Origin of the sequence: Lentzea sp. CA-135723, from assembly GCF_050936595.1 — a bacterium.
In the GTDB taxonomy this organism is placed as follows: Bacteria; Actinomycetota; Actinomycetes; order Mycobacteriales; family Pseudonocardiaceae; genus Lentzea.
The window spans coordinates 1,693,057-1,748,119 of sequence record NZ_JBNJMK010000002.1; the positions used below are offsets into that span (position 1 = coordinate 1,693,057).

Genomic DNA, 55,063 nt, shown 5'->3' on the forward strand with positions numbered 1-55,063 from the left:
ACACGTGCTCCGGGCAGCTGACCGTGCTCGCCGGCGACGACGTCATGCGGTACGCCGCGGACCCGGACCTGCGGACGAAGCACCCGAGCGTCACGTACGACGTGCTGTCCTTCGCGGTCGGTTCCGAGTACTGCACCGCGAAGGAGGACATCTACCGGAAGATGCGGCAGATCTTCAAAGCCGAGTGCGACGCCAACCCGCGCTCCTTCGTCGACGGCCAGGCGACGCTGGCCTACGACGCCCTGGACCTGTACGTGCACGCCATGAAGGAGCTGTTGCCGGTCACCAGGCCGTCGTCGGGGGACCTGTGGAAGACGATCAGCGACATCGGCCGTCCCCCGGTGAGTCCTGACGACGCAGGCGAGTCCGCGCCCGATCCGAGCAGCCCACCGGTGCTGGAGGGCAAGAGCGGGAAGATCAACTTCCGGGGCGGGCAGGTCCCGCACGAGAAGCGGATCTCGGTCCTCAACGTCGCCGAGGGCGACCCTCCCGTGCTCCGCGCGACCTGCGACGAGTCCTGCGTCCCGCCGCCGGCCTGAACGAGCGGATCGCCGCACTTCGGGCAACTGTTGGCGGGAGAAGGTCGCCGTCGCGAAGGATGGGTGCATGACGAAGTACGCCTTCGACGAGGAACGCCGGGCTTTGATCGCCACCTGGGAGACCGGTGACGGACACCTGGCGCGCACCGTCGCCGTGTTGCCGCCCTCCGCCGACCACGAAGGCGCGCTGAGGCTGGCGGCGAGTCTGACGACGGTGTCGACCATGGCGTGGTGGACGTACACCCATCCGGCGAGCGCGGCGGAGAACGTCGAGCCGGACAGCGAAGGATGGCGTCGTCAGCACGAGCGGGAGGCGTTCGCCGAGGTGCCCGGCCACGTGCGGAAGCCCTACCTGCCGAACGACCAGGGCTACCTCGTCCAGTCGCTCGTGCGGGTGGAGGAGGCCGCGCACCGCGTCGGGCGGGCCGTGCACGCCATCGGTGATCACGAGCTCACCGAGGCGGTCGTGGCGGACGTCGAGCAGGAGCTGGCCGCGGTCGAACGGGCCGAGCGCGGCGACTTCTCCGGCCGTGCCCGGCAGGCGGTCCAGCTCAGTCGTGCCGACGCGTCGCCGCTGCAGGTGCACGCCGCCCACGACTTCCTGCACGCGCATCCGTTGTGGTCCAGCAAGCTCTTCGAGGAGGTCGACCCCACCGCCGCCGCGGTCGCCGCGGCGCACTGGTTGCAGGCGGCCGCGGAGGTCGCGGGCGGGGTGGCCGGCATCGACCCGGTGAGTGTCGTGGTGGAGGCGGACGACATCGAGGCGCTGGCCGTGGAGACGCCGACCCTGGTGCTCGAGCGGTTGGCGGCGGGGGAAAGCCCGCGGCACGTCGTCGTCGACCTGGTGGCCGGAGCGATGATCGCCGGCGAGGGCAGGCTGCCGGACCCGGACGGCCTGGTCGACGCGATCGCGGAGGCGCGAGCGCGGGCCGAGCAGTACGGTCCGGGCGACGAGGAACTGCTCGCCGGACTGATGCCGCGCGTGACGCCCCTCGATCCGGCACGTCCGGCGCAGGACCTCCTGGAGGACCTGCTGGACGGCATCCGCGGTTGCTGGTTGTTGTACCGATCGCACGCCGACGTGGATCTCGACCACGCCGCTGAGGAAGAGATCGACGAGAAGTTCTTCGCGGCCGTGCGAGCGGAGGCCGACGCGAAGCGGGATCGGCTCCTGTAGTTCGAGTCGGTCAGAAGGTGCGGGAGATCTCCTTGAAGACCTGCTTGAACTCGGCGAAGCGGTCGGCGCCGACGACTTCGGCCAGGCTGCCCTCGATCTCGGTGATGATGCGCTTCGCCTGGACCATCTGGTCCTTGCCGAGGTCGGTGGGCACGACGAGTTTCGCGCGCCGGTCGGCCGGATCGGGCTGGCGGGTCACGTAGCCGAGGCGTTCCAGCTCGTCGATCAGGGTGCCCACCACCTGCTTGTGCTGGCCCGAGCGTTCGGAGAGCTCGCTCGCCCTGGTGCCCGTGGTGGCGATGTAGGCCATGACGGCGCCGTGGCGCGGGCGCAGGTTCTCGTGGCCCGCCTCGGCCAGGCGGGCGAAGAGCTCCTTCTGGAACCCCGAGAGCAGGTGCGCCGAGAGGACGCCGACGTCGGGCATGGGGATGATGTTAACCCGGCGGTGGGCTTGTCCGAAGAGGACGGACGAGGGGGTGGCCCGCCCCGGGACGGGCCACCCTGGTCAGGACTGGGGTTCGTAGAGGCTGAACGGGGTGCCCTGGTCGTCGGTGCAGTGGGCGATGCGGCCCGTGCCGGGGACGGTCATCACGTCGTCGCTCTTGCCGCCGAGCTCGGCGACCTTGCGGACGGACGCGTCGATGTCGGTGGTGTGGAAGTAGATCCGCGGCTGGGTGTGCCCGGCGTCCCTGGGGGCGATGGCGCCGGCCGCGCCGTTGGTGATCACGTGGTAGTCCTCGCCCATCAGACTGGTCTCCCAGCCGAAGACGCCCGCGTAGAACGCCCTCGCCCGCGCGGTGTCGTCGGCGGGGATCTCGAACCAGTTGGCGTGTCCGGTCATGTCGAACGCTCCTCAGTGTGTGCTGAACTGACGAGCAGAGGACGAGCGGGACCACGTCAACTCGACAGTCGGTCGCCGAGAACTTTCCGGGCCTGGTCGTGGTGGTCCAGCGCGGCTCCGACGGCGGCGGCGACGGTCACCTCGAAGATCTCGTCCTCGGTGTGGTCGTGCCTCAACCGCGCGATGTCGTCGTCGGTGAGGCGGTAGGAGGCCGTGCGAACCGTTGCGGCGTAAGAACCCCAGGCATCGCCCGCCGCCGCGGCCTGGCGGAGAGCGGGTGGCGTGACGGCCGGGGCCTCCAGGACGTTGTGGCGGAGGGAACCGGTGGCGGTGCCGGTGAGCAAGCGCGGGAAGCGGTAGCCGAACCTGTGCAGCGAGCGCGTGCCCGATTCCAGCTGTCCGGGCAGCAGCTCGAAGCCGAACGCGTTCGCGAGCCGGTTCACCACCTGCCAGATCAGGCTGACCTTCAGGGCGTCCGTCAACGCCTCGCGCGGCGCGTCGACCGGCTCCAGGTTCGACAGGAAGTCAAGTGCCGCAACGAGTTCCTGGCGCAACGGCGTCGGATCGCCGGCGATCTTGACCAGTTCGGCGTGCGTGACGGCGCAATAGGGGCACTGGAGGCGTTCGGCGGTCTGTTGCGCCAGGTACTCGCGTTCGCCGGCCGTCCAGAACGACGGCCCGCGCATCGCGTCGGCACTCAGGTCGAGGAACACCGCGCCGAAGAACTCCGGGCGGTACAACAGGGTCTTGGGCACGTCCGACATCGGGACGCGGGACGCCGCCGAAGCCAGCCGGAAGAACAACCGGGCGGGCAGGTGGTGGCCGTGGTCGAGCACGCCGAGTCGCATCAGGTGACCTCCAGGGAACGCAGGCGTCCGGCGAGGAAGCGACGATCGGCGGGCGTCACCGCCAGGTCGTGGGCCAGCCGGTACGCGGCAAGGGCTTCGGGGCGCCGGTCGAGGCGGCGCAGCAGGTCGGCGCGGGCGGAGTGCAGCAGGTGGTACGAGTCCAGCCCGGCGATCCCGTCGATCAACTCCAGCCCGGCCCGAGGTCCGTCGGCCATGGCGACGGCGACGGCGTGGTTGAGCGCTATCACCGGAGTCGGGGCCACCACGAGGAGTTCGGCGTACAGGGCCGCGACGCGGGACCAGTCGACCGGGTCCTGCGCGTGCAGGGCGGCGATCACGGCGTGCAGCACGTACGGACCGGGCGAACCGAACCGCAGTGCGCGGTCCAGCAACGCCATGCCCTCGGCGATCTCGTCGGTGTTCCAGAGCGTGCGGTCCTGGTCCTCGAACAGCACCAGGTCGCCGTCCGGGGACAGCCGCGCCGCGCTGCGCGAGTTGTGCAGCAGCATCAACGCCACCAGCCCGTGGGCCTCCGGCTCGTCCGGCATCAGCGTCGCCACGAGCTTGCCCAACCGCAACGCCTCCAGCCGCAAGGCAGAGTCCGCGGTCGTGTAGCCGCGCGTGAAGATCAGGTAGAGAACGCCCAGCACGCCCTGCAGCCGTTCGGGCAGCAGGTGGTCGGCGGGCACCTCGAACGTGATCCCGGCGTCGCGGATCTTGCGCTTCGCCCTGACCAGCCGCTGGGCCAGCGCGGGCTCGGCGACGAGGAACGTCCTGGCGATCTGCGCGGCCGTGAACCCCGCCACCGCTTGCAGTGTGAGCGCTAACCTCGCGTCTTCGGCCAGCGCCGGGTGGCAGCAGGTGAAGATCAGCGACAGGCGTTCGTCACCGAGGTCGACGAGCTGCTTCTCGGTCATCGTGGTCGTGTCCGCGGCGGGCGGCGGCAGCTTGGTGCGCGCCATCCTGGCGTGCCGCAGGCGGTCCAGCGCGTGGTTGCGGGCGACGGTGAGCAGCCAGGCGAACGGGTCGTCCGGCACCTGTGAACGTGGCCATTTCCGCAACGCCTGCGAGCACGCCTCCTGCAACGCGTCCTCGGCCAGCTCGAAGTCGCCCAGCGCCCGCACCAGCGCCGCGAGCATCCGGGTGCGGTGCTCGCGGTAGACCTGCTCGACCGCGGCCGTCGCCAGGTCGCTCATGCCACCCCGTGGTTCAGGCCGGGGATGTGGTCGACCGGCCGCACCTCGATGGTCGCGCCGAAGTGCGCCTGCGGGATCATCTCCGCGAGCTCCAGCGCCTCGTCGAGGTCGCGGCAGTTCAGCAGGTAGTAGCCGCCGAGGTGCTCGTGCGTCTCGGCGAACGGCCCGTCGGTGAGCACCGGCTTGCCGTCCCGCACCCGCACGGTCGTGGCGGTGCTGACCGGCTTCAGCGGATCACCCGCCACGAACACCCCGCGCCGCCGGCACTCGTCGGCGAACGCGTTGACCCGCGTCAGGATCTCCTCGAACCGCTGGTCACCGTGCTGCGGGCGGTCCTCGCAGTTGTAGATCAGGAACATGTAGTGCATCGCGTGCCCCTCCAGTCGTCGTCCGGAGGACGAACGAGACCTCTGGAAGTCGACATTCGAGCACGACGTGTTCCTCAGGGCGAGCCGAGCGGGTCCGCGGCGTGGCGGAGGCCGTGGTCGATCAGGTCGATGAGCCATTCGAAGCTCTCGCCGATGTCGGTGGACCACTGGAACCCGTTGGTGGCCTCGAGGTTCGCGAAGCCGTGGAAGGTGCTGCGCAGTGCCCGCAGCGCGTGGGTCATCTTCTCCTGGGGGATGTCGTATCCCCGCAGGACCGTTTCGAACGGCCCGAGGCCGCGCAGGGAGGCGGTGACGATGGGGTCGTCGGGGCCGGTCGGGACCAGGCCGACCGTGGAGGCGTAGCGGCCGGGGTGGGTGACCACGAAGTCGCGCAACGCGTGGGCGGCCGCCGCCAGGGCATCACGGCCCGCCCTGCCCTGGGTGGCCGCGCCGAGGGCGTCGGCCATCTCCTCGTAGGCCAGTGCCGCGATGCGGCGGTTGAGGTCGTCCTGGCCGGTGACGTGCTTGTAGAGGGACGGCGCGCGCACCCCGAGGCGTTCGGCCAGCTTGTTCATGGTCAGTTCGGTGAAGCCGATCTCGTCGGCCAGCGCGGCGCCGGCCGCCGTGATCGTGGCCGCGTCCAGGCCCGCCCTAGGCACGGACACCGGCCAGGAACGTCAGGATCGCGGCGAGGGTCTGCTCGGGGTACTGGACGTGCGGGTAGTGGCCGGCGCCGTCGATCATCGTGAGCGTGCCCAGGCCGGCGGGCAGACCGGCGATGATGGCCTCGCCCTCGGCTCGCGGTGAGGCCCAGTCGGGGTCGTCCGCGCCCTGCACGACGAGCACCGGGCAGGTGACGTTGGCCAGCTGCTCGCCGGCGTCGGCGGGGGAGATCTTGCCCATCGCCTGGAGGACCTTCATGCGTCCTGGCTCTTCGAGCTTCGCGGTGATCTGCGCGAGACGGGCGTCCCAGTCCGCCGGTTTCACGCCGGGGTAGGCGATGTCCAGGTACTTGGCCCACTGGCCGGTGCTGCCGAGGAGGGCGGTGCCGAGCAGCCGGGTCATGCCGCGGCGGTAGCCCGCGACCCGGAGGTCGGAGAGCTTGACCTGCTGCTTGCGGGTGAACGGCGCGAGCTCGACCAGCGCGGTGACCAGCTCCGGTGCCTTGGCCGCGGCGATCGTGACCGCGCCGCCCGAGATGGAGTGGCCGACCAGCACCGCGGGCTCGCCGAGATGCTTGACCAGCGCGATCAGGTCGCCCGCGAGATCGGTCCGGCTGTAGGACGCCCACCCGACGCTGGACTCGCCGTGGCCGCGCAGGTCCGTGGTGACGACGCGGTGCCCGGCCTCGACCAGTGCGGGCGCGAGGAAGCGGTAGGCCTCGCGGCTGTCGCCCATGCCGTGGGCGAGCACGACCAGCGGCCCGGCGCCGGTGATGTCGTACGCGATGGTCCCGCCATCGACGGTGAGGAACTCGGTCATGGCTGCCTCCAGTTGGCTAATCGGATTAGCTAAAAGCTATCACGAATAGCCAAGGAGTCAACCCCAGTAGCTTCACGGTGCGGCGAGCGCCTCCGTCGGGGTCAGCCGCGAGGCCCGCACCGCCGGGTAGACCCCCGCCACGACGCCTGTCACCACGGCCGCGCCGAGTCCCGCCAGCACCATCTCGAGGGGGATCACCGCGGGCCAGCGGTGGTAGTAGGCGTACCCGGCGGTCCCGGCCAGCCCGAGCAGGACGCCCGCGACGCCGCCGAGCAGGCACAGCACGACCGACTCGGTGAGGAACTGGGTGCGGATCTGCCCGCGATGAGCGCCGAGAGCGCGGCGCAGACCGATCTCGCGTTTGCGCTCCAGCACCGAGATCACCATGGTGTTCGCGACGCCGATGCCGCCGACCAGCAACGCCACCCCGGCGAGGCCGAGCATCAACGCCGAGAACGTGGTCTCGGTGAGCCGCTTGGCGGTCAGGGCGTCGGACGGGCGGCTGACCCGCACCTGGCTCGGCTGCTGGGGGAACGCGGTCTGCGGCAGCACCGCCCGCACGTCGTCGATCGACGCCTCCTGCGAGCGCAGGTAGAGGACGGTCGGGCGGTGGTCGAACCCGATGTCGCGGGCAGCCTCCCAGCCGACCAGCGCGGCGCGTTCGACCTCCGGCGCGAGCGGGAGCGGGTCGAGGATGCCGACCACGGTGAACCAGCGGTCGTCGATCCGGACCTGGGTGTCCGGTGCGGTGACGCCGAGCCTGGTCGCGGCGACGTCACCGAGCACGACGGCCGGGAACCTCTCGGTGGCCTCGGTGAGGAACGAGCCGGTGCGCACGCTGCCGTTCAAGGTCTTGAGCAGGTTGAGCTTCGTGGCCAGGACGGTCAGGCCGGACGTCTCCGAGTCCGGGATCTGGTCCGAGCGCCGGATCACGGCGTGCGTGTTCGCCACGGCGCTCACGTCGCTCGCCGGGCCGATCCGCTCGACCATCGTGACGGACTCCGGCGGCAGCGAGGCGGGTTCGTTGTTGGCGCCCGTGGCGGCCTCGGCGCGGAGCAGGTTGGTGCCCAGCGCGGAGAACTCCTCCATCAGCGCCGCGTGGCTCGACGCCGGGATGCCCGTCACCACGACCAGGGTCGCGATGCCGATGGAGATGCCCAGCGCGGACAGCACGGCGCGCATCGGCCGGGTCCGCAGGGGAGAGAGGCCGAGCAGGAGGAGGTCCGCTGGACTGAGCCGGGTGGGTTTGACGTCGCGGGGATCGGCGGCGCGGGCGGGCCGGGCCGCGATGTGCACGCTCACACCGTCACCTCCGCCCGGATGCGGCCGTCCCTGATCTCGACCTGGCGGGGCAGCCGGGCCGCCACCTCGCGGTCGTGGGTGATCACGGCGAGGGTCGTGCCCTCGCGGTTCAGGTCGAGCAGCAGGTCCAGCACCGCGCGGCCGGTCGCCGTGTCCAGCGCGCCGGTCGGTTCGTCGGCCAGCACGAGGGCCGGGCGGTTGACCACGGCGCGGGCGATGGCGACGCGTTGGCGTTCACCGCCGGACAGTTCGTGCGGGCGGTGCCTCAGCCGGTGACCGAGGCCCACGCGGGTGAGCGCCTCGGCGGCCATGGCGGCTCGCCACTTTCGCGGGGTGCCCGCGTAGAGCAGACCCGTGGCGACGTTGTCGATCGCGGTGAGGCCGTCGGCCAGGTGGAACTGCTGGAAGACGAACCCGATCCGGCGGCCGCGCAACGCCGAGAGCTGCCGGTCGGACAGGGTGGCGATGTCGTGGCCGTCGAGCATCACCGAGCCGCTGGACGGCCGGTCGAGCGTGCCCAGGAGGTTCAGCAGCGTCGACTTGCCAGAGCCGGACGGGCCGACGATGGCCACCGCCTCGCCCTCGTGCAGCGTCAGCGAAACGCCGTCCAACGCCCGCACGCCACCCGCGTACTCCTTGACGGCGTCGACGATCTGCAGGACCGGCGTCATGACGTCGTCACCACCCGCAGTCCTTCGGAGACGCCGTCGCCGCTGATCTCCACGAGCCCGCCGGCGAACAGGCCGGTCTTCACCGCGACCAGGCCGCCCTTCTCGGTCTGCACCGCGTAACCGCCCTCGCGCAACGCCAGCAGGGCGGTCACCGGCACGGCCAGCACGCCCTGCCGCGCGGTGCTGGTCAGGCGGACGCGGACCGGGCCGGAGTCGAACTCGCCGACCTCGGTGTCGAGGCCGATGTCCACGGCGACCACCGGGGTCTCCTCGCCGTTGGCGTTCTTCTCGGCCTTGACCTCGGTGCTGACCGAACGGACGGTGCCCGCGGTCTCCTTGCCGTCCGGCAGGACCACGGTGACCTTCGTGTCCTTCTTGAACACTTCGGCCTGCCGGGCGTCGATCGACGCGTCCACGGCCTTGCCGGTGGCGGTCACGGTCATCAGCGGGCCCTCGCCGGACGCGGCCGGCTTCGCCGTGACGGCCTCGACCCTGACCTCGCCGGGGACGACCACGATCTCGCCGGGGTCGAGCACGCCGCTCTGGTCGACCTTCTCGGCCTTCTGCCAGCGCTTGACCGCGTCGATCGTGGCCTGGGTCAGCTCGTCCCCGGCGCCACCGAGCTGGTAGCCCAGCGCGCCGAGGTTGTCCTTGACGATCTTCACGTCCGGGCCCTTGATGCCCGCCTTGTCGAGCTTGCGCCACAACGGGGTGTCGCCGAAGAACAGCCACACCGGGCGGTTGTCCACTTTGTACACCGCGGCGCCGCGGCCGAGGGCCGTGCCGGGGGCGGGCAGCCAGGTGAGCGTGCCCGCCAGCTTGCCGGTCACCTCGCTCGACGCGCCGAACCCCAGGCTCGCCTTGAACTCGCGCACGTCGGTCAGGTCGGTCCTCACCACGGCGACCGTCCTCGGCGCGGGCGGCTGCGCGGTCTGGGCGGGGGCGCGCCGGGTCAGCGTGAGCGCTAACACACCTCCTGCCAGCACCAGGACGACGACCCCGGCGATGATCCACCGCTTCACTTGCGTCCTCCGCCGAACACTTCCTGCTCGCAGTCCTTCTCGACCTTGCGCTGCTGGTCCTGGGGAAGGGTCTGCTCGCCGTCGTAGGTCCAGCTGCCGGGCTCGGTCTCGATGACCTTCATGCCGCGGCTGTTGAGGCACTGGACGTTCTTGTGCCAGTTGTCCTTGAACGTCGGGTTGTCGGAGTCCATCTCCCACGGCGGCAACGGCCACTTCTTCGCGCAGGCCTTCTTGGCCTCATCGCTGAAGACCCTGCGCTTCCCGTCCGTCCCGGCCGGGCCGGCACCGGTGCCCGTCGCGTTCGGGTCCTTCTCGGCCAGGCACGCGTTGTACGCGTCGAACAGCCGTTGCTTCTCCTCTTCCGTCATGTCCATCCGCAGGCGGGGCTGGTCGCCGTCGGACGGCGCCGTGACGGCGGTCGACGGCGCGCCCGCGCCGGTGGACTCCAAGGACGCGACGTTCGACGACGGCGGCGTGGCCTGGCCGCACGCGGACAGGACCAGCACGGCGGCGGCGATCAACAGCCTGGGGTTCATGGCGGCGATGCTGCCGGGCCGTTGTGAGGAAGATGTGCGCTCAGCGTGCCGGAAGGGTGATCGTGAACGTGGTGCCGCGGCCTAGTTCGCTCTCCACCGCGATGGTGCCGTGGTGAGCGCTCACGATCGCGTGCGCGATGGCGAGGCCGAGCCCGCTGCCGCCGGTGTCGCGGGTGCGGGAGCGGTCCGCGCGCCAGAACCTGTCGAACACGTGCGGCAGGTCCTCGGCCGAGATGCCGGAACCGGTGTCGGTCACCTGGATCCGGCCGCCGGACGAGACGATGCGGACCGTCCCGCCGGAAGGCGTGTAGCGCAGGGCGTTCGTGACGAGGTTGGTCAGCACCTGCCGCAGCCGCACGGGATCGGCGACCACGACACCGCCGCCCTCCACGACCAGGCCGGGGTGCGCGGCGGCCAGCTGCTCGAACAGCTCCCGCAGGTCGACCGGCTCGGGGTGCAGGCGCAGCTCACCGGCTTCGGCCTGGGCGAGGTCCTGCAGGTCGTCGATCAGCCGTTGCAGCACCAGGGCCTCGTCCAGCAACGCGGCCAGCGTCGGGCGGTCCAGCTCGACCACGCCGTCGCGCGCGCCTTCGAGCCAGCTGCGGATCGTGCCGAGCGGGTTGCGCAGCTCGTGCGAGATGTCGCTGGTCATCGCCTTGCGCTGGGCGTCGGTGCGGGCGCGGTGCGCCGCCATGTCGTTGAACGCCCGCGCGAGCTGGCCGATCTCGCTGCGCGACCGGATGTCGACCTGGGCGTCGTCGCCGTGCCGCAACCGCTCGGCGGCGGCTGTGAGCGTGCGCAACGGCCGGGTCATCCGCAGTCCGACGAGCACGCTCACCCCGACCGTCAGGATCAGCACGACGGCCGCGACCAGCACGATCCGGCCGACGTCGAACCGCACGACGGTCGCCTGGGTGGTCCGGCCGGCGGCATCGGTGACGAACAGCAACGCGGGCGGTGCCACGTACGGCCGGAGCTGGGTGCGGCGGGCACTGGCCATGCACTCGGCGTTGGTCGCGACGGGCTCCCACACCGCGTTCATCTTGATCTGCTCGGGTGGCAGGCCGCGCTGCCGCAGGCATTCGTCGACGAGCACGTTCAGGTCGTTGAACGCGGCCGACTCGCCCAGGGTGAGGGTCGTCAGCCGGTTCTCGACCTCGTCGCAGGCGGGCGCGGCCGGGGCGGAGATCACCCTGTTCACGTTCACGATCGGACGTCCCCAGGCCGTCGTCCTCAGCTCCTCCTCCGGGACGGCCTCCTGCGCGCTGCGGCAGCGGGAGTTGTAGGCGCGCGCGTCCTCGGCGAGGCTCGCCTTCTCCCGGTCGGTGAGGTGGAACGGCCCGGCGATCCTGCGGTCGATCCGGTCGGCGGGGACGTCCGCGGTCTGCGCGATGTCCAGCTCCAGCGGGTTGATCACCGTCGTCGGCGCGGCCGGCAGCTGGCTCGGGTCGAGGCCGGTGCCGGTGTCCGCGAGCACCCTGCGTTCGGGGGTGGTGAGGATCAGCCTGGCCTTGCCGGGTTCGAGTGCGACGCCGTTCCAGTCGCGGTGCTCGACCGCGTACGTGACGAGCTTCTGGTACGTGGCGGCGTCGCCCGCGAGCGAGTTGCCGAGCTCCTGCTTGATGGACGTCGACGTGCTCTGCGCGGCGAGCCACGCGGTGGCCGTGATCGAGCAGATCGCGACGAGCACCGACGCGGCCAGCAGCCGCGCGAGAACGCTATGCACCAGAGCCGTCCACCAGCTTGTAGCCGACGCCGTGCACGGTCAGCAGGTAGGCGGGCTTGCGCGGCTGGACCTCGATCTTCTTGCGCAGGTTCATGATGTGCGCGTCGATCGTGCGGGCCGTGATGTACCCGTCGAGCCCGTGCACGGCGCTGAGCAGCTGCGCGCGGCTGAACACCCGGCCGGGGCTCGCCGCCATCGTGTGCAGGATGCGGAACTCCGACGCGGTGCAGTCGGTGATCTCGCCGCGCACCCGCACCTCGTGCCGGTCGGGGTCGATCGAGAGCTCGCCCAGCGCCAGGTCGTTCGTGGACGTTCGCTGGACGCGGCGCAGCAACGTGCGCACCCGCGCCACCAGCTCGCGCGGGCTGTACGGCTTGGTGACGTAGTCGTCCGCGCCGAGGTCGAGGCCGTGCAGCAGATCGTCCTCAGTGGACTTCGCGGTGAGCATCAGCACCGGGATGTCGGTCTCGTTGCGCAACGTGCGCACGACTTCCAGCCCGTCGATCTTCGGCATCATCACGTCGAGGACGAGCAGGTCCGGCGGGTTGCGGCGGACCTCGTCGAGCGCTGCGGACCCGTCGTGCACGATCCGCACCTGGTAGCCCTCCTGGCGCAGGTACCGCCCGAGCATGTCGGCCTGCATCACGTTGTCCTCGGCCACCAGCACGCACATGCCCATGCGTCGCAAGATAGTCACTCCCGGCGCCGCCGCACGGGATGAGGACCTCTTCCGAACAGGATGCTCACAACTCGCTGTCACGGTCGGCGCCATGCGAATGCTGAGCGTGGTCGTGTTGCTGCTCCTCGGGGTGCCGGGCGTGGCGGCGGCATCCCCTCCCGACTCCGACGTGGTCGTGCACGACCTCGACACCAGCGGCGTGGCGGACTACTGGACCCCGGAACGCGTCGCGGCGATGCCGACCGGGCCGTCCGCACCGCCCGGAACGCCGCCCGTGGACGACCCGACCGGCGCCCCGGCGGAGAACAGGGCCGTCGGGCGCCTGTTCTTCGTCGACCGCGACGGCGAGGACTCCAGCTGCACGGCGACCCTCGTGGTGAGCGCCAACAGGCGCACCGCGGTGACCGGCGGGCACTGCGTCCACACCGCGAACCTGGCGGGCTTCGACCCGAAGTGGCACTCGAAGATGCTGTTCGTGCCGGGCTTCCGCGACGGCGCACGGCCGTTCGGGCAGTACGTGGTGCGCAGGGCGATCGTCAACAGGACCTGGATCGCCGACGACCAGCGGTCCGAGTTCGACCAGGCGTTCGTCGTGCTCGACCGGCCGTCCAACGTGAGCGTGAACATCGCGTTCGACCGGCCCGGCGACCGGTTCGCGCGGGAGTACGGCTACCCGCGGGCCGCGCACCAGCCCGGCCACCAGGGCAGGCCGGAGTTCACCGGGCAGCGGCTCGCGCAGTGCTGGGGCAAGGCGGTGCGCAACCCCGGCAGTCCCGACTTCCCCGAGGAGAACATGTGGGGCGTGCCGTGCGACATGGGCGGCGGGGCCAGCGGCGGGCCGAGGATCAGCGGGGACGCCGTGGTGGGCGTGAACATCCAGAGCTTCAACCAGGACGCTGACGGCCGGTGGTGCCCGATCGGGGAGTGCGTGCGGCACCTCGGTGGGGCGCGGTTCACGGGGAAGGTGACGCGGCCGCTCTACCAGCGGGCGCAGTTCAGCTGACTCGCCGGAGCGGAGCCGGCGACCCCTCGCACGCCGGCTCCGCGAGATCGACGGTGCGACGGTCCGGTTGGCCGGCGGTAAATCCACATCGGACAGGACCCGTCAGAGCCGGTCCACGAACTCGACCGCGGCGGGCCCGTCGGGCCCCTCGACCAGCACCGGCCCGGACACGACCACCCGCGCCGGTCGTCCGTCCAGCAGGCCGAGGTACTGGCCGTCCGGCGGCACCGCGGTCCCCGGCGGCGCCGCGAGCACACCGCCCGACAGCACGCCCTCCACCCGGTGCGGACGCCCCAGCACCGCGTTGGCAGCGCTCACATCGCCGCACCGCACCAGTTCCCGCACCCGAGTCGACGAACACCCGTCCACCAGGTCGACCCCGAGAGCCTCCAGCCCCAGCTCCCGCAACGTCTCCACGTTTCCTGCGCCGCGATGCCCGAACGTGAAGTTCGCCCCGACCACCACGGCCTCCGCGTGCAACGCCGAGACCAGCACGTCCGACACGAACGCGGCCGGCGACAACGCGGCGAACCGGCGCGTGAACGGCAACACCAGGATCGCCTCGACGCCGAGCGAGTGCCCGAGCTCGGCCCGCCGGTCCACCGTGCTCAACGCCGCCGTGTCGCGCGGCAACCCCAGCACGGCCGCCGGATGCGGGTCGAACGTCACCAGCACCACCGGCCGAGCACCGGCCAGCGAGCGGGCGGCGGCGATCAGGTGAGCGTGCCCGCGGTGCACACCGTCGAACACCCCGATCGTCACCACGCACCCTGGCCAGTCCGCCGGAACGTCCGCGAGCGAACGCCACACCAGGCCTTCCCGCACCGCTGTCATGGTTGCGCCGCCAGGTCTGAGGGATGTGTCGCGAGTGGAGTCACCTGGACGTTCATGAACTCCCACAACGGCAACGACGACAGGAACGCGTGCAGCTCGTCGTGCGTCGGCACGTCGAAGACGCTGATGTTGCTGTACTGCCCGACCACCCGCCACAGGTGCGGCCACACGCCCATCCGCTGCAGTTCCAGCGCCCGTTCGCGTTCGGCGCGCACCAGCTCGGCACGGCGTTGCGGGTCCATGTCGTGGGGCAGGGAAACGTCCATCCGCACGTGGAAGAGCACGGTCACCTCCGGGTGAAGGCCGCGACGGCCGCCGGGTCCAGCTCGACGCCGAGCCCGGGGCCGACCGGCAGGTGCAGGTCGCCGCCGTCGTAACGCAGCGGTGTGGCCAGCAGCTCCTCGCGCATGAGCAACGGCCCGAACAGCTCGCTGCCCCACGTCACCGCCGGCGAGGCGCAGGCGAGGTGCAGCGACGCCGCCGTGCCGACCGGGCTCTCGATCGAGGTGCCGCCGTGGCACGGAATACCCGCCGCGGCCGCGATCGAAGCTATCGCCGCCGTGGCCCGCAGCCCGCCGGACTTGGTCGTCTTCACCGAGTACACGTCCGCCGCCCGCATCCCCGCCAGCCGCAACGCATCCGAGGGCGTGCGCAACGACTCGTCCGCCATCACCGGGATCGGCAGCGCGTGGTTGATCTCCGCGAGCCACTCGACCTCCGCGCCCGGCACCGGCTGCTCGACCAGCTCCACCCCGGCGTCGGCCAGCACCGGCAGGTACCGCAACGACGTCAGCCGGTCCCAGCGCGCGTTCAGGTCGACCCGCACGCCCGCCACGCCGGCCAGCTTCTCGGCGATCGCACACACCCGCCGCACGTCGTCGGCCGGGTCCTGCGCGCCCATCTTGAGCTTGAAGCTGCGATGCCCGAGGTCGAGCCTCGCCATCGCCTCCTCGATCACGACCGGCGCGGGTTCCGTGCCGAGCGCCCACGTCACCGGGATCGACGTCCGCGCCAGCCCGCCGAGCAACGTGTGCACCGGCACGCCCAACGACCGCGCCCACGCGTCGTGCAACGCGACCTCGACGGCGGCTTTGGCATAGAGGTTGGCGTTCACGACGTCGTTGACCGCCTGCAGAATGCCCGCGATGTCGTCGACTCGGCGGCCCAGCAGCAGCGGGGCGACGTACCGGTCGATGACGACCTTCATCGTCTCGACCGACTCGCCGCCCCACCACGGCCCGCCCGGCACGACTCCCTCGCCGAGGCCGACCGCCCCGCCCGCGGTCCGGACGTGGACGAGCAGCACGGGCTGCGCGTCCATCCCGGTGCGGGCGAAGCGGTGCGGCCGGACGAGCGGGACGTCCAGCAGGACGGTGTCCACGCCGTCGATCAGCAAGTCGTTCATGCCTGCTCGAGCACGAAGTCGTACGAAACGCGCTGGTCGACCGGCGTCAGCACGAGCTCGGGCTTCACCGCTTCGGCCACGTCGTCGTCGACGTACTGACCACCGGCGAAGTAGAGCTGCGTGGTGATCGGCCGATGTCCGGCCGCGCGCACGATGAGGTGCAGGTGGGCGGGCCGCCACGGGTGCCAGCCCGCCGCGTCGATCATCCGCCCGGTCGGCCCGTCCGTCGGGATCTGGTACGGCGCGGGCTGCACGGTGGTGATCTCGAACCGCCCGTCGTCGTCGCACGTCACGACGCCGCGCAGGTTGCCGGACGGGATGTTCGGCGCGAAGCCCGAGTAGTAGCCGAGCGAGTCGGCGTGCCAGATGTCGAGCTCGGCACCGGCCAGCGGGTTCCCGCCGAGGTCCGTGACGCGCCCGGAGAAGACCAGCGGCGCGCCCGCCTCGTCCGCACGGTGGGGCAACGTGCAGACGGACGGCAGCGCGACCTGGTCCGGCAGGTAGTACGGCCCGAGGATGCTGCCCTTGGTGCCGTCCTGCGTGCGGGCCGCGACCTCCTCGACGGCGTGCTCCACGAACACGTCCAGGAACAACGGCCACTCGCCGCCCTCGCCGAGGTCCATCAGCCACTGCTTCGCGGCCTGGAACTCGGGGTAGGTGACGTCGTGGGCGCGGATCGCCGAGTGCACGCCCTGCAGCACGGCGGTGACCACAGTGGACACCCGCTCGGGCGGGACGGCGGCACCTTCTCGGACCGTGGAACGGAAGTTGGCGCTCGCGGAGGCGCCGGAGTCGGCGGCGGTGGGGGAGTGCACGGCAGTCATCGGGAGGGTCACCTTCCGTTCAGCGTGGTGGCGCCGGGGTTGAAGAGGTCGGGAACGGTCCAGCCGTTCAGGTCGTACTCGGCCATGCACTGCTCGGCGAAGCCCTTCATGGAATCAGCCATGCCGGACTGCTGCGCGGCGAACAGCATCTCCGCGCGCACGCCCTCGTGGTTGCCCGAGTAGTTGCGCTCGTACAGCTCGTGCCGGCCGCCGAACTCGCTGCCGATCGAGTCCCAGATGAGCTTCATCAGCTTCACCCGCTCGACGGCGTCCATGCCGTCCGAGCCGCGCACGTACTTGTCGAGGTACGGCCGCGTCTCACCGGACATGAAGTCCTTCGCCGACGACGGCAGGTAGATCAGCGCGGAACCCATGTCCTGCATGATGATCTCGCGGATGCGCGGGTAGCCGACGGTCATGAACCACCGGTAGGCGAGGCCGAAGTCGAGGTGCGGCAGCACCGCACCGTCCACCCACTCGTCCGGCCGCGCGCACATCGCCTCGGACAGGGCGTGGAACAGGTTGCGCCACCCGATGACCTCACCGACGCGCGTCTGGATGCCCCGGAAGTCCTTGACCCCGGTGGCTTCCACGCCCTTCAGCAGCAGCCCGGCGATGAAGTCGAGCTTCACCGACAGCCGCGTGACGCCGTGGAACGTGAAGCGGTGCAGGAACCCGGAACCGGGGAAGAACGTGCTGGCCTTCTCGGCGTCGCCGTAGATGAAGACGTTCTCCCACGGGATCTTCACCCGGTCCAGCACGAAGATCGTGTCGTTCTCGTCGAACCGCGACGACAGCGGGTAGTCGAACGGCCCGGTGGTGCGGTCCACGTTGTAGGCGTAGGAGTTGCGGCAGATCAGCTTCATGCCCGGCGCGCCCATCGGCACCGTGCACACCAGCGCGAACTCGCGCTTCTTGATCGGCAGGCCGTAGTGCGCGATGAAGTTGTAGTTCGTGATCGCCGACCCGGTGGCCACGACCTTGGCGCCGGACACGATCAGGCCGTCGTCGCGCTCCTCCTCGACGTGCATGAACACGTCGCTGACCTCGTCGGGGTTGCGGTTGCGGTCGACCGGCGGGTTGATGATCGCGTGGTTCCAGTACAGGACCTTCTCCTGCGACTCCTGGTACCAGCGCCGGGCGTTGTCCGCGAACGGGTTGTAGAAGTCGGCGTTCGCGCCGAGAGTCCCGAGGAACGCGGCCTTGTAGTCAGGACTGCGGCCCATCCAGCCGTAGGTCATCCGCGCCCACTCCGCGATGGCGGCGCGGTCGGCGTACAGGTCGGCGCTGCTGCGGGGCGTGCGGAAGAACGGGTGCGTGAAGCCGCTGCTGCCGGTGTCGGTCGGCGCGGTCAGCACGGCCTGCTTGTCCGGGTCGTGCAACGCGTCGTACAGGCGCGCGGTCATCCGGACGGAGTTGCGGAACGCCGGGTGCGTCGTGACGTCGCCGACCTTCTCGCCGCCGAGGAAGATCTCGCGTCCGTCCCGAATGGACTCGATGTACTCCTCGCCGGTCATCGGCCGGGTCGTGCGTTGCTGTTGCTGCGTGGTCATGCCTAACCCTTCAGCGTTGAAGTGGTTCGCAGTGGGGCGAAGCCGGAGCCGAACCACCCGATGTCGGGGCAGTCGACCGAGCTCATCCAGTGATCCGCGGTGCGGTCCGCGATCTCGCGGAAGGCACCACCGAAGAACAGCAACGGATCGGCGTCGCTGGTGCTGAGGTGCGCGACCTCACCGATGACGATCAGGTGGTCACCACCGTCGTACGTGCGCCACGGCAGACAGGAGATGGTCGCGGCGTTGCCGAGCAGAACGGGGGCGGTCGGCCCGTCCGCCCAGCGCGGCGCGGGCCCCTGGGGGCGGCCCGCGAAGGTCCACGCCGCGTCGAGCTGGCCCGCGGCGAGGACGTTGACGGCGAACGGCTTGCCGTCGAGGAAGCGGCAGGCCTTGGCCTTGCGCGTGAGCGTGACCTGGCACAGCGCCGGTTCCAGCGAGACGGCCGTGAAGGCGTTGACGGTCGCGCCGTGCGGCTCTCCGTCGTCGTTGCGGCAGGTCACGACCGTGACACCGGTGGCGAACCTGCCGAACCCGTTGCGGATTGTGCGGTGATCCAGAGTCATCTCCCGCTCCTCCTGTACGCTATGCGTACAACATGTACGCTTTGCGGTTACATGAGGGTGCACCGACGTCGCGGCCGTGTCAACGGGTGGCCGTGCGGAAAGATGGGGCGATGACCAGCGGGCCGGACGAGCGCGACTTCATCCAGAGCATCGAGCGCGGGTTCGCGGTGCTGCTCGCGTTCGACGAGGAACGGGTCAGCCCGAACCTCGCCGAACTGGCGGCCGCGACCGGCCTCTCGCGTCCGGCCGTGCGCCGGATTCTGCTCACCCTGCAACGGCTGGGGTACGTGCGCAACGAAGGCACGAGGTGGACGCTGACGCCTCGGGTGCTGAGCATCGGGCAGCACTACTCGGCGTCGCACGCGATGATCGAGATCGCTCAGCCGCACCTGCTGGAGCTGTCCGCGAAGACCGGCGAGTCGGCGTCGCTCGCGGAGCTGGACGGACGGGACGCCGTCTACGTCGCCCGCGTGCCGGTGCGGCGGATCATGAGCATCAACGTGTCGGTCGGCACCCGCGTGCCGGTGCACGCGACGTCGATGGGCCGCGTGCTGCTGGCGTGGGCGCCGGACGCCGTCACGGACGAGATCGTCGCCGCCGGCCTGCCCGCGCTCACGAAGCACACCGTCACCGACGCGGACGCGTTCCGGGCGAGCCTGCGCCAGGTTCGCTCGGACGGGTGGTCGATCGTGGCGGAGGAACTGGAGATCGGCCTGCTCTCGGCGGCCGCGCCCGTCCGCGACCGCACCGGGGAGGTGGTCGCCGCGCTCGCGTCGTCGACCTCGGCCGGGCGATCATCTGTGCGGGAGATCCGCGGCGAGGTGGTGCCGTTGCTGCTCGACGCCGCGGAACGGATCAGCGCCGACCTGGGGCACAAGGGCTCCGCACGGCGTGAGGGCTTCTACTGACGGTTGTACGAGGAGGACGGATGTCCGCTCGGCCGAGGGTCCTGGTGATCGGTACCGGGTTCGCCGGATTCCACTGTCTGCGCGCGCTGGAGCGCACCCTGCCGGAGAGCGCGGCCGACCTGGTCGCGGTCAACCCGGTCGACTACATGCTCTACATCCCGCTGCTGCCCGAGGTCGCGGGCGGTGTGCTCGACCCGCGCCGGGTCGCCGTGCCGCTGCGCAACAAGCTCAAGCGCACCAGGCTCGTGCTGGGCGCCGCGACCGGCATCGACCTCGACGGCAGGTGCGTGCGGGTCACCGACGTCGAGGGCCGGGCGCGCGAGATGGCGTTCGACCGGCTGCTGATCACGTCCGGCAGCGTCACCCGGCTGCTGTCGATCCCCGGCGTCGCCGAGCACGCGAAGGGCTTCCGGACCATCGCCGAGGCCATCCACCTGCGCGACCACGTGCTGCGGCAGCTCGAGCTCGCCGACCAGTCCGACGACCCGGAGGAACGGCGCGCGCGGTGCACGTTCGTGGTGGTGGGTGCGGGCTACACGGGGACGGAGGTCCTCGCGCAGACGCAGCTGCTGACCCAGGACGCGTGGCGTCACCTGCCGGGTCTCAAGGACGTTCCGCCGCGGTGGATCCTGGTCGATGTCGCCAAGCGCGTGCTGCCGGGACTGGATCCGCGGCTGTCCGGCCCGACGCACAAGGTGCTGGTGAAGCGTGGTGCCGAGGTCAAGTTGGAGACGAGCCTGAAGGAGATGACGGCCACGTGCGCGCGCCTCTCCGATGGCAGCGAGATCCAGACACGGACCGTGGTGTGGTGTGTCGGCGTGCGACCCGACCCGCTCGTGAGCACGTTGAACCGCCCCGCGACCAACGGCCGCATCGACACCGACACGCACCTGCGCGTCTGCGAGGACGTGTGGGCCGCCGGTGACGCCGCCGCCGTCCCGGACCTGGTCCGGCCGGGCGAGATCACGGCCATGACCGCCCAGCACGCCGAACGCCAGGGCAAGACCGCCGCGCACAACATCGCCGCGTCACTCGGCCACGGCACCTCCCGCGAGTACCGGCACAAGGACCTCGGGTTCGTGGTCGACCTCGGCGGCTGGCAGGCCGTCGCGAACCCGCTGGGCCTGCCGCTGACGAGCCTGCCCGCCAAGGCCGTGACCCGCGGCTACCACCTGATGGACCTGCCGTACGGGCGGTTCCGGACGGCGGCGAACTGGGTCACGGAGCTGGGCGCCGGCCGGCAGATCACGCACTTCGGCGTGGTGCCCGACCGGGGGATCACGCTGGCGCAGGCCGATCTGCCGCCGGCCGCAGCGGGCCACTGAGGCGCTGCCTGGTGGAGGGCGCCGCGTCGCCGCCCGCCCTCCACACCCCCAGAGTTGACACTCGCCCAGACTCATAAATCTGAGTTGACGAACTCTGGCACGCCGCCGATCGCACGGTCAAGCCGGTCCGGTGTGATCGCGGTCAACTACGATGTCCGGGTGGTAGCCCAGGGGGAGCCGGCGTCGCTCGCCGGACGGCTGGATCGGCTGTTCAGGACGGTGCGCCCGGCGGGCCAGCGCGAGTACACCTACGAAGAGGTGGCGGCGGCGATCCGCGAGGCAGGCATCTCGATCTCGCACACCTACGTCTGGCAGCTGCGCAAGGGCCTGCGCGACAACCCGACCAAGCGGCACCTCGAAGGCCTCGCCCAGTTCTTCGGCGTGCCCACCTCGTACTTCCTCGACGAGGACACCAGCCGCATCGACGACCAGCTGGAGCTGCTGGTGGCGTTGCGGGACAGCGACGTGCGCTCACTGGCGTTGCGGGCCAACGGTCTCTCGCCCGCGAGCATCAAGGCCGTGCTCGGCATGATCCAGCACGCGCGGTCGATCGAGGGCCTGCCGCCCGCCGAGGACGACGCAGGGTGAGGGGCTGGCGCCTGCTCCGGAGGCGTTCGCGCGACGTGCTCGCCGGGTTCGAGGTGCCGAGGCCGTTCTCGGTGGAAGCCTTGTGCGAACGGGTGTCCGCCGGTCGTGGGCGCCCGCTGCACCTGCACCCGTTGCCGTACGTCGCGGCCGCTGATCTGCCGTGCGGGCTGTGGGTGTCGACCGCCGAGGCCGACCACGTCTACCACGCCCGCGGGGCGAGCAGGTTCCACCAGCAGAACATCGTCCTGCACGAGATCGGCCACGTGCTCTGCGGTCACGAACTCGGTGAGAGCGATCTCACGGCGCTGCTCGGCGACCTCGACCCGGCGGTGGTGCGGAAGGTGCTGATGCGCACCCGGTACTCGACGCCCCAGGAGCAGGAGGCGGAGATGGTCGCCGCGCTGATCCGCGACCGGGCCGGCTGGACCGCGCCCGCACCGCGTCCGGACGCCGGGCTGCGCGCGTTCGCCGAGAGCTTCGGGCGGCGGATCGACGGCACGCGGTGACCGCGCTCGCGCTGCCGGTCTGGGCGTTCGCCCTCGCGCACCTGTGGGTGACGCGCCGGTCGTCGAGGGCCAGGCCGGTCGCCCTCGCCGTGCTGTGCTTCGCCGTGTCCGCCACCGTCGGCCCGCTGTGGTGGCTCGCCGGGCTCGCGGGTGTCGGCTGCATGGTGTGGTTCGGGCTCAGGCACCCGAGATCCGTGCTGCTGGTTCCGCTGTGGCTGGGCTGTCTCGGCTTGCTCGGCGGGAACGAGGTGGTGGCGCGCCTGAGCTTCCTGCTCGCCGCGCTGAGCGCCGTGGTCCACGCGGCGTTCAACCTGGTGCGGTGGGCTCGCCGGGCACGCGGGTACCGCCTGCTCGGTCCGGTGTGGACGGAGCTGGTCGCGGCCGTGCCGTCGGTGGTGCTGGGTGATCCGCCGCGGTGGTTCGCGGGCCCGCTGGAGCTGCGGCTGTACCGGCGGGCCGTGGAGATCCGCGACGCTCAGCTGGAGGTGTCCGGCCGCGTCTCGCCGGACGTCCGCGCGTTCGCCGGAACCGCGCTGGCCGAGGCCGGCGTCACCTCCGCGTTGGCGCTGGACGCGTGCGTGCTGCGGATCGGCCTGGCCCTGCCGGACGCGGCGCATCCGGCGGAGACCTCCGCCTGGTCCGGATCGTCCTCTTTGGACGACGAACTGGCCGATCTGCTGGCTCTGCGGCGCGAACTGCGCGACCCGGCCGTGCTGGCGGCCGCGCGGCGGAGTCTCACGCCCCGGTGACGCCGTCCACGCCCTCGCGCAGGAAGTCCGCGTGGCCGTTGTGCCGCGCGTACTCGTGGCACAGGTGGTGCAGGACGAGCCGCAACGACACGTGCTCGCCCCAGCGCGGCTGGTAGCCCGTCACGTCGAGCGACTCGGCCTCGCGTTCGATCCGGCGCGCGTGCTCGACCTCGTGCTGCCACGCGGTGAACGCCTCGGAGCGCGTGGAGTTCGACGCGTCGTAGGCGACCTGGTAGTCGTTCTCCTCGGACCAGACGAGGCCGATGTCCTCGCCGTTGATGACCTTGCGGAACCAGGTGCGCTCGACCTCGGCCATGTGCCGCACCAGGCCCAGCAACGTGAGCGTGGACGGTGGCATCGACCGGCGGCGCAGGTCCTCGTCGGACAGGCCGTCGCACTTCATCGCGAGGGTGGCGCGGTGGAAGTCGAGGAACGCGCGCAGGGTCTCGCGTTCGCCGGCCTGCAACGGCGGGCTGGGACGTTCGGTGGTCACGCCGGCCAGTCTGGACGCCGGGATGATCTCCCGCATCCGAATTGACCGCGTGCCGGGAGCCACAGCACCGTCCTCTCCGATCGGCGCTAACGTTGCCGTGAGGAGAGGGGTGGCGGATGACCCAGCAGCTCGACGAGGCCGAGTCGGTGTTCGCGGCGGCCCGGCCGAGGCTGTTCGGCATCGCCTACCGCATGACCGGCAGCGTGGCCGACGCCGAGGACCTCGTGCAGGAGGTGTGGCTGCGCTGGCAGGGCGCTGACCGCGCGGCCGTGCGCAACGCCGAGGCGTACCTGGCGACCGCGATCACCCGGCTCGCGATCAACGAGTCGCAGACCGCGCGGGCCCGGCGCGAGACCTACGTCGGGCCGTGGCTGCCGGAGCCCGTCGACACCGGCGCGGACCCGCAGGTCGGGGCCGAGCAGGGGGCGGTGCTGGAGCTCGCCGTGCTGATGCTGCTGGAGAAGCTGACCCCGACCGAACGGGCCGCGTACGTGCTGCGCGAGGCGTTCGACTACCCGTACCGCGAGATCGCGGAGATCGTGCAGGCCAGCGAGGTGGCGACGCGGCAGCTGGTGAGCAGGGCGCGCAAGCACCTCGCCGACGAACGCCGGGTGCCGGTTGGGCGCGCGGACCAGCGCAAGCTGCTGGAGGCGTTCGTGGCGGCGGCGCAGGCCGGTGACCTCGCGGCGCTGGAGGAGCTGTTCGCGCAGGACGTCGTGAGCTGGTCCGACAGCAACGGCGCCATCCGCGCGGCCGGGCGCCCGCTGTTCGGCGCGGAGACCCTGGCGAAGATCATCTCGGGCTGGGCGCCGTCGTTCTGGGAGGGCGCCGAGACGGCGTTCGTCGAGGCGAACGGGCAGAGCGCGGTGCGGCTGAGCAAGGCCGACGGGACGTACGCGGTGATCACCGTGACGGCCTCGGACGAGGGCATCGACCAGGTGTTGTGGCTGGTCAACCCCGACAAGCTGGGTGCTTTCCGGTAGGCCTGTCACAACCTCGGCGGCTGTCCTGTCTTAGCTCGTGAACGCCCGCGTTCCGGCGGGCTCACGAGAGGGACGGACCCATGAGGATCGTTGTCATCGGTGGCACCGGGTTGATCGGCAGCCAGGTCGTGCGGCGGCTCGGCGAGCACGGCCACGACGCCGTGCCCGCGTCCCCGAACACCGGCGTCAACACGCTGACCGGTGAGGGGGTGAAGGAGGTTCTCCAGGGCGCCGACGTGCTGATCGACGTGTCGAACTCGCCGTCGTTCGCGGACGACGACGTGCTGAACTTCTTCACCACGGCCACGACCAACCTGACCGAGGCCGCCGCGGCAGCCGGTGTCGGCCACTACGTCGCGCTGTCGATCGTCGGCACCGACGAGCTGCCCGAGTCCGGTTACCTGCGGGCGAAGGTGGCGCAGGAGAAGCTCATCACGGAGTCGGGGCTGACGTACTCGATCATCCGCGCGACCCAGTTCTTCGAGTTCGCGGGCGCCATCGCGAACTCCGCCGAGGCGGACGGCGCCGTGCACCTCCCGCACGGTGGCGTCCAGCCGATCGCCGCCTCAGACGTGGCCGCGGTCGTGGGACGCACGGCCGCCGGTGCGCCGGTGAACGGCGTGCTGGAGATCGGCGGGCCCGAGGAGTTCACAATGGACGGTTGGATCCGCACGGTTCTCGCGCACCGCGGGGACGAGCGCGAGGTCGTCGGTGACCCGCAGGCCAAGTACTTCGGCACGTTCCTGACCGGCAAGCAGCTCGTGCCGAACGCCGGCGCGCAGCTGCAGCCGACGTCGTTGCGGGAGTGGCTGGACGCCGGGAACTGACCCAGCGGGCCCGCGGGCGGCGTGCTCGGTGATCACGCCGCCCGGCCCGTGCTCGTCAGAACGCGGCGTCCCTGAGCTGGCGGCGCGAGGTCACGCCGACCTTGCCGAACACCTTGCGCAGGTGCCACTCCACGGTGCGCGGGCTGAGGAACAGCCTCGTGCCGATCTCCGGGTTCGAGTAGCCCTCCTTGGCCAGCTTGGCGATCTGGTACTCCTGCGCGGTCAGCTCGTCGGTCGGTTCGGCGGTGCGCTTGCGGGCCGTCTCACCGGTCGCCTGGAGCTCGCGCCACGCCCGGTCGGCGAACGCCGGCATCCCGCACGCCGTCAGCACCTCGTGCGCGGTGCGGAGGTGGTCGCGGGCCTCGGTGCGGTGGCCTTCCCTGCGCAGCCACTCGCCGTGGAGCAGGTGTGCGCGGCCCAGTTCCGGCCGAAGAGCGGTCTGTTCGAAGTGGACGATCGACTCGGCGAACCCGGCGGGGTCGCCGTTCAGGGCGCGCAGCCTGGCCTTGATGCCGAGCGACCAGGGGGTGTCGACCCACTGAGCCGATCGGGTCAGCGCCTCGGTGACCAGTGCCGCGTCGCCGGTCCTGGAGGCGGCCTCGGCCAGTTCCGAGGTGATCAGGCAGCTGTAGACCAGGGTTTCGGGGATCCGTTGCGCGGCGGCGAGGGCCTGGTCGTGGCGGCCCAGTCCGTTGTGGAGGATCGCCAGCGTCCAGTCGGCGAACACGGCCAGCCTGCCCTGGCCCGTCTTCAACGCTTCGGTCCGGGCCGTGGTGGACAGGTCCTCGCCGCGGAAGGCCGCCTGCATGAGGACCGCGTAGCCGACCGGCGGGGCGCCGGTCACCTCCGCGATGCGCCGGTCCTCCTCGATCAACGCCTGCGCGGCCGCGGGGTCGCCGGCCAGGATCTCGTTGTCCGCCAGGAAGTTCAGGGCGAACTGCAGCTGGACCAGTGCGCCGGCGTCGCGCGCCAGCCTGACCTGGTGGTGGGCGAAGGCGCGGCGGGTGTCGAAGTCCCACAGCTCGCTCGCGATGATGCCCGCCGCGCGGTTGCCGAAGAGCCAGGGGGTGCCGTCCTCGAGCGCCCGCACCTCGTGCAACGCCTGGGTCATCGGGGCGATCGCCGCCGGGTAGCCGGAGGTGATCCGGGTGGCCAGGGCGTCCAGCACCAGGTCCAGGGCGGACGGCGGGGTGCGCGGCGGCGGAGCCTCGTGGGTGCCGGGGGTGCCGGCCCAGATCTCGGCCGCGAGCGCCTCCAGGTGCGTCTCGCGGGCCAGGTCCAGGTCGAACGGGGTGAGCCTCGCGGCCGCGCTGAACAGGAGCGGGGCGGCGTCGGCGACGCGGCGCTGGTCGAAGGCGATGTGCCCGCGCAGCTGTTCGACCTGGGCGCTGCGCAGCTCGTCCGGCGGGCCGGCCTCGACGGCGCTGAGCAGCCTCAGCGAGGCGTCCAGGGAACCGGCTTCGCGTTTGGCCCTGGCGGCGGCCAGTTCGCGGTCCGCACGCCGGCCGGCTTCCGGGGTGAGCGCGGCTGCCTGTTCGAGGAACGCCGCCGCGGCCAGCAGGCCGCCTCTGGCCTGGGCGCGTCCCGCCGTGTTCGCGAGGGCGGCGGCCACCTGCTCGTCGGGGGCCGCGGTGCCCTGCGCCCGGTGCCAGGCGCGCCGGTCGGGGTCGATGGCCTCGTTCGTGACGTCGGCGAGTGCGTTGTGGACCTTCAGCCGGTCCGGGACGGACGCCGCGCGGTAGACGGCGGAGCGGACCAGCGGGTGGCGGAACCGGACGCGGGCGCCGAACTCGATCAGGCCGGTGTTCAGGGCGGCCGCCGCCGGGTCGGCGCCCAGGCCCAGCAGACCGGCCGCCTGCCAGAGCAGCGTGGGGTCGCCCAGCGGTTCGGCGGCCGCGGTCAGCATCAGCAGGCGGGTGTCCGCCGGGAGGTCGTCGATCTGCCGGGCGAAGCCTGCCTCGATCCGGCTGGTCAGCGGGCCCGCGTCCAGGCCGTCCGCCAGTTCGGCCGCGGTCCAGGCGCGGGGGAGCTCCAGCAACGCGAGCGGGTTGCCCCTGGCCTCGGCGACGACCCGGTCGCGGACCCTGCCGTCCACCGGGCCCTTGACCACCGACGCCAGCAGGGCACGGGAGTCGGCGTCGTTCAGGCCCCGCACCAGGAGCTCCGGCAGGCCGTCCAGGTAGTCGTTGCCGTCGCGCAGCACGAAGACCAGCGCGATCCGTTCGGCCAGCAGGCGGCGGGCCACGAAGCCGAGCACCGCGGAGGACATCGAGTCGAGCCACTGGGCGTCGTCCACCAGGCAGACGAGAGGCTGCTCGTCGGCCACCTCCGCGAGGAGCGTGAGCACCGCGAGCCCGACCATGAACCGGGTGGGTCTGGGGCCGGTGGCCATGCCGAACGCCGTGGCCAGGGCCTCGCGCTGAGGTGGGGGCAGGCGGTCCAGCCGGTCCAGGAACGGCACGCAGAGCTGGTGCAGGCCCGCGTAGGGGAAGGTGGTCTCGGACTCGACGCCCGCGGCCCGTGCGACGCGGAAGCCCTCGGCGTTGGCGGAGACGTGGTCCAGCAGGGCGGTCTTGCCGATGCCGGCCTCTCCCCGCAGCACGAGCACCTGACCCGCGCCGGAACGCGCCCGCGTGAGCAGGTGGTCCAGTGTCTCGCCCTCGGTGCGTCTGCCCAGCAGTCCTTCGTCCGGCACGGGCCCGAGCCTACGGGCCAGGGCATCACCAGGGTGTTCCACGGGTTCGAAGGAGGCCCGCGGGGGAGCAGAGTCGTGTCATCGACCTACCGAGGAGATGAACACGATGGACTACAGGTTCGAGGTGGCGGTCATCCCGGTCAGCGACATCGACCGCGCGGTGCACTTCTACAAGGCGCTGGGCTGGCGGTTCGACGCCGAGTTCGCGGACGACGAGGGCTACCGGCTGGTCCAGTTCACGCCTGCCGGCTCGCCCGCCTCGATCATCTTCGGCACCGGGGTCTCGAACGCCGTGCCGGGCAGCGCCGAGGGTCTGCACCTGGTGGTGGACGACATCGAGGCCGCCCGCGAGGACCTGGTCGGGCGCGGAGTGGAGGTCAGCGAGGTCTTCCACGACAAGACCGGGGTGTTCCACCACGCCGGCGTCGAGGGACGGGTCGCCGGACCGGACCCCGCGCGGGCCAGCTACGGGTCGTTCGCCTCGTTCAGCGACCCGGACGGCAACGGCTGGGTGCTGCAGGAGATCACGACTCGCCTGCCGGGACGTGTGTGATGGCCACCGACTACGACGTGATCGTCATCGGTGGCGGGTCGCCCGGCGAGCACTTCGCCGCGGCTGTCGCCGAGGGCGGGCTGCGGGTGGCCGTGGTCGAGCGGGAGTTGCTGGGAGGGGAGTGCTCGTTCTACGCGTGCATCCCGTCCAAGACGCTGGTGCGCGCCGGCGAGGTGCTGGCGGCGGCACGGCAGGTGCCCGGGGCGCGCGAGGCGGTGACTGGGTCGCTCGACGTCGAGGCCGTGTTGGCATACCGCGACTTCATGGTCTCGTCCTACGACGACGCGGGCGGCGCGAAGTGGGCCGAGAGCGCCGGGATCGACGTGCTGCGCGGTCACGGCCGGATCGCCGGGCCTGGGAACGTCGAGGTGGCAGGGCGGACGTACACGGCTGACCACGTCGTGATCGCCACCGGGTCGGCGCCGTTCCTCCCGCCGATTCCCGGCCTGAGCGACCTGGACGTGTGGACGAACCGCGAGGCCACTGGCGTCACCGAGATCCCGCGGCGGTTGCTGGTGCTCGGCGGCGGGCCGGTCGGGGTCGAGATGGCGCAGGCGTTCCGGAGCTTCGGCGCCGAGGTCGCGCTGGTCGAAGGTGCCGACCGGGTGCTGCCGCGGGAGCCGGAGGCGGCCGGGCGGGCGTTGACCGAGGCGTTGGCCGCGGACGGGGTGGAGTTGCACCTCGGATCGCACGCCAGCAGGGCGTCGTACATCGACGGCGAGTACGTGCTCGACTTCCCGGACGGCAGCCAGCTGCGGGGAGACAAGCTGCTCGTCGCCACCGGGCGGCGGCCCCGGGTCGAGGACATCGGGCTCGAAACCATTGGTGTCGAAGCGAATCCGCGTGGTCTGGTCACCGACGAGCGGATGAACGTGACGGACGGTGTGTGGGCGGTCGGCGACGTCACCGGGCGGTGGAACCTGACGCACGTCGGCAAGTACCAGGGCCGGGTCGCCGCCGCGAACATCCTCGGGCAGCACGCGACCGTCAACTACGACGCCGTGCCGCGGGTCGTGTTCACCACCCCCGAAGTCGCCGCGGTCGGTGCGGCGGAAGGCAGGTACACCGCCACCGCGCAGCTGTCCGGTGTCGCGCGCACGGCCACCTACACCAGTGAGTACGCCACGCGGCCCGGGTTCCTGACGCTGGTGTCCGACGGCTCGGTGCTCACGGGCGCGTACGCCGTCGGGCCGGAGGCGGGCGAGTGGTTGCAGCAGGCGACTCTCGCCATCCGCGCGAAGGTGCCGTTGCCGGTGCTGATCGACGTGATCCAGCCGTTTCCCACGTTTTCGGAGGCGTTCCTCAACGCCCTCCGCGACCTTGTGAAGGAAGTAGCGAAGTGAAGCTCGAAGAGATCGACATGAAGCTCGAAGTCACCGTGATCCCGGTTTCCGATGTGGAGCGCGCCAAGGAGTTCTACACGCGACTCGGGTGGCGGCAGGACGTCACGCCGCCGTGGGTCGTGCAGTTCACGCCGCACGGATCGGGGACGTCCATCCACTTCGGTGAGGGCGTGACGACCGCGGAACCCGGTTCCGGACGGCACTTCCTGGTCGTGGCGGACGTCGTGGCCACGCACGAGGCGTTGCTGGCGGCCGGGATCGAGGTCGGGCCGCTGTTCCACGCGGGGCCGGACGGGACCGTCGAAGGCGCCGACCCGGAGCGGCGCAGCTACGTCACGCGGGCGGAGTTCGCCGATCCCGACGGCAACCTGTGGATCCTGCAGGAGGTCACGACCCGGCTGCCCGGCCGGGTGGACGCCGACGACACGTCGTACGCGTCGATCACGGACCTGGCGGCGGCGCTGCGGAGGGCCGCGGTGGCGCACGGCGAGCACGAGAAGCGCAACGGCGGCGAGTTCGACGAGAACTGGCCCGACTGGTACGCCGAGTACATGGTCAAGGAGCAGACGGGCGCCGAACTGCCCCAGTAGGTTCGTGCGGTGAGTGTGGAGAGAGCGCTGCGCGGGACGCCGACCAGGTTGGCGTTCCGCGCGCTCTGCGCTGCCGTGGTCAGGTCCGGCGGAGATCTCGCGGAGGTCGAGCGACGGCTCGGTGACTGGCCGGACGACGTGCGGGAGGCGCCGTACTCCTGGGTCGCCGCGCTGGAGTCGGGGTTCACGAAGCCCGTGTGGCCGCTGGTCCGGTCTGTGGACCTGCACACCGGCCAGCACGGGATGCGGCGGCTGGCCGTGCCGGATCCTCGGGTGCTGGCCGAGGTGCGGGCGGTGCGGCGGCTGAAGCTCTCCTGGTACGCCGTGGAGCAGGTGGCGGCGTTGCCGGAGATCGCCGAGCACTGGGAGTCGTTGCGGGCCGTGGAGTTCCGCGGGCTGATGAGGTTCGACGGACGGGCGCTGGCCCGGTTCGTGGCGGGGGAGGCGTTCCAGCGGCTCGAGTCGCTGACGGCCGACCAGCCGTTGCCGATCGACGGGCCGACGAGATTGCTGCACGTCGGGATGCCCGCGCCGGAACTGGTCCGGTTGCTGCGCAACGGCTTCCTGCCTGAGCTGCGGTCGGCCGAGGTGCGCGTGGCGACGGCCGAGGAAGCACGGGAGCTCGCGGACAGCCCGCTGGCCGGGCTGGACCTCGCGCTCGGCTTCGACTGCGACGCCACCGAGTTCTTCCGGCGGGCCGATCCGGGGAACATCACTCGCCTCAAGCTCCGCGGTGGCGTGCCGGACGTGGACCTGCCCGCGCTCGACCACCTCGACCTCAGCGGCGAGATCAGCGGTTCGCCGCACTACTACAGCCCGGTCGCGCACCCGGCCGGCGATCTGCGGGCGCTCGCCCGGCTGCCCCGGCTGAGGTCGCTGAACGTCGCCGCCACCGGTCTGGACGACCTGGACGCCGTCATGGCGTTGCCGCTCGAATCCCTCGACGTGTCCGGGAACCCGGTGGGACGGCTGCCGGACGGGGCGGCGTGGCGCACCCTGCGTTCGGTGCGTGCGGACGACTGCGCGATCGGCGAGCTGGACTGGTTGCCGGACGCACCCGAGTTGGACGGCATCTCGTTGGCGCACAACGACATCGACTCGGCCGGCGCCCGTGCGCTCGCGCGGTGGCCGGTGACTCCTCGGCTGTGGGAGCTGAACCTGCACGACAACGTCATCGGCGACGACGGCCTGGTCGAGTTCGCGAGATCCGGTGCGGCGGACCAGCTTCTCGAGCTCGACCTGGCCCAGGACGCCTGGACGGCGGGCCGGCGCCGGTACCGCACGCCGTTGCCCGCCGAGGTGGTGGAGGCGTTCCCGAACCTCGACGCGGTGTTCACCGGCGTCGTCGACGGCTACCACGGCACGCGGCCGTCGACCGGGCTGCCTCCCGGCGGACGGCCCGAGGTCGTCACGTTCCTGGACCACGTGAAGCCCTACGAGTTCGACGACGAGGACCGGGACCCGGACCCGCCCGCGGAAGACTTCCGGGATCGCCGTAAGGGTCGTCCCTGATGTGCTGAGGACCGTGCGCGGCGAAGCTTCTCTCACGCGAGCAAGTGAGGGGGAGACCCGCCATGAAGGCGATCGTCCAGGACAGGTACGGCTCCGCGGACGTGCTGGAACTCCGAGAGGTGGAACGGCCGGTGCCCGGCGCCGGGGAGGTGCTGGTGCGGGTCAGGGCGTCCTCGGTGAACGCCGCCGACTGGCACGTCATGCGCGGTGACCCGTACTTCGCGCGGTTGTTCCTGGGGCTCAAGGGGCCGAGGACGCGGATCAGGGGGATGGACTTCGCGGGCGTGGTCGAGGAGGCAGGGCCGGGGGTGAGCGGCATGCTGCAGGTCGGGGACGAGGTGTTCGGGGAGGTCGAGGGGTCCTTCGCCGAGTACGTGCGGGTGCCCGCGAACCTGGTGGTGCACAAGCCGTCCAACCTCACGTTCGAGCAGGCGGCGGCACTGCCGCTGGCCGGCAACACCGCGTGGATGGGGCTGCGTGAACTGCAGGCGGGGCAGAAGGTGCTGATCAACGGCGCGTCCGGCGGGGTCGGGCTGCTGGCCGTGCAGATCGCCAAGGCGCGCAAGGCCGTCGTCACGGGGGTGTGCAGCACGCGCAACGCCGAGCAGGTGCGGTCGGTGGGGGCCGACCACGTCGTCGACTACACGACGACGGACTTCACCCGGACCGGCCAGATCTACGACGTGGTGTTCGACCTGGTGGGGAACCGGACGATGGCCGAGCTGCGGGCGTTGCTCACCCCCGACGGCACGCTGGTGCTGTCCGGCGGCGGCAGCTTCACCGGGGGCGTGCTGTTCGGGCCGTACCGGCTGATCATCCAGGGACGGCTGCTCTCGTCGTTCGCCCGGCAGCGGCTCGTGGTGCTGGAGGCGAAGCCCAGCAAGGAGAACCTGACCGCGTTGCGGGACCTCGCCGAGGCCGGGAAGCTCGTGCCCGTCATCGAGCGGACCTACCCGCTGACGGACGTGCCCGACGCGATCCGGCACGTCGAGTCGGAGCACGCGCGGGCGAAGGTGGTCGTGACGGCCTGACTATCGTTGAGGGGACCGGAGTTCAGTTCCTTGAGGGGGAACCGGCATGAAGTCCATCCCTGCGTTTCCGGAGCACATCGCGGAGATGAACGACGGGGTGATCGCCACCGCGGACGCGTACGGGCAGTGGCTGCGGACGTTCTACGACGCCCGCGCGCACTGGCACCGGCGGTTCTACCGGCTCAGCGGGACGCTGGTGATCGTCGTCGGGGCCGCGCTGCCCGTGCTGACGAGTCTCGACTACCCCGGCAAGGCCCTGACGATCTCGCTCGCAGGCCTGCTCGTGGCCGGGCTGACGGGGCTGCGGGCGTTCTACCGCTGGGACCAGTCGTGGGTGCTGCTGCGCAACAGCGAGATGGCCGTGACGGCGGCCTACCTGGAGTGGAAGGCCACGCCCGGCAACTTCCCGGCGTCCGACGAGCCGGAGCAGCGCGCGGTGCAGGAGAAGGCCGCGAGCGCGTTCATCGACCGGCTGGGCGAGCTCAGGAAGCTGGAGGCGACCCGGTACTTCAAGGACCTGGCGTTCCCGGACCTCAACGGCGCCAAGTCCTGAACCGCTGAACGGTAAATCCCTGGCGTTCCCGCCGGGCGTGCGCTGACGATTTCCGCCATGGTCGAAGTTCGGGTCACAGGCGGAACGGTTCGCGGCACGGCCGAGGCGGGAACGGCGGTGTTCCGCGGCATCCCGTTCGCGGCGCCTCCGGTCGGGGAGGGCAGGTTCGCGGCGCCGCGGCCGGTCGTGCCGTGGGACGGCGTGCGCGAGGCGGTGGCGTTCGGGCCGCCGCCACCGCAGGCCGGGGTATTCGGGATGAACGGAGCCGGCGCGGCCGGCGACGAATGGCTGACCGTCAACGTGTGGTCGCCCGACCTGTCCGGCGGGCTGCCGGTGCTGGTGTGGATCCAGGGCGGCGCCTACACGGTCGGCATGTCCGGGTTGCCCGAGTACGACGGTGCGCGGCTCGCGTCGGACGGCGTCGTCGTGGTCACGTTCAACTACCGGGTCGGCGTCGAGGGGTTCCTGCAGATCGAGGGCGTGCCGGCGAACCGGGGCCTGCTCGATCAGGTCGCCGCGCTGCAGTGGGTGAACGCCAACATCCAGGCGTTCGGCGGGGATCCGGGTCGCGTGACGGTCTTCGGGCAGTCGGCGGGCGGGGGATCGGTGGCGGCGTTGCTCGCCATGCCCCGTGCGGACGGGTTGTTCCACCGGGCGATCGCGAGCAGCGTGCCCGGCGTCTTCTTCGCACCGGACCTGGCGGCCGACATCGCCTCGGTGTGCGCCGCCGAGCTCGGGTTGCGCCCGGCCGATCTGTCCACTGTGGAGCCCGAGCTGCTGACGGCCGCCGGTGACGAGGTCATGGCGAAGATGAAGCAGCACGTCCGCTGGGGACCTGTTGCGCACAAGCGGATTCCGTTCGCACCCGTGGTCGACGGCGACGTGCTGCCGGTGACGCCGTGGGAGGCGTTGAGGTCGGGCGCCGGGCGGGACGTCGAGCTGGTCACCGGGCACACGCGCGACGAGCAACGGCTGCTGTCCGTGCTGGAAGGACTGGCCGGCCAGGTCACCGCGGAGCAGGCGGCGCGGGCGCTGGAGGTGTTCGCACCCGGACTGACCTATCCGGACCTGGCGCCGGAGGAGTTGTTCGAGGCGGTGTGCTCGGACTGGTTGTTCCGGATGCCGTCGCTGCACCTCGCGGAGGCCCAGATCGCGGGCGGCGGGCGGGCGCACGTGTACGAGGTGACGTACGCGCCGACCGAGATGTTCCGCGCGTGCCACGGCGTGGACGTGCCGCTGGTGTTCGGCAACCTGGACGTGGGCGGGACGGCGGCGGTGCTCGGGGAGGTCACGCCGGTGGTGGAGGAGGTGTCGGCGCGGATGCGGACGGCGTGGAGCGGGTTCGCGCTGTACGGCGACCCGTGGCCCGCGTATGACCCGTCGGTCCGGCTGACGCGGGTGTTCGGTGAGCAGGACGAGGTCGTCGCGTACCCGGAGGAGGTGTCCCGGCAGATCTGGAAGGACCACGTCTTCGAGGTGGTCTCCGTTGTGCGCGACTAGGGGAGGCGGCGGGAGATCGCGCAGCGCTACCGGAAGGCGGACGGCCAGGCGAGGTCCGGCTCGAGCACCCCGGCGTCCGTCAGCTCGACCCGCGCGAGCCGCCGCGTTGGTCACGTCGGTGGCAGGGCCGGCCGATCACGCGCGAGCAGGGAATACCTGCCCGCGTTTCGCGTTGTACGCGACCGGAAGGGAGGTTCTCCTCATGAACGAGTACTCCGTGCACGACAGCACGGGATTCAACGCCTACCAGCCGAACGGTGAGGTGGCGGCAGACCGCTGGATCACGGTCCGGCACCTGTTCGACCCCGGCCACGTCGAGACTCCCGCCGAGAAGTGGGAGCGCGCACAGGCGCTGTTCGAGTCCCGCGACTACATCAAGGCGGCGCAGCTGCTCGCCGAGGTGGCGGACGAGGTCCCGTTCCAGACGGACCTCCGCGTGCTGCTGGCCCGCGCCTACTACCACTCGGCGCAGCTGGCCAAGGCCGAGGAGCAGCTCCGCGTGATCGTGGACCGCGACCCGGTGGAGCACTACGCCCACCTGCTGCTGGGGCGGACCCTCGAACGCCAGGGCAGGGCCGAGGAGGCCGCGCCGTGGCTGCGGCTGGCGGCCGCGTTCGGCGGAGACCTGGCCGAGGTCTAGGCAGACGAACGCGAGGGGGACGGCCTGGTCAGGCCGCCCCCCTCGGTCCTAGCCGACGTCGAGCTTCGCGAAGCCGCGCAACAACCCCGGCGCCACCCGGCCCGCGATCCGCGCCGCCTTCGCCTCCACCGTCACCGGCACCACCGCCCGGTTCCTCCGCACCGCGCGCACGATCTCCCGCGCCACCCCCTCCGGCCCGAACCCTCGCCGCGCGTAGAGCTTCGACGCGCGGTCCTGCTTGCGGCGTTCCTCGTCCGCGCCGACGCCGGAGAAGGTCGTGGTCGCGGTGATGTTCGTGTTCACCACGCCGGGGCAGATCGTGCTGACGCCGATGGCGTGCGGGGCGAGCTCGGCGCGCAGGCAGTCCGACAGCATGAACACCGCCGCCTTGCTGGTGGCGTACGCGGAGAGGATCTTCGACGGCAGGTAGGCCGCCGCCGAGGACAGGTTCACGACGTGACCGCCCTCGCCGCGTTCGATCATCAGCTCGCCGAACGCCCGGCAGCCGTGCACGACGCCCCACAGGTTGACGTCCAGCACCCGTTGCCACTGCTCGGTCGAGGTCGACATGAACGACCCGGAGTGGCCGATGCCGGCGTTGTTCACGACCACGTCGGGCACGCCGTGCTCGTCCGCGACCTGCCTTGCCCACGCCCGCATCGCCTCTTCGGACCGCACGTCCACCTCGTAGGCATGGCCGTTGGTGAGGTCGGCGGTCTCCTTCGCGGCCCGGAAGTCCACATCGGACACGACAACCCTGGCGCCGGTCTTGGCGAACGCGATCGCCGTGGCTCGGCCGATCCCGCTGCCGCCGCCGGTGATCACGACGAGCTCGCGCTTGGGCGTGGAGTCGGTGACGAACTCGCTGATCATGCGCGCCAGGGGAGCGGGATGGCTCAACGGCGCCCAGTGCCCGGCGGCGATCTTGCGGCGGCGCAGCGACGGCACCCAGCGTTCCAGGTCGAGCGGTTCGGTGCGGATGTAGCGGTCGCGGGTCGGCTGGATCACCTGCACCGGCATGGGCGCGAGGCGTTGCCGCGGCGCGCGCATCACCTGGCGGATGTTGGCCCGGTACAACGAGATCCCGCGCACGGCGTCGCGGGTGATCGTGCGCGCGGGCGTGACCTTGACGCCCTCCAGCCTGCGCAGCGCGGCACCCCAGCGCGGCCCGAGGTAGAGCCGCCAGAACAGCGGCGCGAGCACCGGCAGGTGGAACGCGCCGATGTACCAGGAGCGGAGGAACTGCCTGATGTGAGCGATCGACAAGCCCTTGCGGCTCCAGTGGCCCATGTGGTCGAGGCACGGCCCGGAGATCGACGTGAACGTGGCGATCCGCGCGCCCGGCGTCGTCACGGCCTCCCACGACTGGATCGACCCCCAGTCGTGCCCGACGATGTGCACCGGCTCGTCCGGGCTGACCGCGTCGATCACCGCGAACAGGTCGGCCGCGAGCCGTTCCAGCCGGTAGCCGTCCTCAGTGGACGGAGCGGTGGACTCGCCGGCGCCGCGCACGTCGTAGGTGACGACCCGGAAGTCCTTCTCCAGCAAAGCCGCCACCCGGTCCCAGACCTCGTGCGTGTCCGGATACCCGTGCACCAGGACCACGGTCGGCCCGTCGCCGCGTACCTGCACGGCGAGCTCGACTTCCCCGGAACGCACCTTCACAGTTCCTCCAACACGAGTCGGTCGCCGGCAGGCCGGTCCACGCAGATCCGCACGCCGCCGACGTCGCACGTGCCGCAGAACCCCTGCCGGCACGAGTAGGCGACGGACGGCCGGAAGTCCCTGATCACGTCAAGCGCCGACCGGTCGGCCGGCACGTCGAGGGTCACCCCGCTGCGGCGCAGTTCGACCGCGAACGGCCTTCCGTCCACGATCGGCGGCGGGCTGAACCGCTCGAAGTGCAGCCACCGCGACGCGAACTCGGCCCGCACCTGCTCCAGCATCGACGACGGCCCGCAGCAGTACACGGCCCCGCGCGGCTGGGCGTCGACGAGCAGCGCGGCACCCCGTCCGATGCGCACGTCCACAGGGCCGGAGGGAAGCTCGTCCAGGAACGGCATCGCCGACATCGACCGCCCGCGGTACACGAGCCGCCAGTCGAGCCCCGCCCGTGCCGCCGCGTGCACCATCGGCAGGATCGCGGTGATGCCGATCCCGCCCGCCACGAACACCACGGGTCCGAGCCCGGCGAACGGGAACGCGTTGCGCGGCCCGCGCACTTGGACGCGGTCGCCGACCTGGAGCGCCTGCACCTCCCGCGACCCGGCACCGACCTCGCGCACCGCGATCCGGTAGGTGTCGTCAGCCGGGTTCCCGCACAGCGAGTACTGGCGCCGCAGCCCGGACGGCAGGTGCAGGTCGACGTGACACCCCGGCTGCCAGGCGGGCAGTCCACAGCCGCCGAACCTCAGGCTGACCACACCGTCGGCGACCTGTGAACGTTCGACAACGGTGAGCCACAAGGCATCCCGGGCGACGCCGGGCCGCGCCCGCCCGCCGAACCGGGTGACGGCCGCGTCGTAGAAGGCGCCGAACCGGGCGAGCCCGTCCAACGAGGAACCTCGCGCCATCAGTGCGCCTCCCGCGCCGCCGGCGAGCTCGCCAGGTACGCGATCGCCTGCGACGTCGAGCCTTCCTGCCGCGGGTGGTACGCGGGGTGGAAGTACCGCAGGAACGCCCGGAAGATCTCCGACAGCCTCGGCAGCAGCCCGCGCCGTCCCGCCCGCATGGACTCCCGCCAGGTCAGCCGCACCCGAGTCGTCCGGTCGGCGCGCACCATGAACCGCGCGCCCCGCACCCACAGCCAGAACAGCACCGGCGCGACCAGCAGCATCGTCCGCGCGCGCCGCACGTACCGGCGGTCCAGGTGGCACATCAGGTCGTACGCGACGCTGCGGTGCTCGACCTCCTCGGCCGCGTGCCAGCGCAGCAGGTCCAGCATCACCGGGTGGATGCCCGCCCGGTCGAGCGCGTCGGCGTTCAGCATCCAGTCGCCGAGGTACGCGGTGAAGTGCTCGATGGCGGCGACGATCGCGACGCGTTCGACGAGCTGCTCACGGGCCTTCTCCCCGGTGAGTCCCGGCGTGGGCGCGAGGATCCGCTGGAAGACGTGCTCCATCTGGCGCGTGAACGGGCGCGGGTCCAGGCCGCACGCCAGCAGGTGGTCGAGGACCTCGCTGTGCGCCTCGGCGTGCATCGCCTCCTGGCCGATGAACCCGAGCACGTCCTCGCGCAGCGTGTCGTCGGTGATCAGCGGCACGGCCTGCTGGAACGTGCGCACGAACCACCGCTCACCCTCCGGCAGCAGCAGGTGCAGGACGTTCATGACGTGCGTGGTCACCGGCTCGTCCGGGACCCAGTGCATCGGCAGGGTCGACCAGTCGAACTGCACGTCGCGCGGCTGCAGAACGAGGTTGTCCGGCTCCATCGCAAGTACCTCCGCCAATTACTACGCCTGCGTAGCTTTGTGAAAGCTACGCCACCGTAGCAATATGGTCGCGTGAGCACAACGCGTCGCAAGTACGCCCGCCGGCTGCCTCCCGAGCAGCGCCGCGAGCAGCTGCTGGACGCCGCCCTGAGCCTCATCCCGGCCGGCTTCGACACCGTGACGATGGAGTCGGTGGCCAAGCGGGCCGAGGTCACCAAGCCCGTGCTCTACGACCTGTTCGCGAACCGAGGCGAGCTCATCGGCGCCCTGCTCGAACGCGAGGCCGGCCGCGCGACCGAGCAGGTCGTCGCCGCGCTGCCCACCGACTTCGCCACCCGCTCGCCGGACGACGCGTTCGCCGACGCCGTCCGCGCGTTCGTGAACGCCGTGGTGGAGGCGCCGGACCGGTGGCGGCTCGTGCTGCTGCCGCCCGAGGGCACGCCCGCCGAGTTCCGCGCCCAGGTCGAGCTCGTCCGCGCCGGGGTGCTGGCGCAGATCGAGGACCTGGCCGCGCTGGGGCTGAAGGAGCTCGGCCGCCTCGACGACCTCGACTCGGCCCTGCTCGGGCACGCGATGCTGGCGCTGGCGGAGATGTCCGGACGGCTCGTGCTCACCGACCCGGAGAAGTTCACGCCCGACCGGCTGGCGGCGTTCGTGACCCGGATCGCGCACGGCCTGCGCTGAGAGCCGCGCGCATGTAGTTCAACGCCTCTCGATCGTCCATTCCGGACGCATCGGTGGTCAGGCCGTGAACGAGTCTCGCCGCCGCCATCGCGCCGAAGTCGTTGGCGTGCTGGAGATACCCGAGCACTTTCGCCGCCTCGGCCGGCATGCTCTCGCGGGTGATCGCGATGAACTCGACGGCCACGACGCTCGCCGCGACCACGTTGCCGGTCTCCAGCAGCTCCTCGACGTGCGCCCCCAGCAGCTCGAACGCCTTGGCGAGGTCGCCGCGCCGGAACGCCCGCCGCGCCTCGGTGGTCTTGTTGGCGGACAACGTCCCCGGCGGCAGGTCGACGTCCGCGGCCGCGTCGAAGAACTCGTCGGGCTCGCGTCCCTGGAACATCGCGCTGTACCCGAGCGTCTGCAACGCCCAGTGCGCCAGCGTCGGCGGCCCGCTCACCCGATAGCGTCCGGCGAGCGCCGCGACCCGGTGGTCGACGTGCCCGAACCGCCCGGCCCCGATCAACGTCCCGGACGGCATCAGCTCCAAGAACCCCTGGAGGTGCGGATCCTCCACGGCGGCAACGGCTTCCGGCAGGCACGCGACCAGCCCAGGGCCGTCCCCGGACGCGTACGCCCGCGCGTACCGGCTCAACGGGTCGTCCGAGACGTCGGGCAACGCCGCCGGGCTCGACCCCTGGATGTTCCGCTCGGCGACCCAGATCAGCCAGAACCCGCCGGTGAGCCGCGCGGCCCAGTCGCCGATCTCGCGGCGCCCGCGCAGCGGCAACTCGGTGACCACGGGCCGGATGAGCGCGTCGGCCCGCTCCGGGTTCCCGGACTCGAACGCCCACTCGACCGCCACCCGCAGGTTCGGCCACAGCTCGGCGAGCCGCCCGACCCCCTCGGCCTCGGCAGGCCCGCGCAGCAACGCGCCGACGTGCGCCACCTGCCGCAGACACCATCCGGCGTGCTCGTCCATCGCGGCGGCCCGGTCCCGCAGCAGTGAGGAAGCGAACTGCCGCAACGGTTCCAGCATCCGGAACCGCCGCCCGAACAGTCCGTCGTGGACGGTCAGCACCGACCGCTCGACCAGGTCGCCGATCAGGTGGTCGTCCGCCACCGCACCGAGGTCGAACGGCGCGGCGAACACCGAGAGCCGGCAGAACAACGCCTGCTCGTCCGCCGACAGCAGGTCGTACGACCACTGGATCGCCGCCCGCACGGTCCGGTGCCGCGCGGCCCCCGTCCGCCGCACCCCGATGTCCAGCCGGTCCAGCAGGTCGGCGGGCCGATGACTGCGCACCCGTGCCGCCGCCAGTTCGATGGCCAGCGGGATCCCGTCCAGGCGGCGGCACAGCTCGGCCACCGCCGCGTCTCCGGCGTACGCGGGATCAGCCGCCCGCGCCCGGACGTCGAACAGCTCAACGCTCGCCTCAGCGCTCAACGGCTCCACGACGACAACCTGTTCGTCCGGCACGGAAAGCCGTTCCCGCGAGGTCGCCAGCACCCGGACCGACGAGCTCACCGCGGCGGCGAAGGCGGCGGCCCCGTCGAGCACGTGCTCGCAGTTGTCCAGCACCAGCAACGCAGGCCGGGCCGCGACCACGGCCTGCACGACGGAAACCCCTGGCCGGGCCACGATTCCCAGCGCGTCCGCCACCGCCTGCGGCACGTCGGCGGACGAGGTGATCTCCGCGAGAGACACGAACGCCCCACCGGCGGTCGACGCCAGCCGCGTCTTGCCGATCCCGCCCGGCCCCACCAGCGTCACCACGGGCGCGCTCCGCAACGCCTCCGCGAGCGCCGCGAGTTCCGCCTCCCGGCCGATCATCACCGGCGCCGAGACCGGCACGTGCGCCAGCACCTGCTGCTCGACGGCCCGCAGCCCAGGCCCCGGCTCCACCCCGAGCTCCGCGACCAGGTGCCGCCGAACCCGTTGGTACACCGCGAGAGCGTCGGCCTGCCGCCCGGTCCGGTACAGCGCCGTCATCAGCAGCGCCGCGAGCCCCTCCCTGGTCGGGTGCTCCGCCACGAACGCCGACAGCTCGCCGACCACCGCCCCCGGCGAAGCCACCACCCGGCGCGCGAGGTCGGCCTCGACGGCGTTCAGCCACTCCTCGACCAGCCCGGCGACGGCCGCGTCCAGCCCCGGCGCCGCCAGCCCGGCCAGCGGCATCCCGCCCCAGGCCGCCACGGCCGCCGCGACGTCGCCGTTGTGAACGTGCTCAAGAAACAGCGCGACGTCCGTGGGCACCTCAAGCCGGTAAGCCGCGCCAACGGTCGCGATCACGTCGGCACCCAGCGACTTCCGCAGCTGCGCGATGTGCCACTGCAAGGCCTTGGGAGCGGTGGACGGCGGCGCGTCACCCCACACGAGGTCGATCAACCGCGGTACCGGCAACGCCGCCCCCGGCGCGAGCGCGAGGGCCGCCAGCACCACCTGCGACCTGGGCGAACCGATGTCGACAGGTTCGCCGTCGTCGGTGGTGGCGCGGACACCACCGAGCAGCCCGATCCGCACCGGCGAATTCTCACACACCGCACGCACACCGAACGCACACCGAGGCCAGCGAGCCTCTGCGGCATGACAGCACGTGTTGTTGGTTCCCTCTTCGTCACCGCAACGGCCGCGGGCGTGGTCAGCGCCGCCACCCAGGGCACGACCCGGGGAGTGATGGTGTTCGTGATGGCCGTGGCCATCGCGTTCATCGCGCCGACGTTGTTCCCGGTCCTCAAACCCCACGGCGAGGGCCTGGCGATGGGCTACGTCGTCGCCAGGACCCTAGAGGTCGTCTTCCTGATGTCGGCCATCGCCCCGCTTGCGCACGTTCACACCGACGAGGTGTGGGGCCACGCCGGCGCGATCTACTTCTGCGTGAGCGTCGGGCTCCTCAACGTCCTGCTGTTCCGGTCGAGGCTCGTGCCCCGGTGGATCTCGGTGTGGGCCCTCATCGCCGTCGTGCCCTACCTGGCCGGTGCCGTGCTCGTGCTGCTCGGCGTGCTCTCGCAGACCCAGGCCGGCGCGTTGTTCGTGCCGCTCGCGCTCAACGAGATGGTGCTGGCCGGGTGGTTGCTGGTGAAGGGGTTCCGCCAGAGTCCCGGGGTCAGCCCCGCCGCGTCCGGACGTGCGTGAGCAGCGCCAGCCCGGTCTGGTCGTGGCCCACCTGGACGTCGCACCCCGGCAGCAGCGCGCGCACGGCCTGCTCGTCGCGTTCGATGAGCTGCCACTCCATCAGGTACTCGAGCGCGTAGCGGAACGGGTTGCCGCCGGTGAGGCTGGAGAAGTGGAACAGCCCGCCGGGGCGGAGGAGCCTCGTCAGCACGGCCTCGGTGAGCCGCACGGCCGCGCGGTCGTTGAGGTACTCGTAGAGGCCGTTGACCAGCACGAGGTCGTACGGCCCCTGCTCGGCGATCTTCGGGATCGCGCGGAACACGTTGCCGCTGAAGGTGGTCGTGGCGTCGCGCAACGGACCGAGCCGCTGTTCCGCGAGCTCCAGCGCGTCCGGGTCGACGTCGGTGAGCACGAACCTGTCGCCGGGCCGCACGATGTTCGGCGGGATGCGGCGCAGGTCCGGTGCGGTGCCGGAGGCGATCAGCAGGATCGAGACGGGCCCGCCCCGCTGCGCGGTCAGGGTGTCGCCGATGAGCCTGGTCTGGTGCAGGACGCGGTTGCGCAGCTGGTGGGTGATCGCCACGCCCTGCAGGTGCGTCTCGACGTGCCAGCCGAGCGTGCCCGGCGCCGCCTCGACGTTCTGCGCGAGGACGTGGTCGAGCAGCCGGAAGTCGCTGGGGTAGCCGCGCGCCCATTCGTTCTCGTCGCGCATGAAAGGTGAACGCGCACAAGCCGACCGCGCGGGCTGGACGACCGCGGCGACGTCCTCCTCCGGGATCCCCGTCCGCACGGCGTGGTGGATCTGCACGCCGAGCGCGTGCAGGCGGCCGCCGACCATCATGTGCGCGGACGGGTCGCTGAGGTTCAGCTCCCGCTCACCGCGCAGGAAGCCGTCGACGGCGTCGCTGAGCCGGTGCAGGGCGTCGGTCGTGTGCGGGAGCACGGTCATCAAGCACTCTTCCTCGTTGTGGCAACGGGTTCAGAGCCTGTCAGAGGCCTGAGCTGATCAACAGGGTCTTTCGGGTAATACGCGGAGAACCCTGCCCTGGTTCGTCTCTCAGCGACCCGCTGCCGTTACGGCCTCGGCGATCGCCTGGTGCCCGGCGGGGGTCGGGTGCACGTCGGTGCGGTCGCAGAAGTAGGTGAGCGCGCACACCTTGGCCACGGACGCAGGGACCTGCCCGTACTTCGGGTCCTGGGTGAGCTCGGTCAGCGCGCCGTACCCGCCGGTCGCGTTCGTGACGTCGGCGAACTTCGCGCCGAACTTGCCGTACTGGGCCGCGATCTTCGTGTTGAAGTCCTGGAACATCGTGACCGACAGCGTCGCGAGGTTCTTGCCGTTGGGGAACGACGGGTTCACCCACGCGCCGAGGAACACGTCCGGGTAGGTCAGGCCGACGATCTTGACGTCCGGCGCGGCCGCCCGCAGCTCGGCGAGCGCGCCCGCGACGTTGGTCTGGATGCCGGTGACGGTCCTGGTCGCGCAGTCCAGCGGGTCCTGTGTGATCGCGCACGGGGTGAGGTCGTTGCCGCCGATCACCACCGTGACCAGGGCGACCTTCCTGCCCTTCACCGCCTCCACGGCCGCGTCGAGCTGGGTCTTCCCGCCGGCGTCGGGGCCGCACGCGGGTCTGGAGCCGAGATCGGCCGAGGTGGCGCCGTTGCAGGCCAGGTTGACCAGCTCGAGGTTCTGCTGCTTCGCGACGATCTGCGCGAAGCTCTCCCCGGTGCCGTTCGGGCCGAAGCCCGTGGCGTAGGAGTCGCCGATCGACACGTACACCTGTTGTTCCGGTGGTGGCGTGCTGGACGACGCGGGCACGGCGGTCGGCTCCGGTGGCGTCGAGGTGCACGCTCCCAGCGCCACCAGCAACGTCACGACCAGGGCGAACCTCGGCACAACTGCTCCTCGTTGTCGGGGAAGCTGATGTGCCGAGGCTACGAAACCGCCCGTGAGGGTCGTGTCAGCCGGGGCAGCGGAAGCCGCGCAGCCGCAGGCTGTTGCTGACCACGAACACCGACGAGAACGCCATCGCCGCACCCGCGATCATCGGGTTGAGCAGGCCCAGCGCGGCCAGCGGCAGCGCGGCGACGTTGTACGCGAACGCCCAGAACACGTTGCCCTTGATCGTGGTGAGCGTGCGCCGGGCGAGCCGGATGGCGTCGGCGGCGGCCCTCAGGTCACCGCGCACCAGCGTGAGATCGCCGGCCTCGATCGCCACGTCCGTGCCGGTGCCCATGGCGAGGCCGAGGTCGGCCTGGGCGAGCGCGGCGGCGTCGTTCACGCCGTCCCCGACCATGGCGACGACCCCGCCCTCGTCCTGCAGGCGCTTCACGACGTCGACCTTGTCGGCCGGCAGCACCTCTGCGACGACCTCGTCGATGCCGACCTCGGCCGCCACCGCCTCCGCCGCGGCCCTGTTGTCGCCGGTCAGCAGCACCGGACGCAGCCCGAGCGCGCGCAGAGCTCCGACGGCCTCCTTCGAGGTGGGCTTCACCGTGTCGGCGACGACCAGCACACCGCGCGCCTTGCCGTCCCACGCGACCAGCACCGCCGTGCGTCCCTGCCGCTCGGCCCGGTCCTTGGCGGCGCGGAGCGTCTCGTCGAGCTGGACGCTCCAGTCGGTGAGCAGGCGTTCGCGGCCGACGAGCACCGCGTGAGCGTTCACCACGCCCTGCACGCCCAGGCCCTCGACGTTGCGGAAGTCCTCGACCTCCGGCACGTCCCCGGCCGCCGCGGCGACGGCCCTGGCGATCGGGTGCTCGGAGGCGTTCTCCAGCGCCCCGGCGAGCCGCAGGACCTCGGTCTCGTCCTCGCCGTCGGCGATGTGAACGCTCACCAGGCTCATCTGGCCCGTGGTCACCGTGCCGGTCTTGTCGAGCACCACGGTGTCGACGCGGCGGGTGGACTCCAGCACCTCCGGCCCCTTGATCAGGATGCCGAGCTGCGCACCCCGCCCCGTGCCGACCAGCAACGCGGTCGGCGTCGCGAGACCCAGCGCGCACGGGCAGGCGATGATCAGCACCGCCACCGCCGCCGTGAACGCCGCCCCGGCGCCACCGCCGGTGCCGAGCCAGAACCCGAGGGTGCCCACGGCGAGCGCGATCACGATCGGCACGAACACCGCCGAGATCCGGTCGGCCAGCCGCTGCACCTCTGCCTTGCCGTTCTGCGCGTCCTCGACCAGCCGCGCCATCTGCGCGAGCTGGGTGTCCGCCCCGATCCGGGTGGCCCTGACGACGAGCCGTCCGCCGGCGTTGACCGTCGCACCGGCCACGGCGTCGCCGGGCCCGACCTCCACCGGCACCGACTCGCCGGTGAGCATGCTCGCGTCGACCGCGGAGGTGCCCTCCTCGACGACCCCGTCCGTGGCGATCTTCTCGCCGGGCCGCACGACGAACCTGTCGCCGGCCTTCAGCTCACCGGTCGGGATCCGGGTCTCCCCGCCGTCCCGCAGCACCGCGACGTCCTTGGCGCCGAGCTCCAGCAACGCCTTCAGCGCCGCGCCGGCCCGCCGCTTGGACCGTGCCTCGAAGTAGCGCCCGGCGAGGATGAACGTCGTGACGCCCGCCGCGACCTCGAGGTAGATGTTCCCGGTCCCGGCGCTGCGCTCGATGGTGAACGTGAACCCGTGTGTCATGCCGGGGATGCCCGCGGTGCCGAGGAAGAGCGCGTAGAGCGACCACAGGAACGCCGAGCCGACACCCAGCGAGATCAGCGTGTCCATGGTGGCGGCGCCGTGCCGGAGGTTCGTCCACGCCGCCTTGTGGAACGGCCACGCGGCGTACGTGACCACCGGTCCGGCCAGTGCCAGCGAGAGCCACTGCCAGTAGGTGAACTGGAGCGCCGGGATCATCGCGAGGGCGACGACCGGCACCGACAGGACGGCCGAGGTGATCAGGCGGTCCCGCAGCGTCCTCGCCGGGTCGGTCTCCGGGGCGGCTTCGGTTGCCGCGGCGGGGAGTTCGGCGGTGTAGCCGGTGTCCTCGACCACCTTCACCAGGTCCTCGGGGGTCAGGTCGCCCGCGTAGCTGACCCGTGCCTTCTCGGTGGCGTAGTTGACCGAGGCCTCCACGCCGTCGAGCCTGTTGAGCTTGCGCTCGATCCTCGCGGCGCAGGAGGCGCAGGTCATGCCGCCGATCGAGATCTCGATGGTGTCAGTGGCCATGACCGCCCTCCTCGTGCGTTGTGAGCGTGAACTCGGCCGTGCGGACCGTGTCGCCGTGCTTGAAGTCCAGGAACAGCCGGTACTTGCCGGCGGTCGGCACCTCCACCGCGAACTTCACCTGGCCGGACTGCTCCGGGTGGACGTGCAGGTAGGCCAGGTCGTCCGCCCGCAGCGCCACCAGGTGTCCCTTGGCGCCCAGGTAGTCCTGCAGGTCCGTGACCGGTTTGCCGTCCTTGGCGATGTCGATTTCGACGGTCGACGCGGCGTTCGCGTCGAGGTCGCCCTTGAGGGTCACCTCGTAACCGTCGACTGTGAACGTCCGGCTGTTCGGGTGTTGGCGTGGCTCGTAGTCGCCTGCGACCTGGACGTCTGCGCCCAGAGTCGTTTTGGGGCCGGATTCCGGTCTGAAGTCGGCGAACACGCGGTAGCTGCCCGGTTCCGGGAATGTCAGCGGCACGGTCCACGTGCCGTTCTCGGCCATCTGCGGGTGCACGTGCTGGAAGTTCGAGCCGTCTCGGCGCACCGCGATCAGGTGCAGGCGTTTTTCGTGTTCTACGGCGAACTTCGTGACGGGGTTCCCGTCCGGGCCCTCGATGTGGAAGGTGCCCGGCTTGGTCTCGTCCAGCCTGAGGGTGTAGCCGTTGTCCGACACGGACAGTCCTGGTGGGAGCTGTGACGGCGCTTGTTCGTGGGTGTCGTGTGCTTCGGTGTGCGCGGGTGGTGGCGTCTCGGGTGGGCCGGCGGCCGCGCCCGCGGCCCAGGTGCCGCCGAAGATCGCGGCCAGCGCGACGCCGTACAGGGTGACCTTGGTCGCGGTGTTCATCGCGGGGCCAGTTCGTAGCCGGCCTCGGTGACGGCGCTGGTCACGATGTGGACGGACTCGCTCATGGGGAACTCCTTCGTGGAATCAGGAGCGGACCAGGCGGGCGATGGCGTCACTGGCCTCCGCGATCTTCGCGTCGGCCGTGGAACCGCCTTCGGTGATGGCCTGGCTCACGCAGTGCTTGAGGTGCTCGTCGAGCAGCCCCAGTGAGACCGCCTGCAACGCCCTGGTCGCCGCGGAGATCTGGGTGAGCACGTCGATGCAGTACTCGTCCGACTCGATCATCCGCTGCAAGCCGCGGACCTGGCCCTCGATACGGCGGAGGCGGCGCAGGTGGGCGTCTTTGGTGTTGGCGTAGCCGTGCATGTCTCGCTCCTTCTCCGGCCTGCCGCGCGGCCGGCTGGTGATGCCGGGGGTGCGGAGGCGCTCCGTCTTTATACCCTAGGGGGGTATGGGTATGTCAAAGGTGGAGCACGTCACCACGCCTCGCCGGCCCGCGTCAGGAACGCGTAAAGATCACCCGGTCGTGCTGAGCGTGGCGAGGGGTGCGCGGCTATCTTGCGGGCAACCGGCGGTCTAGGGGGTGCACGTGGCTGAACAGCAGGTCTCTGGACCGTCGCGGCAGAAGCTCGCGCGCGACACGGTTCGGCTGGCCGTGGTCGTCGGGGCGCTCGGGGTGGTGTTCGGCGACATCGGGACCAGCCCCATCTACACGATCCAGACCGTGTTCAACCCCGCCGACCCCCACCCGGTGCCGGTCAGCGTCGACAACGTCTACGGGGTCGTGTCGCTGATCTTCTGGTCGGTGACGGTCGTGGTGACGGTGACGTACGTGTTGCTGGCCATGCGGGTGGACAACGACGGTGAGGGCGGGATCATGGCCCTCATCACCCTGTTGCGGCGGTGGAAGGCCAAGCAGGGGCGGAAGGCCGCGGGCGTGCTGGCCGCGCTGGGGATCTTCGGCGCCGCGTTGTTCTTCGGGGACAGCATGATCACGCCCGCCATCTCCGTGTTGTCCGCCGTGGAGGGTCTGAAGGTCGTCGAGCCCGAGCTGGAGCGGTTCGTCGTGCCGATCACCGCGGTGATCATCGTGGGGCTGTTCCTGGTGCAGCGGCGGGGGAGCGGCGCGGTCGGGCGGTTCTTCGGGCCCGTGATGATCCTGTGGTTCACCGTCATCGGGGCCGCTGGGATCAAGGGGATCGCGGGGCATCCGGAGATCCTGTTGGCGTTGTCGCCCACCTACGCGCTCGGGTTCTTGTTCGGGCACTTCGACATCGCGTTCTTCGCGTTGGCGGCCGTCGTGCTGGCGGTCACCGGTGCCGAGGCGCTGTACGCGGACATGGGGCACTTCGGGCGGTCGGCGATCGCCCGCGGGTGGTTGTTCCTGGTGTTCCCGGCCTGCGTGCTCAGCTACATGGGGCAGGGGGCGCTGATCCTGGACGACCCCGCGAACATCAGCGGGCCGTTCTTCCTGCTGGTGCCCGAGTGGGCCCGGTGGCCGATGGTGGTGCTGGCGACGGCGGCCACGGTGATCGCTTCGCAGGCGGTGATCACCGGGGCCTACTCGGTGGCGTCGCAGGCCGCGCAGCTCGGGTACCTGCCCCGGTTGCGGATCGCGCACACGTCGGAGTCGACGATGGGCCAGATCTACGTGCCGTGGATCAACTGGGTGCTGCTGGTGTCGGTGCTGACGCTGGTGTTCGCGTTCCGGACGTCGGCGGCGCTCGCCTTCGCGTTCGGCATGGCCGTCACCGGGACGATCACGATCACCACGACGTTGTTCCTGTTCATCGCTCGGGTGCGGTTCGGGGCGCCCGCCTGGGCGATCGGGCTCGGGTGCGTCGTGCTGCTCGGCGTGGACCTGCTGTTCCTCGCGGCCAACCTGACGAAGTTGTTGCACGGCGCGTGGTTGCCGTTGCTGATCGGGCTCACGGCGTTCACGGTGATGACCACCTGGCAGCGCGGGCGGGCGATCGTGACGAAGGCCCGGCGGGAGGCCGAGGGGTCGTTGCAGGAGTTCATCGAGGAGCTGCACCGGCAGCAGCCGGCTCGGGTGCCGGGCTGCGCGGTGTTCCTCAACCGCGGCAAGGAGACCGCGCCGCTCGCGATGCGGGCCAACGTGGAGCACAACCACGTGTTGCACGAGCGGGTGGTGATCGTGTCGATCGAGACGCTGCCGGTACCGCGGGTGGCGCGGGAGAACCGCGTCGAGGTGGACGAGCTCGGCTACGGCGACGACGGCATCTTCCACGTGAGCGCTCACTTCGGGTACATGGAGACCCCGGACGTGCCCGCGGCGCTCGCGTTGCTCGACCCCGCGCGGACCGAGGGCGTGCTGAACCTCGGCGAGGCGCGCTACTTCCTGTCGAAGATCGAGCTGCAACGCGGGTCGCGGCGCACGATGGCCGCGTGGCGCAAGCGGTTGTTCATCGCCACCTCGTACATCACGGCGGACGCCGCCGAGCACTTCGGGTTGCCCCGCGAGCGCACGGTGATCATGGGCGCGCACATCGACGTCTAGGCAAGAGACGTGGTGCGGGGCCTGCGGTCAACAGGGGAGACCGCAGACCCCGTGAACGTGGGCCCGCTAGGCGCTTTCGGCGGCCGCGCCACGGCCCGCAGCCCGCCCGGAGAACAGGCAGCCGCCGAGGAACGTCCCTTCGAGCGCGCGGTAGCCGTGCACGCCGCCACCGCCGAACCCGGCCACCTCGCCCGCCGCGTACAGGCCGCGGATCGGCTGGCCGTTCGAGCCGAGCACCCGGCCGGTGAGGTCGGTCTGCAGGCCGCCCAGCGTCTTGCGGGTCAGGATGTTCATCCTGATCGCGATCAACGGGCCGGAGCCGGCGTCGAGCAGCTTGTGCAGCCCTGCCGTGCGGGCGAGGCTGTCCCCGCTGTACGCCAGGGAGTTCCGGATGCCCATGACCTGGACGTCCTTGGAGAACGGGTTGTCGACCTGCTGGTCGCGGATGGTGATCTGCCGGCGCAGGTCGTCGAGGTTGATCAGGTTCTGCCCGGTGAGCGCGTTCATCGCGGCGACGAGGTCCGGGAGGTTGTTCTTGATGACGAAGTCGACGCCCTTGTCCATGAACGCCTTCACCGGCGGCGGCGTGCTGTTCAGCAGGCGCATCGCGAGGTAGGCGATGAGGTTCTTGGCGGTGATCTCCGGGTTCTGCTCGGAACCGGAGAGCACGAACTCCTTGTCGATGATCTTCTTGTTGAGCACGAACCACGAGTAGTCGTACCCGGACTTGCCGATCAGCTCCAGCGTGCCGAGCGTGTCCAGCGACGGGATGCCAGGGTTGGGGAAGCGCTTGCCGCGGGCGTCGAGCCACAGCGACGACGGCGCCGCCAGCACGCGGATGCCGTGGCCTGGCCAGATCGGCGTGTGGTTGATCATGCCCTCGGTGTAGTGCCACATGCGGTCGCGGTTCACCAGGCGCCCGCCGGCCAGCTCGGTGATCGCCAGCATCCGCCCGTCGACGTGCGCGGGGACGCCGGTGACGAGGCGCTGCGGTGCCGGGCCGAGGCGCGCGGGCCAGTTGCGGCGCACCAGGTCGTGGTTCGCGCCGATGCCGCCAGAGGTGACGACGACCATCGGCGCGTACAGCTCGAAGTCGCCGACCTTGGTGCGGGAGCTGGGGGTGCCGCGGGCCGCGCTGCTGGCCTCGAGCAGGCTGCCGCGCACGCCGGTGACGGCGCCGTTGCTCGTGATCAGGCCGTCGACCTGGTGCCGGAACCTGAAGGTGACCTTGCCGTCGCGGACCGCGTCGCGCACCTTCTTCTCGAACGGTTCCATCACGCCGGGGCCGGTGCCGAGCGTCATGTGGAAGCGCGGCACCGAGTTGCCGGGCCCGTCGGCGAGCTGTCCGCCGCGTTCCGCCCAGCCCACGATCGGGACCCAGCGCACGCCGAGCCCGTAGAGCCAGTCGCGCTTCTCGCCGGCGGCGAAGTTCAGGTACGCCTCCGCCCACCTCGAGGCCCAGTAGTCCTCGCCGAGGGGATCGTTCACACCGCGGTCGAAGCCCGCCGTGTTGAACCAGTCGGCGCGCGCCAGCTCGAGGGAGTCCTTGATGCCGGCGGTGCGTTGTTCCTGCGAGTTCACGAAGAAGAGGCCGCCGAGCGACCAGAAGGCCTGTCCGCCCAGACTGGCCTCGGGTTCCTGGTCGAGCAGCAGGACCTTGCGGCCCGCGGCGGCCAGTTCGGAGGTCGCGACGAGACCGGCGAGACCGTGTCCGATGACGATCACGTCCGCGTCGACTCTCGGCGCCGCCCCGGCGACTGCCTGCCCCAGCGTCCCGCTCGCGGCGATGGCGCCGATCGCGCCGCTCGCGGCGAGGAGGTTGCGGCGGCTGATGTTCCGGTCCGACATCCCAGGGCCTTCCTCGTTGAAGGGTGGTGCCAACGCGAATTACTCTCGCGTAAAGCAACTAACCAGTAACCGGAGAGCGGGGGATAGGGTCCCGCCACCAAACGGCGACGGCTGTGTTGTGGCCGTCACACAACGTGGGGTTTGCGAGGCGCTGTGCCGGGTATGTCCGCGATGGTCCGCCAGGTGCTCGAAGCCGTCGCCGCCGACGACAAGGTGGTCGAACGGGTCGTCGACGCGGCGCGCGGCAACTCGCCGGAGGTCGCCCGGCTCCCCGCGGAGGAGAACCGCCGGCACATCGCGTTCCTGCTGACGGAGGGGATCGCTCACCTCGAACGCGGTGGCACGCCGGACGACGGCGACTTCTCGGCCGCCCTGGCGCTGGGAGCCGATCGCGCCGCTCAGGGCGTGTCGATGGCGGGGTTGCTGCGCGGGGTGCACGCCGGGCGCACCGAGTTGATCAGGGCGGCCGTCGAGCTCGCGCGGTCGCTGGGGGTCGACGACGGCACGATCCTGGACTTCATGATCAACCTGGACCACTACGTCGGTGCGGTGGAACGCCACATCATCAGCGGCTACCACACTGCCGAGCTGCAACTCTCCCGCACGGCCCGCGATCTGAACGCCCAGGTGCTGCGGCGGTTGCTGGTGTCCGGCGAGTTCCCGGACGCCTCCGAGCTCGCGCGGGCAGGGCTGCGTCCGGACGGGCGCTACCACTGCGTGGTGTCCGGGGTGACCGATCCCAGCCACGCGCGGACGCTGGAGCAACGGCTGCAGGTGTTCGGCGGCGTGTACGGGCTGGTCGAGGGACGGCTGGCGGGGCTCACGCACGTGCTGCCGTCGTGGTCGGACGACCTGCTCGTGGTGTCGCCGGCCACCGCGGTGAAGGCGTTGCGCGGGACGTATTCGTTGTGCACGCAGGCTTTGGCGGCGGCGGGGGTCTCACTGGGCGTCCAGCTCCTGACCGACCTCGCCGGTGAGACCGCTCTCGCGGCGTTCCCGGGACTGGCCGGGACGCTGGCCGACTCGTTGCTGGGCCAGCTGGACCCGAAGAGCACCTTCCACCACGAGATGGTGGTGACGGCGTTGTGCTACCTCGACAACGGCGGGCGGCTCAGCGCGACGGCCACGGCGTTGCACATCCACGCGAACACCGTGCGGTACCGGCTCGACCGGCTGGTGGAGCTGACCGGCGCCGACCTGGGCGAGAACCCAGATGGCGGACGTTCACACGTGCTGGCGACGCTGCACACCTGGTGGGCGCTGCGGTCGTGGCTCGACCGCAGCGCCAGGTGAAGCCCTCTAGAGGCGGTAGAAGTTCGCGTAGTGGTCCGGGGAGAAGTAAACCGTGCCGGCGGTGCGGTCGACGATGATCCGGTACGCGTCCCGGGAAGCGCCGCACGCGCGCGGGTAGACGTCGAACTCCAGGTAGCGGTGGCCGGCCGGGAGCTGGCCCTCGCGGTTCTGGTGCACGCCACCGGCGTAGTTGCACTGGCCGTTCGGCCAGCCGCTGACCCAGCCGCGCGTGCTCGGGTAGCCGCGCTGGCTCCACTTGGTGTTGACGTCGCGGGCGGCCGCGCAGCGCGACTGCGTGCAGGAGCTGTAGACGGCGGCGTCCGCGGCGGGCGCGACGACCGTGGCCAGACCGAGCACGGACGCGACGACGGCGAGCGCCGCGAGGAAACGACGTGGCTGCAGGGATTGCACTTCAGACCTCCATCGGCAGGGAACGAGGTACGTCTGCGATCCTTTCTGTTGATCACCACGAGCTGATGAACGGCAGGGAACCATCCGCGCAACTGTGGTCAGCTCACGCTCGCACACTCCGTGACGTCCCGCGCGCCTCGAAGCCGTGACGACTCTGAACGCCCGAGTTGATCAACGCCGAACAGCCGATTGCGGACGCTGCCTCCGCCGATAGATTTGTCCAATGGCAGCACGGAAGCACTTGGTGGTGCTGTTGACCTTGCTCGTGGCCGGGTGCACGGCCCCGCAGGACGGCAGGCCCTTCCCCGCACCGCGAGTCTCCTCCTCCGCGGAGAGCGAACCGTCCACAAAGGTCCGGACCGTTGTGGACGGCCGCACCGTCGAGCTCGCCGACGGCACCCGCGCCCGCATCGCGCGCCTGGCCGAACCTTCCGCCTGCGCGGCGGCCGCGGCCACCGACTTCGCCACGAAGACGTTGCTGGACAAGGAAGTACGGGTGCGGAGCATCACGCCGGGCGAGATCTCGCTGGCGCTCGCCGACGGCACCGACTACGCGCTGCTCGCCGTGCAGTACGGCTTCCTGCGGACCTCCGGTGTGGACGGCGGCCCGCTGGTCGAGGCGGAGACCAAGGCCTCCCAGGCGAAACTCGGCCTGTGGGCCCAGGGCGACTGTCCTTCCGCGGCCGCCCAGCCGCCGTCCTCGTCCGCCGTCCCGCCCCCTCCCTCGACGTGCGTCGTGGTCTACCGGATCACCAGCCACTGGGCCGGCGCCTTCCAGGCCGAGGTGACCGTCCGCAACGTCAGCGGCGCGCTGGTGGAGGGCTGGACGGTGAAGTGGCGCTACGACGGCGGCGAGACCGTGTCGCAGCTGTGGAACGGCACGGTGTCCCAGTCCGGCGCCGAGGTGAGCGTGACCAACGCGGCCTACAACGCGTTGATCGTCAAGGACGGCTCGGTGACGTTCGGCTTCAACGGCGCCGCGACCGGGCCGACCTCGCCGCCCGCCTCGTTCAGCGTGAACGGCGCCGCCTGCACCACCGGCTAGTGCTGCTGCCACCAGGTGGTGACGATCCTGGCGTACTCGCCGGCGTTCTCCTCCCAGACGAAGTGCCCGGCGTCGACGACGTCGAGCTTGCTGTCAGGCAGTTCGCCGTGCAGGAACTCGGCGTTGGAGACCGGGACGACGGCGTCGCGCTCGCCGTTGATCAGCTGGACGGGCGTGGTGATGGTGGGCAGGAGCTTGCCGAGTTCCTTCAGTTCAGCGGGGTAGGCGCGCACGTACGCCATCTGCTCGACGAACCGCTGGCCCTGGTACGCGGCGAGGTAGTCCTGCCGCACCTCGTCCGGCAGTTCGTAACCCTCGATGGCGTCCATGGCGACGTTCACCACGTCCTTCGGGCCCAGTGCGCGGTACGGCGCCAGGTC

56 protein-coding genes (2 of these 56 running past the window's edge) are annotated in these 55,063 nt (G+C 71.2%); 23 read left to right on the forward strand and 33 right to left on the reverse strand.

Annotated elements, in window-relative coordinates:
* Positions 1–539: the end of a hypothetical protein gene (locus ACQEU1_RS43825; protein WP_433216390.1), read on the forward strand. It extends 2,203 nt beyond the left edge of the window; 539 of the gene's 2,742 nt are visible here — the last part of the coding sequence; the start codon falls outside the window, past its left edge; the stop codon is at positions 537–539.
* A gap of 67 nt (positions 540–606) precedes the next feature.
* Positions 607–1,716, forward strand: a complete 1,110-nt coding sequence (locus tag ACQEU1_RS43830) for a hypothetical protein (RefSeq protein WP_433216393.1) — start codon at positions 607–609, stop codon at positions 1,714–1,716.
* A 10-nt stretch (positions 1,717–1,726) separates the two neighbouring features.
* On the opposite strand, the gene ACQEU1_RS43835 is transcribed toward ACQEU1_RS43830, so the two are convergent.
* The 13 genes from ACQEU1_RS43835 to ACQEU1_RS43895 form a co-directional block, all read right to left on the reverse strand.
* A complete protein-coding gene (locus ACQEU1_RS43835) occupies positions 1,727–2,140 on the reverse strand; it encodes a MarR family winged helix-turn-helix transcriptional regulator (RefSeq protein WP_433216396.1) in 414 nt (137 codons plus the stop codon).
* An 81-nt stretch (positions 2,141–2,221) separates the two neighbouring features.
* Entirely contained in the window at positions 2,222–2,557 is a 336-nt protein-coding gene (locus ACQEU1_RS43840; RefSeq protein ID WP_433216399.1) for a VOC family protein, read from the reverse strand.
* A gap of 56 nt (positions 2,558–2,613) precedes the next feature.
* Positions 2,614–3,405, reverse strand: coding sequence for a hypothetical protein (locus ACQEU1_RS43845; RefSeq protein WP_433216402.1), 792 nt, complete (start codon positions 3,403–3,405; stop codon positions 2,614–2,616).
* Complete coding sequence (locus ACQEU1_RS43850; protein WP_433216405.1) at positions 3,405–4,601, reverse strand: RNA polymerase sigma factor; 1,197 nt, start codon at positions 4,599–4,601, stop codon at positions 3,405–3,407. Before ACQEU1_RS43850 ends, ACQEU1_RS43845 begins: the two co-directional genes overlap by 1 nt.
* Positions 4,598–4,969, reverse strand: coding sequence for a YciI family protein (locus ACQEU1_RS43855; RefSeq protein WP_394618051.1), 372 nt, complete (start codon positions 4,967–4,969; stop codon positions 4,598–4,600). The genes ACQEU1_RS43850 and ACQEU1_RS43855 overlap by 4 nt, the downstream gene beginning before the upstream one ends.
* A gap of 74 nt (positions 4,970–5,043) precedes the next feature.
* Complete coding sequence (locus tag ACQEU1_RS43860) at positions 5,044–5,634, reverse strand: TetR/AcrR family transcriptional regulator (protein ID WP_433216408.1); 591 nt, start codon at positions 5,632–5,634, stop codon at positions 5,044–5,046.
* Positions 5,621–6,451 carry an alpha/beta fold hydrolase gene (locus ACQEU1_RS43865; RefSeq protein WP_433216411.1) on the reverse strand — a complete coding sequence of 277 codons (831 nt, stop codon included), beginning with the start codon at positions 6,449–6,451 and terminating at the stop codon, positions 5,621–5,623. Before ACQEU1_RS43865 ends, ACQEU1_RS43860 begins: the two co-directional genes overlap by 14 nt.
* Before the next feature lie 72 nt (positions 6,452–6,523).
* Positions 6,524–7,753: an ABC transporter permease gene (locus ACQEU1_RS43870; protein ID WP_433216414.1), complete on the reverse strand. Its 1,230-nt coding sequence runs from the start codon at positions 7,751–7,753 to the stop codon at positions 6,524–6,526.
* On the reverse strand, positions 7,750–8,424 hold the full coding sequence (locus ACQEU1_RS43875; RefSeq protein WP_433216417.1) for an ABC transporter ATP-binding protein: 675 nt from the start codon (positions 8,422–8,424) through the stop codon (positions 7,750–7,752). The genes ACQEU1_RS43870 and ACQEU1_RS43875 overlap by 4 nt, the downstream gene beginning before the upstream one ends.
* Positions 8,421–9,446 (reverse strand): peptidoglycan-binding protein, encoded by a 1,026-nt coding sequence (locus ACQEU1_RS43880; protein ID WP_433216420.1) that lies wholly within the window; start codon positions 9,444–9,446, stop codon positions 8,421–8,423. The genes ACQEU1_RS43875 and ACQEU1_RS43880 overlap by 4 nt, the downstream gene beginning before the upstream one ends.
* Positions 9,443–9,982: a hypothetical protein gene (locus ACQEU1_RS43885; protein ID WP_433216423.1), complete on the reverse strand. Its 540-nt coding sequence runs from the start codon at positions 9,980–9,982 to the stop codon at positions 9,443–9,445. Before ACQEU1_RS43885 ends, ACQEU1_RS43880 begins: the two co-directional genes overlap by 4 nt.
* Before the next feature lie 40 nt (positions 9,983–10,022).
* Positions 10,023–11,708, reverse strand: coding sequence for a sensor histidine kinase (locus ACQEU1_RS43890; RefSeq protein ID WP_433216426.1), 1,686 nt, complete (start codon positions 11,706–11,708; stop codon positions 10,023–10,025).
* Positions 11,701–12,381: a response regulator transcription factor gene (locus ACQEU1_RS43895; RefSeq protein WP_433217086.1), complete on the reverse strand. Its 681-nt coding sequence runs from the start codon at positions 12,379–12,381 to the stop codon at positions 11,701–11,703. The genes ACQEU1_RS43890 and ACQEU1_RS43895 overlap by 8 nt, the downstream gene beginning before the upstream one ends.
* 97 nt (positions 12,382–12,478) lie before the next feature.
* Here ACQEU1_RS43895 and ACQEU1_RS43900 point away from each other — a divergent pair, with 97 nt between their 5' ends.
* Positions 12,479–13,390 carry a trypsin-like serine peptidase gene (locus tag ACQEU1_RS43900; RefSeq protein WP_433216429.1) on the forward strand — a complete coding sequence of 304 codons (912 nt, stop codon included), beginning with the start codon at positions 12,479–12,481 and terminating at the stop codon, positions 13,388–13,390.
* 102 nt (positions 13,391–13,492) lie between these two features.
* Here the strand turns inward: ACQEU1_RS43900 and ACQEU1_RS43905 are convergent, their stop codons facing one another.
* Genes ACQEU1_RS43905 through ACQEU1_RS43930 form a run of 6 tightly spaced genes read right to left on the reverse strand, consistent with a single transcriptional unit; the run spans position 13,493 to position 18,572 of the window.
* On the reverse strand, positions 13,493–14,215 hold the full coding sequence (locus ACQEU1_RS43905) for an adenylyltransferase/cytidyltransferase family protein (protein ID WP_433216432.1): 723 nt from the start codon (positions 14,213–14,215) through the stop codon (positions 13,493–13,495).
* Positions 14,216–14,220: 5 nt separating this feature from the next.
* Entirely contained in the window at positions 14,221–14,508 is a 288-nt protein-coding gene (gene catC, locus ACQEU1_RS43910) for a muconolactone Delta-isomerase (RefSeq protein WP_382438407.1), read from the reverse strand.
* Positions 14,509–14,510: 2 nt separating this feature from the next.
* A complete protein-coding gene (locus tag ACQEU1_RS43915; RefSeq protein ID WP_433216436.1) occupies positions 14,511–15,629 on the reverse strand; it encodes a muconate/chloromuconate family cycloisomerase in 1,119 nt (372 codons plus the stop codon).
* Entirely contained in the window at positions 15,626–16,453 is an 828-nt protein-coding gene (locus tag ACQEU1_RS43920) for a dioxygenase (RefSeq protein ID WP_433216439.1), read from the reverse strand. The genes ACQEU1_RS43915 and ACQEU1_RS43920 overlap by 4 nt, the downstream gene beginning before the upstream one ends.
* Before the next feature lie 8 nt (positions 16,454–16,461).
* Positions 16,462–18,006: a 4-hydroxyphenylacetate 3-hydroxylase family protein gene (locus ACQEU1_RS43925; protein ID WP_433216442.1), complete on the reverse strand. Its 1,545-nt coding sequence runs from the start codon at positions 18,004–18,006 to the stop codon at positions 16,462–16,464.
* A gap of 2 nt (positions 18,007–18,008) precedes the next feature.
* Complete coding sequence (locus ACQEU1_RS43930) at positions 18,009–18,572, reverse strand: flavin reductase family protein (protein WP_433216445.1); 564 nt, start codon at positions 18,570–18,572, stop codon at positions 18,009–18,011.
* A gap of 110 nt (positions 18,573–18,682) precedes the next feature.
* Here ACQEU1_RS43930 and ACQEU1_RS43935 point away from each other — a divergent pair, with 110 nt between their 5' ends.
* The 5 genes from ACQEU1_RS43935 (at position 18,683) to ACQEU1_RS43955 (ending at position 22,648) form a co-directional block, all read left to right on the forward strand.
* Positions 18,683–19,480 carry an IclR family transcriptional regulator domain-containing protein gene (locus ACQEU1_RS43935; protein ID WP_433216448.1) on the forward strand — a complete coding sequence of 266 codons (798 nt, stop codon included), beginning with the start codon at positions 18,683–18,685 and terminating at the stop codon, positions 19,478–19,480.
* A gap of 20 nt (positions 19,481–19,500) precedes the next feature.
* Positions 19,501–20,805 carry an NAD(P)/FAD-dependent oxidoreductase gene (locus ACQEU1_RS43940; protein WP_433216451.1) on the forward strand — a complete coding sequence of 435 codons (1,305 nt, stop codon included), beginning with the start codon at positions 19,501–19,503 and terminating at the stop codon, positions 20,803–20,805.
* 159 nt (positions 20,806–20,964) lie between these two features.
* Positions 20,965–21,393: a helix-turn-helix domain-containing protein gene (locus ACQEU1_RS43945; protein ID WP_433216454.1), complete on the forward strand. Its 429-nt coding sequence runs from the start codon at positions 20,965–20,967 to the stop codon at positions 21,391–21,393.
* Positions 21,390–21,899, forward strand: coding sequence for a hypothetical protein (locus tag ACQEU1_RS43950; RefSeq protein WP_433216457.1), 510 nt, complete (start codon positions 21,390–21,392; stop codon positions 21,897–21,899). The genes ACQEU1_RS43945 and ACQEU1_RS43950 overlap by 4 nt, the downstream gene beginning before the upstream one ends.
* Positions 21,896–22,648: a DUF6545 domain-containing protein gene (locus ACQEU1_RS43955; protein WP_433216460.1), complete on the forward strand. Its 753-nt coding sequence runs from the start codon at positions 21,896–21,898 to the stop codon at positions 22,646–22,648. Before ACQEU1_RS43950 ends, ACQEU1_RS43955 begins: the two co-directional genes overlap by 4 nt.
* Here ACQEU1_RS43955 and ACQEU1_RS43960 read toward each other — a convergent pair.
* A complete protein-coding gene (locus ACQEU1_RS43960; protein ID WP_433216463.1) occupies positions 22,635–23,141 on the reverse strand; it encodes a DinB family protein in 507 nt (168 codons plus the stop codon). The genes ACQEU1_RS43955 and ACQEU1_RS43960 overlap by 14 nt on opposite strands.
* 116 nt (positions 23,142–23,257) lie before the next feature.
* Between ACQEU1_RS43960 and ACQEU1_RS43965 the strand changes: the two genes are divergently transcribed.
* Positions 23,258–24,124, forward strand: a complete 867-nt coding sequence (locus ACQEU1_RS43965; RefSeq protein ID WP_433216466.1) for an RNA polymerase sigma-70 factor — start codon at positions 23,258–23,260, stop codon at positions 24,122–24,124.
* 80 nt (positions 24,125–24,204) lie between these two features.
* Positions 24,205–24,951: an SDR family oxidoreductase gene (locus ACQEU1_RS43970; RefSeq protein WP_433216469.1), complete on the forward strand. Its 747-nt coding sequence runs from the start codon at positions 24,205–24,207 to the stop codon at positions 24,949–24,951.
* Between the two features lie 55 nt (positions 24,952–25,006).
* Here the strand turns inward: ACQEU1_RS43970 and ACQEU1_RS43975 are convergent, their stop codons facing one another.
* Positions 25,007–27,646 (reverse strand): helix-turn-helix transcriptional regulator, encoded by a 2,640-nt coding sequence (locus tag ACQEU1_RS43975; RefSeq protein ID WP_433216472.1) that lies wholly within the window; start codon positions 27,644–27,646, stop codon positions 25,007–25,009.
* A 106-nt stretch (positions 27,647–27,752) separates the two neighbouring features.
* On the opposite strand from ACQEU1_RS43975, the gene ACQEU1_RS43980 reads away from it, so the two are divergent.
* From ACQEU1_RS43980 to ACQEU1_RS44015, 8 genes are all read left to right on the forward strand, one after another.
* Complete coding sequence (locus tag ACQEU1_RS43980) at positions 27,753–28,199, forward strand: VOC family protein (RefSeq protein ID WP_433216475.1); 447 nt, start codon at positions 27,753–27,755, stop codon at positions 28,197–28,199.
* The gene (locus ACQEU1_RS43985) at positions 28,199–29,542 is read left to right on the forward strand and encodes a dihydrolipoyl dehydrogenase family protein (RefSeq protein WP_433216478.1); all 1,344 of its coding nucleotides are present in this window, start codon (positions 28,199–28,201) and stop codon (positions 29,540–29,542) included. Before ACQEU1_RS43980 ends, ACQEU1_RS43985 begins: the two co-directional genes overlap by 1 nt.
* Positions 29,539–30,132, forward strand: coding sequence for a VOC family protein (locus ACQEU1_RS43990; RefSeq protein WP_433216481.1), 594 nt, complete (start codon positions 29,539–29,541; stop codon positions 30,130–30,132). The genes ACQEU1_RS43985 and ACQEU1_RS43990 overlap by 4 nt, the downstream gene beginning before the upstream one ends.
* A gap of 9 nt (positions 30,133–30,141) precedes the next feature.
* On the forward strand, positions 30,142–31,644 hold the full coding sequence (locus tag ACQEU1_RS43995; RefSeq protein WP_433216484.1) for a leucine-rich repeat domain-containing protein: 1,503 nt from the start codon (positions 30,142–30,144) through the stop codon (positions 31,642–31,644).
* Positions 31,645–31,706: 62 nt separating this feature from the next.
* Positions 31,707–32,675 (forward strand): NAD(P)-dependent alcohol dehydrogenase, encoded by a 969-nt coding sequence (locus ACQEU1_RS44000; protein WP_433216487.1) that lies wholly within the window; start codon positions 31,707–31,709, stop codon positions 32,673–32,675.
* Between the two features lie 46 nt (positions 32,676–32,721).
* Positions 32,722–33,228: a DUF4231 domain-containing protein gene (locus ACQEU1_RS44005; RefSeq protein ID WP_433216490.1), complete on the forward strand. Its 507-nt coding sequence runs from the start codon at positions 32,722–32,724 to the stop codon at positions 33,226–33,228.
* A 57-nt stretch (positions 33,229–33,285) separates the two neighbouring features.
* The gene (locus ACQEU1_RS44010; RefSeq protein ID WP_433216493.1) at positions 33,286–34,728 is read left to right on the forward strand and encodes a carboxylesterase/lipase family protein; all 1,443 of its coding nucleotides are present in this window, start codon (positions 33,286–33,288) and stop codon (positions 34,726–34,728) included.
* Positions 34,729–34,930: 202 nt separating this feature from the next.
* The gene (locus tag ACQEU1_RS44015) at positions 34,931–35,368 is read left to right on the forward strand and encodes a tetratricopeptide repeat protein (RefSeq protein ID WP_433216496.1); all 438 of its coding nucleotides are present in this window, start codon (positions 34,931–34,933) and stop codon (positions 35,366–35,368) included.
* 48 nt (positions 35,369–35,416) lie between these two features.
* Here ACQEU1_RS44015 and ACQEU1_RS44020 read toward each other — a convergent pair whose 3' ends face one another.
* The 3 genes from ACQEU1_RS44020 to ACQEU1_RS44030 are packed head-to-tail and all read right to left on the reverse strand — an operon-like array spanning position 35,417 to position 38,798.
* Positions 35,417–37,027: an SDR family oxidoreductase gene (locus tag ACQEU1_RS44020; RefSeq protein WP_433216499.1), complete on the reverse strand. Its 1,611-nt coding sequence runs from the start codon at positions 37,025–37,027 to the stop codon at positions 35,417–35,419.
* A 2-nt stretch (positions 37,028–37,029) separates the two neighbouring features.
* Positions 37,030–37,941, reverse strand: coding sequence for a PDR/VanB family oxidoreductase (locus ACQEU1_RS44025; RefSeq protein ID WP_433216502.1), 912 nt, complete (start codon positions 37,939–37,941; stop codon positions 37,030–37,032).
* Positions 37,941–38,798 carry a metal-dependent hydrolase gene (locus tag ACQEU1_RS44030; protein WP_433216505.1) on the reverse strand — a complete coding sequence of 286 codons (858 nt, stop codon included), beginning with the start codon at positions 38,796–38,798 and terminating at the stop codon, positions 37,941–37,943. The genes ACQEU1_RS44025 and ACQEU1_RS44030 overlap by 1 nt, the downstream gene beginning before the upstream one ends.
* A 72-nt stretch (positions 38,799–38,870) precedes the next feature.
* Here ACQEU1_RS44030 and ACQEU1_RS44035 point away from each other — a divergent pair, with 72 nt between their 5' ends.
* Complete coding sequence (locus ACQEU1_RS44035) at positions 38,871–39,482, forward strand: TetR/AcrR family transcriptional regulator (RefSeq protein ID WP_433216508.1); 612 nt, start codon at positions 38,871–38,873, stop codon at positions 39,480–39,482.
* On the opposite strand, the gene ACQEU1_RS44040 is transcribed toward ACQEU1_RS44035, so the two are convergent.
* Positions 39,427–41,985, reverse strand: a complete 2,559-nt coding sequence (locus ACQEU1_RS44040) for an AfsR/SARP family transcriptional regulator (protein WP_433216511.1) — start codon at positions 41,983–41,985, stop codon at positions 39,427–39,429. The two genes, ACQEU1_RS44035 and ACQEU1_RS44040, sit on opposite strands and share 56 nt — an antisense overlap.
* Positions 41,986–42,048: 63 nt before the next feature.
* Between ACQEU1_RS44040 and ACQEU1_RS44045 the strand changes: the two genes are divergently transcribed.
* Positions 42,049–42,597 carry a DUF4386 domain-containing protein gene (locus ACQEU1_RS44045; protein ID WP_433216514.1) on the forward strand — a complete coding sequence of 183 codons (549 nt, stop codon included), beginning with the start codon at positions 42,049–42,051 and terminating at the stop codon, positions 42,595–42,597.
* Here the strand turns inward: ACQEU1_RS44045 and ACQEU1_RS44050 are convergent.
* The 5 genes from ACQEU1_RS44050 to ACQEU1_RS44070 all read right to left on the reverse strand — a co-directional run bounded on the left by ACQEU1_RS44050 (position 42,569) and on the right by ACQEU1_RS44070 (position 47,931).
* Entirely contained in the window at positions 42,569–43,525 is a 957-nt protein-coding gene (locus ACQEU1_RS44050; RefSeq protein WP_433216517.1) for a class I SAM-dependent methyltransferase, read from the reverse strand. The two genes, ACQEU1_RS44045 and ACQEU1_RS44050, sit on opposite strands and share 29 nt — an antisense overlap.
* Positions 43,526–43,633: 108 nt before the next feature.
* Positions 43,634–44,473 (reverse strand): SGNH/GDSL hydrolase family protein, encoded by an 840-nt coding sequence (locus ACQEU1_RS44055; protein WP_433216520.1) that lies wholly within the window; start codon positions 44,471–44,473, stop codon positions 43,634–43,636.
* Positions 44,474–44,537: 64 nt separating this feature from the next.
* A complete protein-coding gene (locus ACQEU1_RS44060; protein ID WP_433216523.1) occupies positions 44,538–46,742 on the reverse strand; it encodes a heavy metal translocating P-type ATPase in 2,205 nt (734 codons plus the stop codon).
* Positions 46,732–47,565, reverse strand: a complete 834-nt coding sequence (locus ACQEU1_RS44065) for a hypothetical protein (RefSeq protein WP_433216526.1) — start codon at positions 47,563–47,565, stop codon at positions 46,732–46,734. The genes ACQEU1_RS44060 and ACQEU1_RS44065 overlap by 11 nt, the downstream gene beginning before the upstream one ends.
* Positions 47,566–47,649: 84 nt before the next feature.
* Entirely contained in the window at positions 47,650–47,931 is a 282-nt protein-coding gene (locus ACQEU1_RS44070; protein WP_433216529.1) for a metal-sensitive transcriptional regulator, read from the reverse strand.
* 223 nt (positions 47,932–48,154) lie between these two features.
* Here ACQEU1_RS44070 and ACQEU1_RS44075 point away from each other — a divergent pair, with 223 nt between their 5' ends.
* Positions 48,155–50,086 carry a potassium transporter Kup gene (locus tag ACQEU1_RS44075; RefSeq protein ID WP_433216532.1) on the forward strand — a complete coding sequence of 644 codons (1,932 nt, stop codon included), beginning with the start codon at positions 48,155–48,157 and terminating at the stop codon, positions 50,084–50,086.
* A gap of 66 nt (positions 50,087–50,152) precedes the next feature.
* Here the strand turns inward: ACQEU1_RS44075 and ACQEU1_RS44080 are convergent, their stop codons facing one another.
* Positions 50,153–51,934, reverse strand: coding sequence for an FAD-binding dehydrogenase (locus ACQEU1_RS44080; protein WP_433216535.1), 1,782 nt, complete (start codon positions 51,932–51,934; stop codon positions 50,153–50,155).
* Positions 51,935–52,096: 162 nt separating this feature from the next.
* Here ACQEU1_RS44080 and ACQEU1_RS44085 point away from each other — a divergent pair, with 162 nt between their 5' ends.
* Positions 52,097–53,227, forward strand: a complete 1,131-nt coding sequence (locus ACQEU1_RS44085) for a PucR family transcriptional regulator (RefSeq protein WP_433216538.1) — start codon at positions 52,097–52,099, stop codon at positions 53,225–53,227.
* A gap of 6 nt (positions 53,228–53,233) precedes the next feature.
* On the opposite strand, the gene ACQEU1_RS44090 is transcribed toward ACQEU1_RS44085, so the two are convergent.
* The gene (locus ACQEU1_RS44090; protein ID WP_433216541.1) at positions 53,234–53,638 is read right to left on the reverse strand and encodes a ribonuclease domain-containing protein; all 405 of its coding nucleotides are present in this window, start codon (positions 53,636–53,638) and stop codon (positions 53,234–53,236) included.
* 223 nt (positions 53,639–53,861) lie between these two features.
* Between ACQEU1_RS44090 and ACQEU1_RS44095 the strand changes: the two genes are divergently transcribed.
* Entirely contained in the window at positions 53,862–54,683 is an 822-nt protein-coding gene (locus tag ACQEU1_RS44095; RefSeq protein WP_433216544.1) for a cellulose-binding domain-containing protein, read from the forward strand.
* On the opposite strand, the gene ACQEU1_RS44100 is transcribed toward ACQEU1_RS44095, so the two are convergent.
* Positions 54,680–55,063: the 3' end of an alpha/beta fold hydrolase gene (locus tag ACQEU1_RS44100; RefSeq protein ID WP_433216547.1), read on the reverse strand. Its footprint extends 429 nt past the window's final position; the window shows 384 of its 813 coding nt (coding positions 430–813); the start codon falls outside the window, past its right edge; its stop codon occupies positions 54,680–54,682. The genes ACQEU1_RS44095 and ACQEU1_RS44100 overlap by 4 nt on opposite strands.

Bases quoted from the DNA above. Each gene is read 5' to 3' on its own strand.
- ACQEU1_RS43900 (WP_433216429.1), top strand. From the start codon at position 12,479: ATGCGAATGCTGAGCGTGGTCGTGTTGCTGCTCCTCGGGGTGCCGGGC.
- ACQEU1_RS43885 (WP_433216423.1), bottom strand. From the start codon at position 9,982: ATGAACCCCAGGCTGTTGATCGCCGCCGCCGTGCTGGTCCTGTCCGCG.
- ACQEU1_RS43850 (WP_433216405.1), bottom strand. From the start codon at position 4,601: ATGAGCGACCTGGCGACGGCCGCGGTCGAGCAGGTCTACCGCGAGCAC.
- ACQEU1_RS43875 (WP_433216417.1), bottom strand. From the start codon at position 8,424: ATGACGCCGGTCCTGCAGATCGTCGACGCCGTCAAGGAGTACGCGGGT.
- ACQEU1_RS44005 (WP_433216490.1), top strand. From the start codon at position 32,722: ATGAAGTCCATCCCTGCGTTTCCGGAGCACATCGCGGAGATGAACGAC.
- ACQEU1_RS44010 (WP_433216493.1), top strand. From the start codon at position 33,286: ATGGTCGAAGTTCGGGTCACAGGCGGAACGGTTCGCGGCACGGCCGAG.
- ACQEU1_RS44045 (WP_433216514.1), top strand. From the start codon at position 42,049: ATGACAGCACGTGTTGTTGGTTCCCTCTTCGTCACCGCAACGGCCGCG.
- ACQEU1_RS44095 (WP_433216544.1), top strand. From the start codon at position 53,862: ATGGCAGCACGGAAGCACTTGGTGGTGCTGTTGACCTTGCTCGTGGCC.
- ACQEU1_RS43965 (WP_433216466.1), top strand. From the start codon at position 23,258: ATGACCCAGCAGCTCGACGAGGCCGAGTCGGTGTTCGCGGCGGCCCGG.
- ACQEU1_RS43930 (WP_433216445.1), bottom strand. From the start codon at position 18,572: ATGACTCTGGATCACCGCACAATCCGCAACGGGTTCGGCAGGTTCGCC.
- ACQEU1_RS43865 (WP_433216411.1), bottom strand. From the start codon at position 6,451: ATGACCGAGTTCCTCACCGTCGATGGCGGGACCATCGCGTACGACATC.
- ACQEU1_RS44070 (WP_433216529.1), bottom strand. From the start codon at position 47,931: ATGCACGGCTACGCCAACACCAAAGACGCCCACCTGCGCCGCCTCCGC.
- ACQEU1_RS44015 (WP_433216496.1), top strand. From the start codon at position 34,931: ATGAACGAGTACTCCGTGCACGACAGCACGGGATTCAACGCCTACCAG.
- ACQEU1_RS44060 (WP_433216523.1), bottom strand. From the start codon at position 46,742: ATGGCCACTGACACCATCGAGATCTCGATCGGCGGCATGACCTGCGCC.
- ACQEU1_RS44030 (WP_433216505.1), bottom strand. From the start codon at position 38,798: ATGGAGCCGGACAACCTCGTTCTGCAGCCGCGCGACGTGCAGTTCGAC.
- ACQEU1_RS43840 (WP_433216399.1), bottom strand. From the start codon at position 2,557: ATGACCGGACACGCCAACTGGTTCGAGATCCCCGCCGACGACACCGCG.
- ACQEU1_RS44080 (WP_433216535.1), bottom strand. From the start codon at position 51,934: ATGTCGGACCGGAACATCAGCCGCCGCAACCTCCTCGCCGCGAGCGGC.
- ACQEU1_RS43935 (WP_433216448.1), top strand. From the start codon at position 18,683: ATGACCAGCGGGCCGGACGAGCGCGACTTCATCCAGAGCATCGAGCGC.
- ACQEU1_RS43895 (WP_433217086.1), bottom strand. From the start codon at position 12,381: ATGTGCGTGCTGGTGGCCGAGGACAACGTGATGCAGGCCGACATGCTC.
- ACQEU1_RS43970 (WP_433216469.1), top strand. From the start codon at position 24,205: ATGAGGATCGTTGTCATCGGTGGCACCGGGTTGATCGGCAGCCAGGTC.
- ACQEU1_RS43915 (WP_433216436.1), bottom strand. From the start codon at position 15,629: ATGAACGACTTGCTGATCGACGGCGTGGACACCGTCCTGCTGGACGTC.
- ACQEU1_RS44085 (WP_433216538.1), top strand. From the start codon at position 52,097: ATGTCCGCGATGGTCCGCCAGGTGCTCGAAGCCGTCGCCGCCGACGAC.
- ACQEU1_RS43845 (WP_433216402.1), bottom strand. From the start codon at position 3,405: ATGCGACTCGGCGTGCTCGACCACGGCCACCACCTGCCCGCCCGGTTG.
- ACQEU1_RS44000 (WP_433216487.1), top strand. From the start codon at position 31,707: ATGAAGGCGATCGTCCAGGACAGGTACGGCTCCGCGGACGTGCTGGAA.
- ACQEU1_RS43985 (WP_433216478.1), top strand. From the start codon at position 28,199: ATGGCCACCGACTACGACGTGATCGTCATCGGTGGCGGGTCGCCCGGC.
- ACQEU1_RS43980 (WP_433216475.1), top strand. From the start codon at position 27,753: ATGGACTACAGGTTCGAGGTGGCGGTCATCCCGGTCAGCGACATCGAC.
- ACQEU1_RS43920 (WP_433216439.1), bottom strand. From the start codon at position 16,453: ATGACTGCCGTGCACTCCCCCACCGCCGCCGACTCCGGCGCCTCCGCG.
- ACQEU1_RS44025 (WP_433216502.1), bottom strand. From the start codon at position 37,941: ATGGCGCGAGGTTCCTCGTTGGACGGGCTCGCCCGGTTCGGCGCCTTC.
- ACQEU1_RS44050 (WP_433216517.1), bottom strand. From the start codon at position 43,525: ATGACCGTGCTCCCGCACACGACCGACGCCCTGCACCGGCTCAGCGAC.
- ACQEU1_RS44065 (WP_433216526.1), bottom strand. From the start codon at position 47,565: ATGAACACCGCGACCAAGGTCACCCTGTACGGCGTCGCGCTGGCCGCG.
- ACQEU1_RS43940 (WP_433216451.1), top strand. From the start codon at position 19,501: ATGTCCGCTCGGCCGAGGGTCCTGGTGATCGGTACCGGGTTCGCCGGA.
- ACQEU1_RS43925 (WP_433216442.1), bottom strand. From the start codon at position 18,006: ATGACCACGCAGCAACAGCAACGCACGACCCGGCCGATGACCGGCGAG.
- ACQEU1_RS43830 (WP_433216393.1), top strand. From the start codon at position 607: ATGACGAAGTACGCCTTCGACGAGGAACGCCGGGCTTTGATCGCCACC.
- ACQEU1_RS43835 (WP_433216396.1), bottom strand. From the start codon at position 2,140: ATGCCCGACGTCGGCGTCCTCTCGGCGCACCTGCTCTCGGGGTTCCAG.
- ACQEU1_RS43855 (WP_394618051.1), bottom strand. From the start codon at position 4,969: ATGCACTACATGTTCCTGATCTACAACTGCGAGGACCGCCCGCAGCAC.